Consider the following 56,382-nt stretch of genomic DNA (forward strand, 5'->3'; position numbering starts at 1 on the left):
CAATGCCTTTAATGGCCTGCCTGGCAAACGGAGTACCTTTTGAGTATTTATAGCTGACATTCTTTATTTCTATAGACATATAAAGTCCACCAGTTCTTCTAAAGAATTAATGTTCGCCGGTAATCTGATACCCTGTTCCTTTAGTGAATTAACCAGTTGATGCACCGGCGGCGCCTCAAGGCCTGTGAAGCGGAGACTTTCCTTATCGGCAAAAAGCTGTTCGGGGTTCCCCTCAAATACAATTTTGCCGCGTGCCATAGCCATTATCCGGCTGCTGTAAATTGTTTCACTCATATCGTGAGTCACATAGATAACTGTAATATTGTGACGAGTGTTTAAGTCTCTGACCGCTGACAGGACTTCCTGCTTACTCCCGGGATCCAGCATTGAGGTCGGTTCATCAAGGACTATACACTCCGGACGCATGGCTAGCACCCCGGCGATGGCAACCTTCTGTTTTTGCCCCCCTGATAACCTGTGTGGCGGATAATTGCGGTATTCCTCCATACCCACCTGTTCTAAGGCCCAGTCAACCCTCTCCCTGATCTCGGTACGGGGCAGGCACAAGTTCTCACACCCAAAGGCGACGTCCTCTTCCACAACCGACGCAAATAACTGGGTATCCGGATTCTGAAAAACCATTCCTATTTTTCTCCTTATTGCAGAGAGGTGGTCTCTTTTGTCAGTATCCAGACCATCTACTGAGACACTTCCCATACTTGGCAGTAAAAGTCCGTTTATCAGCCTGATCAATGTCGATTTGCCACAGCCGTTAGGGCCTACCAGAGCTAAAAATTCTCCTTTGTTGATATCCAGACTTATCTCGGAGAGCACATGACTCCCGGCGCTTTGAAAATTATCTTCCTTTTCCTTGGAGTACCAAAAGCTGACATCGCTGAACCTGATAAAAGAACCCATATACTCACCACACTATATGTTATATATTCAATCATATATCAATCATTATATTTGGCGCAGCCGAAAATATTAATTTAAAAAAACAGAAGCCAGGAATTGTTTACATAAATTTTAGTAAACCATCCTGACCTCGCTCATGTTCTAATTATACAAGTTCCAGTATCACCATTTCAGCAGCGTCACCGCGGCGCTGGCCAACCTTGATTGTTCTGGTATAGCCACCCTGCCGGTCGGCATATTTAGTTGCCAGTACATCAAACAATTTTTTGACAACATCCTCATCATAGATAAATTGCATTGCCTGTCTGCGGGCATGTAAGTCGCCGCGTTTAGCCAGGGTAATCATTTTCTCCGTGACACGGCTTACAGACCTGGCACGGGCTGCTGTAGTCTGGACTCTTTCTTCACGAAGCAAGGAAGTAACCATGTTACGCACCAGGGCCTTCCTGTGATCGGTGGGCAGGCCCAGTTTGGGAAATGCCATTTTGTTTCCCCCCTCCTGTCTTATTCTTCAGATTCCTTCAGGGAAAGACCGAGTTCATGCATCTTGTTAATAACCTCTTCAAGGGACTTCTTGCCAAGGTTACGGACCTTGATCATGTCCTCTTCAGTACGCTGTGTCAATTCTTCAACTGTATTTATTCCCGCTCTCTTGAGGCAGTTATAAGACCTAACTGATAAGTCAAGTTCCTCAATAGTCATTTCAAGTATCTTATCTTTTTCTTCTTCTTCTTTTTCTACCATTATTTCTACATCATTAACTGTCTCAGTCAGACCAATAAACTGGCGCAGATACTCACTCAGTATCTTGGCTGAAAGGCTGGTAGCCTCATCAGGTCTAATGCTGCCATTTGTCCATACTTCCAGGGTAAGCTTGTCATAGTCGGTAATCTGCCCCACCCTGGTATCCTCTATATGGTAATTTACTTTGCGCACCGGAGTAAAAGCAGAATCTATCGGAATAACGCCGATAACATGATCCTCCTTTTTGTTCTTTTCCGCAGGGACATAGCCCCTGCCCTTGGCAGCAGTAATCTCCATATACAACCGGCCTTCAGATATAGTGGCAATCTTAAGCTCCGGATTAAGTATCTCCACATCTGCATCTGTGATTATGTCACCTGCAGTAACTACTCCCGGTTCTTCTGTTTCAATCCGAAGCACCCGTTCCTCGTCAGTATGCATTTTTATACAGAGACCCTTCAGATTAAGGATTATATCTGTTACATCCTCAACAACTCCCGGTACTGTGGAAAACTCATGTAAAACACTGTCAATCCTCACTGAGGTAACCGCTGCTCCCGGTAATGAAGACAACAGGATACGCCTCAGAGAGTTACCCAGTGTTATGCCATAACCTCTCTCCAAAGGTTCAACCACAAACTTACCATAATCATCAATCAGTTCCACACACTCTATTTTGGGCTTTTCGATCTCCAACATAAGTGACCCTCCTTCTCGAGACTTGAAACTTTGGTTGATTACCTGGAGTACAGCTCTACAATAAGGTGTTCCTCAATAGGCATATCAATTTCTTCCCGAGAAGGAATAGCAACCACCTTTCCTGTAAACTGGTCGGCAGATACCTCGAGCCATGCTGGCGGGGTTTTTCTTGCCGCCTGTTCCGCCAGTTCCTTAACTCTATTGACCTCACGGCTTTTTTCACGAACTTCGACTACATCTCCAACCTTTACCAGAAACGAAGGTATATTAACCTTTCTGCCGTTTACGGTAAAGTGGCCATGACGAACCAGCTGCCTGGCCTCAGTGCGTGAACCTGCATAGCCTAAACGGTAAACAACATTGTCAAGCCGTCTTTCCAGCAGTCTGAGAAGGTTTTCACCGGTAACCCCCTTCTGCCGTTCAGCTTTTTCAAAGTAGTTGCGGAATTGGGTCTCCAGAATACCGTAAATCCGGCGGGCCTTCTGTTTTTCCCTGAGCTGAATACCATACTCAGAAACCTTTTTCCTGCTCTGCCCGTGTTCACCCGGAGCATAGCCTCTCCTATCAATAGCACATTTATTGGTATAGCACCTGTCACCTTTAAGATATAATTTAGCGCCTTCCCTGCGGCATAATCTGCAAACAGGTCCATTGTATCTAGCCATCCTGTGTCAACACCTCCTAAACTCTTCTTCTCTTTGGCGGACGGCAGCCGTTATGGGGAATAGGGGTAACGTCTTTAATCATGTTGACTTCCAGACCTGCGGCCTGAATAGCCCTGATAGCTGCTTCCCTTCCGGCGCCCGGCCCTTTAACAAAAACCTCTATTTCCTTCATACCGTGGTCCATAGCCTCTTTGGCAGCAGATTCTGCCGCCATCTGGGCAGCAAACGGAGTGCTCTTTCTGGAACCTTTAAATCCCTGCGTTCCCGCACTGGACCATGATACACAATTCCCGTTGGTGTCTGCAATAGTGATTATGGTATTATTAAAAGTGGACTTGATATGGGCCACACCACGTTCAACATTCTTCCGTTCCTTACGTTTAGTTCTAACTCTACGAGCCATCCTTTATCCCCCCTTGCTATTTCTTGCGGCGAACGCCAACAGTCTTTTTGGGACCTTTTCTGGTCCTGGCATTAGTCTTGGTCTTTTGGCCCCGGACAGGCAGTCCCCGGCGATGCCGAATTCCGCGGTAGCACCCAATTTCCATCAGCCGCTTGATACTTAATGAGATATCCCTTCTCAGATCGCCTTCCACGTTCAGGTTTTTGTCAATGTATTCCCTGAGCTTGGCGATTTCCTCTTCGGTCAGGTCTCTGACCCGGGTATCAGGGTTAACCCCGGTTTCTGCCATGATCCGCTTGGAGACAGAGCGCCCGATCCCAAAAATATATGTCAGAGCAATTTCCACACGTTTCTCCCGAGGTAAGTCAACCCCAGCAATTCTCGCCATTATGTGCACCTCCGTCTTTTACAATTTTCTAACCCTGTTTCTGTTTATGTTTAGGGTTTTCGCAGATAACCATTACCTTGCCCTTGCGCTTAATAATCTTACATTTCTCACATATAGGTTTAACAGATGGTCTTACTTTCATCTTTATGTCCTCCTTCCGGTAAACCCTACTTATATCGATAAACTATACGTCCACGTGTTAGGTCGTAGGGCGACAACTCTATAGTAACTTTGTCTCCGGGCAGAATCCTGATAAAATTCATCCTGATTTTGCCGGATACATGAGCCAGTACTCTATGTCCATTTTCAATTTCTACCCTGAACATGGCATTAGGTAGTGGTTCTATTACAGTACCCTCTACCTCAATTACATCTTGTTTTGACACTAGGCAAACACCCTCCCTTTTGTTCGACTTCTCAATCTATATGGCTTAACCCCAAGGTTTTTATGGTTTCACAGATTTCTTTCTCTGTAACGGGTTCCCCCCTGATCAGCTTTTTAGCTACGCTATCAGCTTTTACAGGAAAAATATCAAGATGCTTAATGTTCTTTCTCTTGGGATTTATCAATTTCTTTTTTTCGCCATCTATTACCCGAACAAAGGCTTCATCAAGCACGTCATATATCAAGTATACCTTCCCTTTGTCTCGACCTGCAGAGGACCTGACCAACTGGCCAACCTGTACATTGTCCATTACTGCCAAACACCTCCTGAAATCTGCCTCAATATTATATTATACCTTAGTCAGAATTTCAGGCAGTTTATCAGTTATCACAACTGAGTGTTCAAAGTGGGCAGACAGTTTTTTATCCTTTGTAACGACTGTCCAGTTATCACCCAGGGTCATGACTTCATATGTGCCCTGATTAACCATAGGTTCTATAGCCAGTGTCATTCCGGACCTCAGCCTGGGTCCGCGACCCGGCCTGCCGAAATTAGGCACCTGCGGTTCTTCATGCATTTGGCTGCCAATCCCGTGTCCAACATAGTCCCTGACAACCGAATAACCTTTTCCTTCAACAAAGGTCTGGATACTATGGGAAATGTCGCTTAACCGGTTACCATCCACCGCGTTGCCGATACCGGTAAATAAGGCTTCCTCGGTAACCCTGATCAGCTCCATGGCCTCATCACTGACCTCCCCTACCGGGACGGTTAAGGCTGCATCCCCAAAATACCCATTTATTTCCGCTCCAATATCAATACTAATAATATCCCCATTTTCCAATTTTCTTAAACCAGGGATACCATGAACTACCTGTTCATTCACTGAAGCGCAAATTGAAGCCGGAAAACCATGATAACCTTTGAAGGCAGGCCTGGCGCCACTGGCAATGATGAAATCCTCGGCAATCTTATCCAACTCAAGTGTAGTGACATCCGGCCTGACCATTTTCTTTATTTCTTCGTGTGCTTGGGCCACTATGCGGCCCGCATCTCTCATCAAATCAATTTCACGGTCAGATTTACAAACAATCACGAACATTCGCTCCTAACTATTTCATAAACCCTTGATAATGCCTCATAAGCAGGTGAGATTCTATCTGTTTCATGGTCTCAAGGGCTACACCCACAACAATGAGAAGTCCGGTACCACCGAAATATACGTTCTCGATTTTTGTGGCAACTAATACAAAGGTTGGCAAAATAGCTATCAAGGCCAAAAATATGGCACCAGAAAGAGTAACCCTTGTAAGTATCTTATCCAGATATTCAGCTGTAGGCCTCCCCGGTCTCAGTCCTGGAATAAATCCGCCGTGTTTCTTCATATTGTCCGCCACATCAACTGGATTAAACGTAATTGCTGTATAAAAATAGGTGAAAAATATGATAAACACTGCATACAATATGGAATGTGTCGGGCCGCCCCATCTGAATACATCCAGAATCCATTGAGAAATACCGGAAGACTGGAAGAACTGCGCTATAGTAGTTGGGAAAAGCAAAATTGAAGATGCAAAGATTACCGGAATAACACCTGCCTGGTTTACCTTAAGAGGTATATGGGTACTCTGCCCGCCATATACGCGCCGGCCCACAACCCTTTTGGCATATTGTACCGGAATCCTGCGCTGCCCTTCATTTACTGCTACTATCGCAGCTATAACCATTGCTGCAATGACCACCAGGAAAATCACACTGAAGATATTAATTGTTCCAGCTGCAAGTCCTTGATAAATCCGATAAAGGGCACCCGGAAGCGCTGCTACAATCCCTGCAAAAATTATCAGTGAAATACCATTCCCAATGCCTTTTTCAGTAATCTGCTCACCCAGCCACATAAGAAAAGCAGTTCCGGCTGTAAGCGTTACAGCTATCATCAGGTAGGAACCAATCCCGGGATTAGTCAGGGCGTTGGCCGCCCGCAAGGTAAAGGCCATTCCAATTGCCTGGATGAAGGCCAGAACAACAGTGCCATACCTGATATACTGGGTCATTTTCTTTCTGCCTTCCTCACCTTCCTTTGACAGTCGCTCAAGCTTAGGAATAACAACAGTCAAAAGCTGCATTATGATTGAGGCATTAATATAAGGAGTAATACTCATCGCAAATATGGAAAACCTTTTAAAGGCTCCCCCGGAAATAACGTCAAAAAACCCCAGGATGCTGCCACCCTTAATCAGTGCATCCATAGCATCAGCATTGATCCCCGGTGTCGGGATGTGTGCCCCGATTCTGAAAACAACAAACATCATCAAGGTAAAAAGAATTCTGTTCCGCAAATCCCCAGCTTTTAGAGAACTTTTTAAGGCTCCAAACAAACTAAATCACCTCGGCTTTTCCGCCGGCAGCGGTAATCTTTTCCACAGCAGACTTGCTGAAGGCACGGACCTGTACGTTAAGTGACTTCTCCAGGTTACCCTTGCCAAGTATCTTTACTCCGTTTTTTATGTTTTTAACAATGCCTGCCTGCTTCAAACCTTCTTCAGTAACTGTAAAACCATTGTCAAACTTGTTCAGAGCAGCTACATTGATTTCCGCATACTCTTTGCCCCACTTATTATGGAAACCTCTTTTGGGAACCCTTTGGATCAGTGGCTTCTGGCCACCTTCAAATCCTACTTTGCCCCCGCTCCCGGAACGGGCATTTTGTCCCTTATGGCCACGGCCTGCAGTTTTCCCCAGGCCTGTACCCAGTCCCCTTCCTTTGCGGGTAGGCTGTTTCCTGGCCCCTTTGGCAGGTTTCAGGTTGTGTAGTTCCATGGTTACACCTCCTACTCCGTTTCTTCGACTTTTACCAGATGATCAACCTTACGCAGCATACCGCGAATCTGCGGTGTATCATTGTGTTCAGCGCTGCTGTTAATCTTCGTTAATCCCAGTGTTTTGACAGTTGCCTTCTGGGATTCAGAACTTCCGATGACACTTTTAACTAAGGTTACTTTCAGTTTCGCCATCTCCAACAACCCCCTAACCTAAAAGCTCTTCTACGGTCTTGCCACGAAGTCTGGCTACATCTTCGGCACGCTTCAGGTTCTTTAGGGCGTCCATGGTGGCATTAACCATGTTATGCGCATTATTTGAACCAAGGGACTTAGTAAGAATATCTTTTACCCCTGCCAATTCCAGAATTGCCCTGACAGGTCCGCCGGCGATAACTCCGGTACCCGGTGCAGCAGGTTTCAATAAAACCTTGCCGGCGCCGAAACGGCCAACCACTTCGTGTGGAATAGTAGTCCCTACCAGCGGAACCTCGATCATTTTTTTCTTGGCATCTTCGATACCCTTACGAATCGATTCCGGAACCTCGCCTGCTTTACCCAGGCCAGACCCCACGTGCCCGTCGTTATCGCCTACAACCACCAGAGCGCTAAAGCTAAAGCGGCGGCCACCCTTAACGACCTTGGCAACACGATTTATGCTGACTACTTTTTCGGATATTTCAAGTTTGCTGGCATCAATCCGAGCCATTAATTTCCCTCCTTGCTTAAAGAGTTAAAATTCCAGACCGGCTTCCCTGGCCGCATCGGCCAGTGCCCTGATACGTCCATGATAAATATGTCCTCCCCGGTCAAACACTACCTGCTTAATACCTTTATCTGCGGCTTGCGCTGCTATGGACTTGCCTACAGCCTTTGCCGCCTCGATGTTACCGCCTTTGCCGTCTTCCATGGAAGATGCGGCAGCCAGCGTAACACCCTTGGTATCATCTATAATCTGGGCGTAAATATTGTTCAGGCTTCTGTAAACATTTAACCTCGGGCGCTCAGCGGTACCTTTTACCTTATTGCGCACACGAAGGTGTCTTTTCTTGTTTTCAGCCTTTCTGTCTACTTGCTTGAACAAAGGGTTTCACTCCTTTCTGCTAACAAGCTGTTATATAACGGCTGTTATTTCTTAGTCCCGGCCTTACCGGCCTTACGGCGGATACGTTCTGTATCATACTTGATTCCCTTGCCCTTATACGGCTCAGGCGGCCTGACCTTACGGATGTTTGCTGCCAGAGCCCCGACAGCCTCCTTGTCAGCACCCTTTACAATTACCTTTGTAGCAGCAGGCACTTCAATTTCAATACCTTCTTTTGGTTCAATTTCCACGGGATGTGAATAACCAACCGTAAGTACCAGCTTATTGCCCTGTTTGGCGGCCCGGTAACCGACGCCTACCAGGTCAAGAGACTTCTGAAAGCCTTTGGTTACCCCTTCCACCATGTTGTTTATCAGGCTTCTTGTCAGCCCGTGCAGTGACTTGTGGAACTTCTCTTCACTTGGCCTTTTTACTAAAAGCTGACCATCTTCGAGTTCCAGGATCATGTCATTATGGACCGTTCTGGTCAGTTGTCCATTAGGTCCTTTGACTGTTACAACACTGCCCTCGATTTTTATATCAACCCCCTGAGGGATATTTATGGGCATTCTACCTATCCTGGACATGATTACACCTCCTGTGCACTATAATTGTACCGAAATAACGTGATATGTCATGCCAGTTTACCAGATATAACAGACTACTTCTCCGCCCAGTCCTTGTTTCCTGGCATCCCGGTCAGCCATAATCCCCTTGGAAGTGGAGATTACTGCAGTACCTAGACCCCCAAGAACCTTGGGAACTTCATCTTTTTTGGCATATACACGCAAACCTGGCTTACTGATACGCTTTAAGCCGGTAATTACTTTTTCTTTGTTAGGACCATACTTTAGGTAGACCCTAATAACGCCCTGCTTACCGTCATCTATGAATTCACAGTCCTTGATATAGCCTTCGGACTTAAAAATTTCCGCAATGGCCTTTTTCATCTTGGATGCCGGTATTTCCAATCTCTCGTGGTGTACCATGTTAGCGTTCCGGACTCTGGTCAGGAAATCCGCAACAGGATCTGTCATCACCATATAATTAACCCCCTTTCCATGATTACCAGCTGGCCTTCTTAACTCCCGGAATCTCTCCTTTGTAAGCATGCTCACGGAAACAAATACGGCAAATGCCGAATTTCCTCATATAAGCATGGGGCCTGCCGCAGATTTTACATCTATTGTACCCGCGCACTGAAAACTTGGGTTTACGGTCCATTTTTACCATCATTGACTTTTTGGCCACTATTGTTTTCCCTCCTTACGGTTATTATGGTTTTATCAGTCCCTGAATGGCATCCCTAACTGGGCAAGCAACTCTTTAGCTTCCTCATCAGTCTTGGCACTGGTAACAAAAACAATATCCATGCCCCGTACTTTGTCAACCTTGTCATATTCTATTTCCGGAAACATCAGTTGTTCCCTGATGCCAAGGGTATAGTTGCCCCGGCCGTCAAAAGCCTTGCCTGATACCCCCCGGAAGTCCCTTACTCTGGGAAGGGCGATATTAAAAAGTTTATCGGTAAATTCAAACATCCGCTGGCCTCTCAGAGTAACTTTAACGCCAATTGGCATTCCTTCTCTGAGCTTAAAACCCGCGATTGATTTCTTAGCCCTGGTGACGACCGGCTTTTGCCCGGTAATTAAGGATAAATCACCTACAGCTGCATCAATTGCCTTGGGATTCTGGATGGCTTCACCCAGGCCCATGTTGATCACAACTTTTTCAAGTTTGGGTACCTGCATAATATTCTCATAGCTGAACTTCTCCTTCAGCTTAGCAACTGTCTCATTAACATATTTCTCTTTTAGACGTGCCATGATTAACCTCCTTTCCCGGACTATTTATCAAAGGCTTCTCCGCACTTATTGCAAACCCTGACTTTTTTACCGTTAGCTAAAATCTCCTTGTTAATTCTCCTCGGAGAGTTACATTTTGAGCAAAAAATCATTACATTTGAAACTGCGATTGGAGCTTCCTTTTCCACAATACCGCCCTGAGGCATTTGCTGTGAAGGTTTGGTATGCCTTTTAACAACATTAACTCCCTCAACAACCAGCCTGTTATCTTTGGGCAGCACCTCAACTACTTTTCCTTTTTTGCCGGCATTTTTACCTGTAATAACAAGAACTGTATCTCCCTTTTTCACATGTATCTTAGCCTTTATCTTTGCCTTGGCATGTGCCAATGTAATCCACCTCCTAACTCTAGTACGTGTTGAGGTTTTAATTTACAGAACTTCAGGGGCAAGAGAAACTATTTTCATAAAATCCCTGTCCCTCAACTCCCGGGCTACAGGACCAAATATCCTAGTACCCCTCGGGTTTTTCTGGTCATTAATAATAACGGCAGCATTCTCATCGAACTTGATATAGGAACCGTCAGGTCTCTTGGTTTCTTTGACGGTCCTGACAATAACAGCTTTGACAACATCGCCTTTCTTTACCACGCCGCCGGGTGTAGCTTCTTTCACCGAAGCAATTATTATATCACCAACACGGGCATAACGTCTGAAAGAACCGCCCAATATCCTGATACACAGAAGCTTTCTGGCTCCGGTATTATCTGCAACGTTCAGCATTGTTTCAGGTTGAATCATGCTGTAACCCTCCTTTCAACGATCTCGGGTTTATCCGGTATAATTCAGATTTGCTGTTCTCTATCCAGAATCTCAATAACCCGCCAGCGTTTATTCTTGCTGATTGGCTTGGTTTCCATAACCCTTACTTTATCTCCAACACGGCAGGCATTTTCTTCATCATGGGCCTGAAACCTCTTTGTACTTTTAACAGTCTTTCCGTACAAAGGATGCCTAACCAGTGTCTCAATGGCAATAACTACACTTTTATCCATTTTGTCACTGACAACCTTGCCAACCTGTACCTTACGTGCTTTTCTTTCTGTCAAAGTCTAAGCCCCCTTTCTCATTTGGATCCTCATCATTATTATTTTTATCCTTCCAGGGCTTTCAGTTCTCTCTCCCGCAAAACTGTTTTCACACGGGCAATTGACCTTTTAACATCCCTGATTCTCATAGGATTTTCAAGTTGCCCGGTGGCTAACTGAAAGCGTAGCTTGAAGAGTTCATCCTTAAGGTCATCAGCCTTTCTTGCCAGTTCATCAGTGGATAATTCATGAACCTCTTTAGCTTTCATTAGCTTCACCACCTACATCTTCTCTTTTAACAAACTTGGTTTTGATGGGCAGTTTATGAGCAGCCAGGCGCATTGCTTCACGGGCAATCTCTTCAGTAACTCCGGCCAATTCGAACATGACCCGGCCCGGTTTCACAACAGCAACCCAATGCTCCGGTGTCCCTTTACCACTTCCCATCCGTGTCTCAGCAGGCTTCGCAGTGACAGGCTTATCGGGGAATATTTTAATCCATACTTTACCGCCCCGCTTGATATACCTGGTCATGGCGATACGGGCTGCCTCGATCTGCCTGTTGGTAATCCATGCCGGCTCCAGAGCCTGCAGACCGAATTCACCGAAAGTGATGGTATTGGCCTTTGACTTTCCGGCCATTTTACCTCTATGTTGTTTACGGTGTTTTACTCTCTTGGGTACTAACATAAATTATTCTCCTCCTTCCTTAGCAACAGTGCCTTTCTTTGCCTCCGGAAGAATCTCTCCCTTATATATCCACACTTTTACCCCAATTTTTCCGTAGGTTGTATCAGCTTCGGCAAAACCATAGTCAATATCTGCCCTAAGTGTATGCAAGGGCACTTTCCCTTCGTTGTACCACTCAGTTCTGGCCATCTCAGCGCCATTTAAACGACCGCTGCAGGAAATCTTGATTCCCAGCGCACCCATCCTCATGGTCCGGGAAACTGCCTGCTTCATGGCCCGGCGGAAGGAAACCCTTTTAACCAACTGAGCAGCAACACCCTCTGAAACCAGTTGGGCATCAAGCTCAGGAACTTTTACTTCGACAATATTAACATTAATATTTTTGCCGGTCATTTTTTCCAGCTGTTTCCTTAGTGATTCCACTTCAGTACCGCCCCGGCCGATAACTATCCCCGGTTTGGCTGTATGAATGGTGATTTTCACCCGGCTAGCCGCTCTTTCTATTTCAATTCTGGAGATACCGGCAATAAACAGCCTTTTTTTGATATATTTTCTTAATCGGATATCTTCGATTAGCAAAGTGGCATAATCTTTTTCAGCAAACCACTTGGCATCCCAGTCTTTTATAATTCCGATACGCAAACCCTTTGGGTGTACCTTTTGACCCACTCATTATCCCTCCTCTTTTTCACGAACTACTACTGTTATGTGGCTTGTTCTGCGTCTAATGAGGTCTGCCCTGCCCATAGCCCTGGGCTTAAATCTCTTAAGTGTGGGCCCCTGGTCAACAAATGCCTCTGCGATAATCAGTGCAGCCTTATCCATATCCAGGTTATGTTCAGCATTAGCTGCAGCGGATTTGACAACCTTTTCAACAGCAGTAGCTGCCCGCCTTGGCGTAAACTTCAGGATCGCCAGAGCTTCGTCAACCTTTTTCCCCCTGATTAAATCTACTACCTGTCTTACCTTCCGAGGGGAAATGCGGATGTGCTTTGCCGTCGCACGCGCTTCTGACATAAAATATACCCCCTCTCACTATTTAAGGGAAGTGGATCGCTCTGTATGGGATCCGTGTCCCCTGAAAAATCTTGTTGGCGCAAATTCACCCAGCTTGTGACCTACCATATCCTCGGTAATATATATCGGAACATGTTTCCGACCATCATGTACAGCAATTGTATGTCCGATCATCTGTGGGAAAATAGTCGATCTCCTTGACCATGTCTTGAGAACCTTTTTTTCGTTCTTTTCATTCATTGCTTCGATTCTCTCTAAAAGTCTTTCACTCACATAAGGGCCCTTTTTTAGGGATCTAGCCATTAAACAAACAGCCTCCTTTCCGACAGCTCAGTTAAAAAATTACTTGGTCCGACGCTTCACAATCATTTTATCTGAACTCTTTTTCTTCTTCCTGGTCCTTGCACCCAGAGCCGGTTTCCCCCACGGAGTAACCGGGTTCCGTCCAACAGGTGAACGTCCTTCACCACCACCATGGGGGTGGTCAACCGGGTTCATTACAACACCTCTGACAGTAGGACGGCGGCCCAGCCAACGGCTTCTGCCTGCCTTGCCCACCGTAATATTCTCATGTTCCAGGTTGCCAACCTGTCCAATTGTAGCCTTACAATTGATGTGTATCAGGCGAACCTCCCCGGATGGCATCCGGACATGTGCATAATCGCCCTCTTTGGCCATCAGCTGTGCTGCCGTACCTGCAGAGCGCACCATCTGTGCTCCCTTCAATGGCTTCAGCTCAATATTGTGGATAATAGTACCAACCGGAATATTCTTCAAAGGAAGCGCATTTCCGGTTTTAATGTCTGCATTAGGCCCTGATTCCACCGTGTCTCCAACCTTAATACCATTTGGCGCCAGAATATATCTCTTTTCACCATCAGCATAGTTTAACAAGGCAATCCTGCAGGTCCTGTTGGGATCATATTCAATAGTAGCGACCTTGGCGGGAATCCCATCCTTGTTGCGCTTGAAATCAATAACCCGATACTGCCTTTTATGTCCACCGCCGCGATGCCTGACGGTAACCCGACCCTTGTTATTGCGTCCCGCTTTACTCTTGAGTGGTTCTAACAGGGACTTTTCCGGTTCATCGGTTGTAATCTCGCGAAAATCCGAAACAGTTACAAACCTTCTCCCGGGTGATGTTGGCTTAAACTTTTTAACAGGCACTTGTGTTCCCTCCTTTACCTGAAACTAAATTACATGCCTTCCATGATTTCGATCTTGTCTCCCTGCTTTAGGGTAACAATCGCTTTTTTCCTGTTTGATGTACGGCCAATATGCTTGCCGACCCGCTTCGCCTTACCCTTGACATTCATTGTATTAACATCGGTTACGGTAACTTTAAACAATTCCTCAACAGCATTTTTAATTTCGATTTTATTTGCCTTGGGCTCAACATAGAAACTGTACTTGTTTTGCTCCATTAAACCCATACTGCGTTCGGAAACAATCGGCTTTTTCAGCACATCCCTGGGATTTCTCATTATGCCAGCACCTCCTCAACCTTGGTAACTGCATCCCTGGTAATAATGAGTTTTTCATGATTCAGCACATCATAAACATTGAGGCTGTTAGCATGAGTTGGAGTTACCCTGGGCATGTTCCTTGCAGATTTAACTACAGCAGTATCGGCCTCAGCTGTAACCACCAGGGCCTTACTGTCTACTTTGAGGTTTGCCAGCAAACCGACAATTTCCTTTGTTTTGGGTTCAGCTATCTGAAGCCCCTCAAGGACAATTATATTTCCATCTAACACTTTGGAACTCAATGCTGATTTAAGGGCCAGCCTTCTTACCTTCTTAGGCAGACTGTACTTATAAGACCTCGGTTTAGGCGGGAAAACAATACCGCCCTTGCGCCACAACGGTGAACGGATAGTCCCGGCCCTGGCACGCCCGGTACCTTTCTGTCTGAATGGTTTCCTGCCTCCGCCGCTGACTTCACTGCGGGTTTTGGCAGAACTGTTCCCCTGCCTTCTGTTAGCAAGATGGTTTACTACAACATCATGAAGTATTGCTTCATTTACCTCGACACCGAAAACTTCTTCTTTAAGTTCCACTTCGCCTACCTGTTCGCCTTTGGAATTATATAAAGCAACCTTTGGCATATGACTTCCTCCTTTCCTGCCCGTTCATTTACTGTGCCTTAACACTGCTTCTTATTACAAGCAGGCTGCCTTTTGGACCCGGCACAGCGCCTCTGATAATAAGCAAATTTCGTTCATTATCCACTTTGACAACTTCCAGGTTTTGCACGGTTACTCTTTCGGCGCCCATTCGCCCGGGTCTTTTGGTGCCTTTAAATACCCTGGCCGGACCCTTGGCGCCGGCGCTGCCTACCCGGCGGTGGCTCTTGGAGCCGTGTCCCATAGGGCCTCTCTGAAAGTTATATTTCTTAATGGTTCCGGCAAAGCCTTTACCTTTAGAAGTGCCGGTCACATCAATCTGCTCACCCTGTTCAAACAATTCCGCCTTGATTTCCTGGCCGACATTGTATTCATCAACATTATCAACCCTGAATTCCCTAAGGTATCTCAGTGGTTTTATCTCAGCCTTGTTAAAATGGCCTTTTTCCGGTTTATTGGCCTGCGCTTCGCGAATTTCTCCAAAGCCAACCTGAATAGCATTATACCCGTCAGATTCCTGGGTCTTCTTTTGTACCACATAGCAGGGCCCTGCCTGAACAACGGTAACAGGCAATATCCGGCCATTTTCATTGTAAATCTGGGTCATTCCAAGTTTGATGCCTAGTATGCCTTTCATTTAAGCCACCTCCTAAATAATGTGTCCAGAGGTCAACCACTGTGGTTTATCCACATTTGCGCTGACATCCGACAACCTTCTAATATAAGGCATATTTTGTTTTTACAGCTTAATCTCTATATCAACACCTGCAGGTAAATCAAGCCGCATGAGAGCGTCTACCGTTTTCGGTGTGGGTTCCAAAATATCGATTAACCGTTTATGGGTCCTCATTTCAAACTGTTCCCTGGAATCCTTGTTTACATGAGGAGACCTCAAAATTGTATAAATACTTTTTTCTGTGGGGAGTGGAACCGGTCCGGCAATATCAGCACCGGTCCTCTTTGCGGTATCAACGATTTTTTCCGCAGACTGGTCAAGAATCTTGTGATCAAATGCCTTAAGCCTGATCCTGATTTTCTGTTTTGCCATATTTGTACCTCCTTTTCGCCCGATTAAGCGGACATTCTCAGTGAAAAATACCTAATCCAAGATTAGCAACCTCTCACTTCATCGCAATGTGTATCATGGCATACTTCATATTATCGGGTTCTTTTTTTTTTATTTTTTTCATAAATATCATTAAGAGACAATCCCAAATTTCAGTTCGTGTCATGACATGATTATCTCTTTTAAAACACAAAGCCAGTGAGCGATTCCGGGAAATGCCCGGAACCGCGCACTATACAGCCTTACTGCAAAATTACTGGGAAATTGCGCTTACCACTCCGGCACCCACAGTCCGGCCACCCTCACGGATAGCAAAACGCAGACCTTCTTCAACAGCGATCGGGGTAATAAGTTCAATGTCGATTTTGATGTTGTCACCAGGCATTACCATCTCAACACCGTCAGGCAGAGTAACTACTCCGGTAACGTCTGTGGTCCTGAAGTAAAACTGCGGACGATAGCCCTGGAAAAACGGGGTATGGCGACCGCCTTCTTCCTTGGTCAGAACATAAACCTCTGCCTGGAACTTGGTATGTGGGTTAATGGAACCCGGCTTTGCCAGTACCTGGCCGCGCTCGATTTCCTTACGGTCCACACCACGCAGCAGGCAGCCAACGTTGTCTCCGGCCTGAGCCTGATCCAGCAGCTTGCGGAACATCTCTACTCCGGTTACTACTGACTTCTTGCGTTCTTCAGTCATCCCGACTATCTCTATCTCATCACCAACCTTGACCAGGCCACGCTCCACACGTCCGGTGGCAACAGTACCACGTCCGGTGATAGAGAATACATCCTCTACAGGCATCAGGAACGGTTTGTCTATGTCACGCTCAGGTGTCGGAATATATGCATCTACTTCTGCCATCAGCTTCCAGATTGAGCCGCACCATTCACATTCAGGGGTGCCGCAGCCGCACTCCAGCGCTTTTAGAGCTGATCCTGCAACAATGGGAATATCATCACCGGGGAATTCGTATTCAGTCAGGAGTTCCCGGACTTCCATTTCTACCAGTTCCATGAGTTCTTCATCATCTACCTGGTCTGACTTGTTAAGGTATACTATGATGTAGGGAACACCTACCTGGCGAGCCAGCAGGATATGCTCCCTGGTCTGGGGCATCGGGCCGTCTGCTGCAGATACTACCAGGATAGCGCCATCCATCTGAGCCGCGCCGGTAATCATGTTCTTTACATAGTCAGCGTGTCCGGGGCAGTCTACGTGAGCATAGTGACGGTTCTCTGTCTCATACTCCACGTGGGCGGTATTGATGGTAATACCCCTTTCCCTCTCTTCAGGGGCATTGTCAATCTCGTCATACTTCTTGATTGAACTCCAGCCCTTTGTTGACATACAAGTTGTAATTGCTGCTGTAAGGGTTGTCTTGCCATGGTCAACGTGACCGATGGTTCCTACGTTAACGTGGGGTTTGGTACGTTCGTATTTTGCTTTTGCCATTTTTTATCTTTCCTCCTTAAATCCTTGTAAAAATTAATTATTTGTACAGCCGGCGACCGAAGGCCTCCGGCCCGCTGCCGACTTTATCCCTGCCTCTTGGCAATAATGGCCTCGGCGATGTTTTTAGGTACTTCCTCGTAATGAGACATCTGCATGGTGTATACCCCGCGTCCTTGTGTCTTGGACCTAAGGTCTGTGGCATAACCAAACATTTCTGAGAGCGGCACAAAGCCTCTGATCACCTGGGTATTACCCCTGGCCTCCATCCCCTCAATCCTGCCGCGGCGCGAGTTGATGTCACCCATAACATCACCCATATATTCCTCAGGGACTACCACTTCAACTCTCATAATGGGTTCCAGAATAACCGGCTTTGCTTTTGCAGCTCCGCTTTTAAAAGCCATGGAGCCGGCAATCTTGAATGCCATTTCCGAAGAGTCAACATCGTGATAAGAACCGTCATATAGGGTTGCCTTGATATCTAATGCCGGATAACCGGCAACAATACCGTTTACCATAGCTTCCTTGATACCGGCCTCTACCGGGGCTATATATTCTCTTGGCACGACACCGCCAACAATCTTATTAACAAATTCGAATCCCAGTCCAGGTTCCAGAGGTTCCAACTCTATCCAAACGTGCCCGTACTGACCGCGCCCGCCTGACTGTCTGACAAACTTACCCTCTGCCTTAACCACATTCCTGATGGTCTCTTTAAAAGCAACCTGGGGACGGCCGACATTGGCGTCAACTTTAAACTCCCTGAGCATCCGATCCACAATAATCTCCAGGTGAAGTTCTCCCATTCCTGAAATAATTGTCTGTCCTGTATCAGTATCAGTATGTGTCCTGAAGGTAGGATCTTCCTCTGAAAGCCTTTGCAGGGCCAGGCCCATTTTTTCCTGATCAGCCTTTGTTTTAGGCTCAATGGCCACATCTATAACCGGCTCCGGGAACTCCATCTCTTCCAGGATAATTGGGGACTTTTCATCACAAAGGGTATCTCCTGTAGAGACGTCCTTCAAACCAACTGCAGCAGCTATATCCCCGGTGTACACTTCGGTGCGTTCTTCCCTGTGGTTTGCATGCATCTGAAGAATACGTCCAATCCGCTCTTTTTTGCCTTTTGATGAATTAAAGACATATGAACCGGACTTAAGCACCCCCGAATAAACCCTGAAGAATGCCAGTTTGCCTACATACGGGTCTGCCATTATCTTAAATGCAAGTGCTGAGAAGGGAACTTCATCACTGGCTTCCCTCTTATCCTCGACACCCGTATCAGGATTAGTCCCCTTAATTGCAGGAACATCAACAGGTGCAGGCATGTAGTCCACAACCGCATCTAAAAGAGGCTGAACCCCCTTGTTTTTAAAAGCAGAGCCACAGAGCACAGGAATCATTTTTACGGCAATAGTTGCCTTCCTGATCCCATTTTTAAGCTCGTCCTCTGTTATTTCTTCACCTTCTAAGTACTTCATCATCAGGTCTTCATCTGATTCGGCAACTGCCTCCACAAGCTTTTCCCTATACTCAGCAGCGAGATCTTGCAGCTCTTCAGGAATGGCAGCCTTTTCACTGGTAGTACCCAGGTCATCTGTATAAACGAGAGCCTCATTTGTAACCAGATCAATAATCCCGCGGAAATTTTCCTCTGCGCCTATGGGGATCTGCAGGGCGATGGGGTTAGCCCCCAGCCTTTCCCTAATCATGCTGAGCCCCCTAAAGAAATCGGCGCCCATACGGTCCATCTTGTTTATAAAAGCTAACCGGGGAACCCGGTATTTATCGGCTTGCCTCCATACAGTCTCCGACTGGGGTTCAACACCGCCAACCGAACAGAAAACAGCAACAGCCCCGTCAAGAACCCGGAGTGACCTTTCCACCTCAACCGTAAAGTCCACGTGCCCAGGTGTGTCTATAATATTAATACGATGACCCTTCCACTGACATGTGGTAGCTGCTGAAGTGATAGTAATCCCACGTTCCTGTTCCTGAACCATCCAGTCCATGGTAGCAGCACCGTCATGCACTTCGCCGATTTTGTGAACCCTTCCGGTATAAAACAGTATTCTCTCAGTTGTTGTTGTTTTGCCGGCATCAATATGGGCCATTATACCAATATTGCGAGTTTTTTCTAAAGTAAATTCTCTAGCCAATTCTTATCCTCCTTTCTACCTTGAGGTGAAAAAAACAAAGCAGAAAAAATCACAATTACCATCTATAATGTGCAAAAGCCTTATTGGCTTCAGCCATCTTGTGAGTATCTTCTCTCTTCTTAACAGAACCACCGGTACTATTGGCAGCATCCATTATTTCACTGGCTAATTTCTCTTCCATGGTTCTTTCTCCGCCACGCTTGCGGCTGAACGCAACCAACCAGCGCAGGCCTAAGGTCTGCTTGCGGTCAGAACGAACCTCAATAGGGACCTGGTAGTTAGCTCCACCAACCCTGCGGGCCTTAACCTCAAGAACCGGCATGATATTCTTCATGGCAGCTTCAAAAACCTCTAAGGCATTTTTACCTGTTTTTTCTTCAATTATCTTAAAAGCATTGTAGCAAATGTGTTCAGCGGTTCCCTTTTTACCATCCAGCATAACCTGGTTAATCAGCTTGGTGACAACCTTACTGTTATAAATCGGGTCGGGAAGTACTTCTCTCTTAGGAATAGAACCTCTTCTGGGCATCAATTTTTCCCCCCTTAAATGGAATTTCGTAATAACAAAAATGTATAGGAAAACAATAGATTTACTTCTTCGGCTTCTTAGCTCCGTATTTAGAACGGCTCTGGTTCCGGTTTTGAACTCCGGCTGTATCCAGCGCTCCGCGCACGACATGGTATCTTACACCGGGAATATCTTTTACTCTTCCTCCCCTGACCAGAACAACGGAGTGTTCCTGAAGGTTATGACCAATTCCCGGAATGTATGAAGTAACCTCAATACCATTGGTTAATCTTACCCTAGCTACTTTACGCAGTGCGGAATTAGGCTTTTTGGGTGTAGTTGTATAAACCCGGGTACATACACCCCTTTTTTGTGGAGACTCTTTAAGAGCCGGTGCTGTAGATTTCTTTTCTGTAACTTGTCTTCTCTTGCGGACTAACTGACTTATGGTAGGCATCCAGTGCACCTCCTTCCTGTATGGTACAAGAAAATATTAAAAGCCCCTTACCGAAGCAAGGGGCAGAAATCAGACAATTATTTCTGGTTACCCCAAAGCCGGCGCTATTTTATTCGATAACAGCCGCAGCAGCACAGCCAACTTCTATGCCACAGGCTTTACCCAGGTCCTTCATAAAATCAATTTGAACAACCGGAATATTTTTATCATGACACATCTGAATCAAGGGTCTGATAACGTGCTGTTCTGCATCCAGGGCCACAAAAACTGTCTTTGCCAGCCCTTTTTCCAAGGCCTTAAGAGTTTGTTTAGTGCCAACAGTCTTCTTCCTTGCTGTTGCCAAACTGCTAGCGGGCACTATAACCCCTCCCCTCAGAATTCCAGACACTTAAAGATAATACCATCTTTAGTGGTTGCTGTCAAGATTTTTTGGATCTACTTCCTGCCCCTCAGGAAATATTTTTATATTTCGGTATCTGGACATCCCTGTACCGGCCGGCACCAGCTTCCCGATAATAACATTTTCCTTCAAGCCAAGCAGAGGGTCCATCTTCCCTTTAATGGCTGCCTCAGTAAGAACGCGGGTCGTCTCCTGGAACGATGCGGCCGACAAAAATGAATCTGTTGCCAATGAAGCCTTGGTAATCCCCAGGAGTACCGGTCTTGCTGTAGAGGGCTGTCCGCCGGCGCCTATGGCGGCAACGTTTTCTTCCTCAAAGTCAAAAATATCAATCAGTCCTCCAGGCAGAAGTTCTGTGTCACCGGGATCCTCGATCTTAACCTTGCGCAGCATCTGGCGGACCATTACTTCAATATGCTTATCATTAATATCGACACCCTGCAGACGGTAGACACGCTGCACTTCATGCACCAGATACATCTGAACTCCTTTTAGCCCTTTGATCTTAAGCATGTCGTGCGGGTTTACCGAGCCTTCGGTTAATTCATCCCCAGCTGCTACAATTTGGCCTTCTTTTACTTTAAGCCTTGCTCCATAGGGTATCTGGTAAGAGTTTCTCTCACCGCTGTCATTAACAATCTCAATTTCCTTGCGTCCTTTGACTTCTTGAATCTTTACCTGACCGTCTATCTCTGCAATCACCGCCTGGCCCTTGGGTTTCCTGGCCTCAAAAAGCTCCTCAACCCGCGGCAGACCCTGGGTGATATCATCCCCAGCAACACCGCCGGTGTGGAATGTCCTCATAGTCAACTGTGTGCCCGGTTCACCGATGGACTGGGCGGCAATAATCCCGACAGCCTCACCGATATCAACCTGCCTGCCTGTAGCCAGGTTGCGCCCATAACACTTCTTACAGACTCCGTACCTTGTCTTACAAGTCAGTACGGAACGGATTCTGACACTGGTAATGCCGGAAGCGATAATCCTATTGGCCATACTTTCCGAAATTTCCTGATCTGCCGGAACGATAACCTCGTTTGTTTGTGGATCTAGGATTTCCTCAGCGGAAACCCTGCCTGTGATACGGTCTTCTAGCTTTTCTATAGATTCATTGCCATCTTTGATTTCTTCAACTGCAATACCATTTGTGGTCCCACAGTCATCTTCACGGACTATAACATCCTGAGCGACATCCACCAAACGCCTGGTAAGGTATCCGGAGTCCGCAGTCCTTAGAGCGGTATCAGCGAGACCCTTTCTGGCCCCGTGTGTTGAGATGAAGTACTCCAGAACTGTAAGTCCTTCACGGAAATTGGCCTTGATGGGCAGGTCGATAATTCTTCCGGACGGGTCTGCCATAAGTCCCCTCATCCCGGCGAGCTGCCTGATTTGCTGGATATTACCCCGGGCGCCTGATGTTGCCATCATATAAACCGGATTAAATTTATCCAGTGTGCTGAGGAGCGCCTTGGTGACGCTTTCGGTAGCCTCGTTCCAGATTCCGATTACTTTGTTATAACGCTCATCATCGGTTATCAGGCCTCTTCTATACTGCAATTCAACTGTTTCCACGCCCTTTTCAGCTTCAGCCAAAAGAGCCTTTTTTTCCTCAGGGATGGTAATATCTTCAATCCCGATAGTAACCCCGGCCCGGGTTGCGTATGTATAACCCAAGCTCTTTAAGCCGTCAAGCAGGGCTGCCGTCTGGGCATAACCAAGATCCCTGTAGGCTATGGCCACTATATTACCCAGCACCTTTTTAGTGGCCACCTCATTTATATAACCAATTCCCTCGGGAATAACCTCATTGAAAATGGCCCTTCCTGTCGTTGTTTCCAGAAGGATACCGTCTTGACGCCGCACCTTCACCTTAGCATGTAGTGATACATTGCCGGTAAGATAAGCCATTACTGCCTCTTCAACATCCTTAAATATCCGCCCTTCACCATGGGCTCCCGGTCTTTCAAGGGTCAGGTAGTAACAGCCCAGCACCATGTCCTGTGTCGGAGTCGCCACCGGCCGCCCATCCTTAGGGTTCAGGATATTATGTGCTGACAGCATCAGCAGCCGGGCTTCAGCCTGAGCCTCAGCCGAAAGGGGCACGTGAACAGCCATCTGGTCTCCGTCAAAGTCGGCATTATATGCTGTACATACCATGGGATGAATCTGAATGGCCCTGCCCTCAACCAGTACCGGTTCAAAAGCTTGAATCCCCAGCCTGTGAAGGGTCGGGGCACGGTTTAGGAGGACCGGGTGCTCTTTAATAACTTCTTCAAGAACATCCCACACCTCGGGGCGCACACGCTCAACCATTCTCTTGGCGCTCTTTATATTGTGGGCAAAGCCGTCATTTACCAGTTTTTTCATTACGAAAGGCTTGAACAGCTCCAAGGCCATTTCTTTAGGCAAACCACACTGATGAAGCTGCAATTCCGGTCCAACAACGATAACAGACCGCCCTGAATAGTCAACCCGCTTACCCAGAAGGTTTTGACGGAACCGGCCCTGTTTACCCTTAAGCATATCGCTAAGCGATTTCAGGGGCCGATTGCCCGGTCCGGTAACAGGACGACCGCGCCTGCCGTTATCAATCAAAGCATCAACGGCTTCCTGAAGCATTCTTTTCTCATTCCTGACAATAATGTCAGGCGCCCCAAGGTCTAATAGTCTCTTTAACCTGTTATTGCGGTTAATTACCCGTCTGTACAGGTCGTTCAGGTCAGAGGTGGCAAAACGGCCTCCGTCCAACTGAACCATAGGCCGCAGTTCCGGCGGGATAACCGGGATAACATCCATTACCATCCATTCCGGACGATTGCCCGATTTCCTGAATGCTTCGACTACCTCAAGCCTGCGGATGGCCCTGATTTTACGCTGCCCACTGACCTCCTTGAGTTCCTGGCGGAGCTCTTTGGCCAACTTATTCATTTCAATTTCTTCAAGGAGAACCTTGATTGCCTCTGCTCCCATACCAGCCTTAAACAGGTTACCGTATTTCTCCTTGTACTCACGGTATTCTGTTTCAGTTAGCAACTGCTTTTTCATCAGGGGAGTCTCCCCCTGCTCAATAACAATATATGAAACAAAATAGAGAACTTTTTCCAGGGATCGCGGTGACATGTCCAACAGCAGTCCCATCCGGCTGGGTATTCCTTTAAAATACCAAATATGGGATACCGGGGCTGCCAGCTCAATATGTCCCAGTCTTTCCCGTCTTACTTTGGATCTGGTTACCTCAACCCCACAGCGATCGCAGACAATACCTTTATACCTTACCCTCTTGTATTTCCCGCAGTGACACTCCCAATCCCGGGTAGGTCCAAATATTCTTTCACAGAACAAACCGTCGCGTTCCGGCTTTAATGTCCGGTAGTTGATGGTTTCAGGCTTTTTTACCTCTCCACTGCTCCATGCCCTGATCTGTTCCGGAGAAGCCAAACCGATGCGCATACGGTCAAAATTATTTACGTCCAACAAAGGGCCACTCTCCCTTCACCGTTTTTATTTAAAAGCCAGTGCGGCCGTAGAACTTTGCAGCTTATTCTTAGTCCTCATCCTCAAATTCGAAGTTTTCCTCAAGAAATTCCTCATCAAAATCCTCGGACTCTTCATCTGTTTCATCGCCCGGCGCTTCGAAGTTTTCATCACCTTCCTGCTCACCCTGAATGTCAATCCCCAACTCCTTGGCAGCTTCACTTACATCATCTTCGGCTTCTTTGATTTCTATTTCCACATCCTGCTCTGAGAGGACTTTGACATCAAGCCCCAGGCTCTGCAGTTCTTTGATAAGAACCTTGAACGATTCAGGGACTCCCGGTTCGGGAACATTTTCACCCTTTACTATCGCTTCATATGTTTTTACACGTCCTACAACATCGTCAGATTTCACGGTGAGTATCTCCTGGAGAGTATAGGCAGCGCCATATGCTTCCAAAGCCCACACTTCCATCTCGCCGAACCGCTGACCGCCAAACTGTGCTTTACCGCCCAGCGGCTGTTGGGTAACCAGTGAATATGGCCCTGTCGATCTTGCGTGTATCTTGTCGTCAACCAGGTGAGCCAGTTTCAGCATATATACATAGCCAACTGTTATCTGGTTATCAAAAGCCTGACCGGTACGTCCGTCAAACAAAGGTGATTTTCCGGCAGGCGGCAGCCCTGCTTCTTTCAGTGTATCCAGGACATCATCTTCGGAGGCCCCGTCAAACACCGGGGTAGCCATGTGAACTCCCATGGCCTTGGCAGCCCAGCCCAAATGCGTTTCCAGCACCTGCCCCAGGTTCATCCGGGAAGGAACCCCCAAGGGGTTAAGTACAATCTCTATGGGTGTCCCGTCAGGCATAAAGGGCATATCCTCTTCAGGCATAATCCGGGCAATAACGCCCTTGTTACCGTGGCGTCCTGCCATCTTGTCCCCTTCAGATATCTTCCTTTTCTGCGCTATGTAAACCCTTACCAACTGGTTGACCCCAGGAGCCAGTTCATCGCCGTTCTCCCTGGAAAATACTTTGACATCAACTATTTTACCTGCTTCACCATGTGGAACCCTGAGGGAGGTGTCCCTTACCTCCCTTGCTTTTTCACCGAATATTGCCCTCAAAAGCCTTTCCTCTGCCGTCAGTTCAGTTTCACCCTTAGGGGTAACTTTGCCCACCAGAATATCTCCCGGCCTGACTTCGGCCCCAACCCGGATAATTCCACGCTCGTCAAGGTCTTTTAACACATCTTCCCCAACATTCGGGATATCCCTGGTGATTTCCTCAGGCCCAAGTTTGGTATCCCTGGCATCACATTCATATTCTTCAATGTGAATGGAAGTAAAATAGTCTTCCTTGACCATTTTTTCACTAACCAGAATGGCGTCTTCGTAGTTGTAGCCTTCCCATGGCATGAATGCCACCAGCACATTGCGGCCCAGGGCAAGTTCGCCCATCTCGGTGGAAGGCCCGTCAGCGATGACGTCTCCCGCCTCTACCCTCACCCGCGAATCCACAATCGGCTTCTGGTTCATACATGTTCCCTGGTTTGACCTGGTAAATTTCATCAATTTATATTTATCGGTCTGACCCGAATCAGTTTTTATTACTATCTCATCAGCAGTAACTTTATGTATAGTCCCCGGATTCTTGGCCACCACTACAACACCGGAATCCTTCGCTGCCTTATGCTCCATACCTGTACCCACCAAAGGAGCTTCGGTACGCAGCAGCGGAACAGCCTGCCTCTGCATGTTGGAACCCATCAGGGCCCGGTTGGCATCATCATTCTCCAGAAATGGGATAAGAGCTGTAGCGATACTGACGACCTGCTTGGGTGATACATCCATATAGTCAATTTTTTCTTTGGTGACAACCATGATGTCATGCCCGTGCCTTGCATTTACCTTATTGTTAATAAATCTCTTTTCATCATCAAGCGGGGCATTGGCCTGGGCAACAACGTAGTTATCCTCCTCATCTGCTGTCAGATACTCTATGTCATCGGTAACCTGGCCCTTTTCTTTATCCACTTTCCGGTATGGAGTTTCGATAAAACCGTATTCATTAATCCGCGCGAAAGTACTCAGAGACCCGATCAGACCGATGTTGGGACCCTCAGGAGTCTCTATAGGACACATCCGCCCGTAGTGCGAGTGGTGCACATCCCGCACCTCAAAACCCGCTCTCTCCCTGCTCAGGCCTCCTGGGCCGAGAGCGCTGAGACGGCGCTTATGAGTCAGCTCAGCAAGAGGGTTGGTCTGATCCATAAACTGTGACAGCTGACTGCTGCCAAAGAATTCCTTTATGGCTGCAACAACAGGCCTGATATTAATTAGGACCTGAGGTGTGATTACATCAACATCCTGGATGGTCATCCGCTCACGAACGACTCTTTCCATCCTGGACAATCCGATACGAAACTGGTTCTGCAAAAGTTCGCCCACAGACCTAAGCCTGCGGTTCCCCAGATGGTCAATATCATCACCCCGCCCTTCCCCGTCAATGAGGTTGAGCAGATATCTGACTGCGGCAATAATATCGTCTTTGGTTAAGTTACGTATTTCAGGAGCAATCTGGACTTTCAGTTTCTTGTTTAGTTTATAGCGTCCCACACTGGCTAAGTCATATCTCTTGGGATCAAAAAACAGAGTTTCCAGTAGTGATCTGGCACTTTCCACCGTAGGCGGTTCACCGGGTCTCAGCCTTTTATATATCTCAACCAGAGCCTCTTCTTCGGAATCGGTGTTATCCCTCTCCAAGGTAGCCCTGATTCTTTCATCATCTTCAAAAAGATCAAGTACCTTTGCATTTGTTCCATGCCCCAATGCTCTAATAAGGACTGTTGCCGGAAGTTTTCGGGTCCTGTCAATACGAACAAAAATATTATCATTAGCATCTGTCTCAAATTCCAGCCAGGCACCCCTGTTGGGAATTATCGTGGCATTATAGAGCCTTTTTCCGGAGGTATCTATCTGCTCTGCATAATAAACACCCGGAGAACGCACTAACTGGCTAACAATAACCCGTTCAGCGCCATTGATAATAAATGTGCCCTTTTCTGTCATCAGCGGGAAGTCCCCCATAAATACTTCCTGTTCCTTGACTTCCCCGGTTTCCTTGTTTATCAGGCGAACTTTCACCCGTAAAGGCGCAGCATATGTAACATCCCGCTCTTTGCAGTCGTCAACACTATACTTGGGTTCCCCGAGGGTATAATCTACAAACTCTAGGATCAAATTGCCTGTAAAATCCTGAATGGGGGAAATATCATAAAACATTTCTCGCAGTCCTTCATTGAGAAACCATTCGTATGAATTCTGCTGAATCTCAATTAGGTTGGGCATTTCCAATACTTCCTGAATCTTAGCGAAGCTCAATCTCTCCCGCTTCCCCACCTTGATCGGATAAACCATTAAGACCTTCACCCCTTAACAAGACTTAGCTGTTACCTGACTCTTAAAAATTATCAGCAGATAGAAAAGAATAAATTTTGTCCTATCTGCATAAAAAGGTTAAGCTTCGCCAAAAGACGAATTTGAAGGCACTTGCGAAGCAGAGCCTTTTTATAGGTAAACATTTAAAAGCAAGGCTTAGTATAAACCTCGCTTTATACCTTTGTATATTTACATTCTTTACATTCTTTACATTCTTTACATTCTTTGCATTTCAGAACTACATCCGGCATCTATTTACTATTCCCTGCAAATGGTATTAGTATACATAAAACCCTTAGAAAGACTGATATTTCTGGCATTATAATACAATTGCATTATTTAATGATAGCACAATTAAGCATTAATGTCAATAACAACCATCGGCCTATTTCCTTTACAGATTCGAAAGCCCGGTTGACCCAGGGTTATGGTGAACTTGATGTACACCTCACCCAGGATAACCGGGCACCTTCACCATTTAACAGCTTACAGGCTACTTAAGTTGAATGCTCGCGCCGGCTTCTTCAAGTTTTGCCTTGAGGGCTTCGGCTTCTTCCTTGCCAATCTTCTCCTTAACAGGCTTTGGAGCCTCATCAACAAGAGCCTTTGCCTCTTTAAGGCCAAGCCCGGTGATTTCACGGACAACTTTGATAACATTAATTTTCTTTTCCCCTGCACCGGTCAGGATTACATCAAATTCGCTCTGCTCTTCAGCAGCAGCGCCGGCAGCAGCGGCAGCGGGAGCTGCTGCTACAGCAACCGGAGCAGCAGCGGTAACTCCAAACTCATCCTCAAAAGACTTTACCAATTCAGCAAGTTCCAATACGGTTAAACCCTTAACAGCTTCCAAAATCTCATTAACTTTAGACATTTATAATTCCTCCTTAAAATCAGTTAAATTTTAGTGTTACCAGCCGACCAGCGGCGGCTTAATAATTAGAGCAGCAGGTTTCTCAAACAAAGCTACGCCTCAGCAGATGCCTTCTGCTCCCTGACAGCATCCAGCACATATACAAGATTTCGCAGCAAGCCCTGCAAAGCGCCTGCGAATCCGTACATTGGCGATTGCATAGAGCCAAGCAGTTTTGCCAGGAGTACTTCCCTGGACGGAAGGTCAGCCAATGCCTTGACACTATCAGCATTAAGCACCTTATTCTCAAGGATGCCTGCCTTAATTTCCAAAGCCTTATGCTGTTTACTGAAATCGGAAATAACCTTAGCCGGTGATACTGGGTCTTCAAAGCTAAAGGCTATAGCCGTAGGACCTTCCAAAACGGGATCCAGACCTTCCAGGCCAATGTCATTGGCAGCAATCTGAATAAGGGTATTTTTAAGTACTTTGTATTCTATACCCGCTTCTCTAAGCTTGGTCCTAAGTTCGGTTACTTCGGCAACATTGAGTCCCCTATAGTCTGTAATAACTGCTCCCTTGGTCCTCTGAAGCCTTTCCTTGATTTCTTCAACTACCTGCTTTTTTGCTTCAAGATTTAACAACCATTCCACCTCCTTGACAATAACCCTGTTGAGCCGGTTCCCCGGAGAACTTTTTGTGAAAAAATCAAAGACCGCGGTAGACATACCGCGGTCCGAAATTTAAACAATAAGTTTAATTCAGAACCCCAGCCTCGGTTGGCAAACATTAAGCCTTTATGGCGCCAACTGTCTACAGCCCAATTCAGGTTATATATTTTATTAACAGGACATATTACATACTGAAATACCACAGCACATATTATATACTGAAAATATCAACTGGTCAATACTTACTTTACAGCCTTAAGAGGGTTAATTCTGATGCCAGGTCCCATTGTTGAAGACACGGTGATGCTCTTCAGATAAGTCCCTTTGGCAGCTGAAGGTTTGACACGGATCAGGGTTTCCACCAATGTCACAAAGTTGTCTACAAGCTTTTCAGCGTCAAAGGATACCTTCCCGATAGGGGCATGTATAATACCTGCCTTGTCGGTCCTGTACTCAATTTTGCCGGCCTTAACCTCTTTTACAGCCTTGTCAACATCAAAGGTAACAGTTCCGGTTTTTGGGTTAGGCATAAGTCCCCTGGGACCAAGTACCCTGCCCAGCTTTCCTACTGCTCCCATCATATCAGGAGTAGCAATAGCAACATCAAAATCAAGCCAGCCACCCTGAATTTTTTCTACCAGGTCTTCCGCACCGACTTCATCGGCGCCGGCGGTCTCAGCTTCTTTTTGTTTTTCACCCTTGGCAAAAACAATTACCTTTGCTGTTTTCCCAGTACCATGGGGCAGAACTATCGCCCCCCTTACCTGCTGGTCAGCATGCCTGGGGTCCACCCCAAGCCTGACAGCTACTTCAACAGTTTCATCAAACTTTGCAGGGGCAGCTGTCTTGACAAGAGAAATCGCCTCTGCAGGCTCCAATAATGTATCACGGTCAATATTCTTTAATGCATCCTGATACTTTTTGCCGTGTTTAGGCATTGCAGATATACCTCCTTTGTGGTTATAACGGAATCATCCTCCCACTTTTATGGCTAACAGCCGGTGAATCCGGTTTGCTCATAACTGTCAGAGTTGCGTTACAATCTTAATCTCCGATTTACATAGTTATTGACCCAAATTACCCTTCGATTTCGATGCCCATGCTGCGAGCAGTTCCTTCAACCATTCTCATGGCAGCCTCAACACTGGCAGCATTCAGGTCCTTCATCTTAAACTCAGCAATTTCACGTACCTTTTCACGGGATAACTTGGCAACTTTTTTCTTGTTCGGTTCCCCTGAAGCGGTCTCAATTCCGGCTGCTTTTTTTAACAGTACGGAAGCAGGCGGAGTCTTAGTAATAAACGTAAACGACCTGTCTTCAAAGACTGTTATTTCAACAGGAATTATCAGCCCGGCCTGGTTGGCAGTCCTCTCATTATATTCCTTGCAAAAGGCCATAATATTAACACCATGCTGACCTAGTGCCGGACCAACCGGGGGAGCCGGAGTAGCTTTGCCTGCGGAAACCTGTAACTTAATCATTCCCACTACCTTTTTTGCCATGGTTCTACACCTCCTTATATACAATGTGGTAAGACGGGCAAATGGTAAAATGCCCTCCCACTTACAGGCGTTTATACATCTTCGACCTGAGTGTACTCCAGTTCAACAGGAGTTTCCCGGCCAAACATAGAAACCAGTACTTTTAACTTGCCTTTTTCGGGATGGTTTTCTTCAATTATACCTACGAAATTCTCAAAAGGTCCTGAAATTACCCGAATATTTTGGCCAACCTGATACAGGCTTCTGGTCCTGGGCTCTTCCACTCCCATTTGCTTCAGGATCAGCTTTACCTCTGACTCGTGAAGCGGTATTGGCTTTGTCCCGGACCCGACAAACCCGGTAACTCCGGAAGTATTGCGCACCACATACCATGAATCATCAGTCATAATCATTTCAACCAGAACATAACCCGGAAAAACCTTACGCTTGGTAATCTTCTTTTTTCCGTCCTTGATCTCCACTTCATCTTCCATAGGCACCAAAATCCGGAAGATTTTATCACCCATGTTCATGGAGTCAACCCTTTTTTCCAGGTTAGCCTTGACCTTATTTTCATATCCTGAATAGGTATGTATGACGTACCATTGTTTGTTGTTTTCTAAATTACTATCCATAACACAAGGGACCTTCAGCCAAAGGCCCCCCACCCCCTCAAGTCTATTTCGGGTATTAAAAAGTCAACAGCCTGGCATCAATAACTGCTGCTAAATAAAAAATATCCGGTGCCCAGAGGCACTTAGCGGATCACAAGTGCGAGCAGTCTGCTCAGGATGCCATCAATAGCAAATATAAGGACAGCTATCATAGTAACTGCAACCAATACCACACTGGTAAATGCAATAATTTCGCGCCTGTTTGGCCAATGAACCTTTTTTAATTCATTCCAGGCACCTTTTAGAAATTTCTTCATATTGGCAACAGTTTGTCCCCTGCCGGCCCCGGAAGGCCCTGCTGCTTTTGCCGGTTTACCGTCTTTTTTGATCGGCATTTTCTTTACAAGGGGCTTATCCCCTTCATTTGACTTAACAGCACTCTTTTGTGATGACAACTTTTTCTTTTTAGTGTTTTCTTGGCCTTGAAGCGGTTCCTGGTTGGTTTCGACCATGTTCTCCCACACATCCTTAATACCATTTTTACCATGTGGTGCAAACGAAGAAATCTTTACTGTTAATTTCCAGACCTTACTTGGTTTCTTTATGAAGCGTATGACTATGGCAGAATTTACAGTATTTCTTCATTTCGATTCTCTCAGAATTGTTCTTTTTATTCTTATTAGTCTGGTAATTCCTGTTTTTACATTCCGTACAGGCGAGTGTAACTCCAACTCTCATTTCAAAACACCTCCCACAGCAATACACCGGATAAGCTGCCAGGTTTTTTTAAACTATTTTTTTGGGCAATAAAAATAAACCCGCAAAACCGGTTACCTCAACAATTTATCATAATTAATTTTGACTGTCAATAGTTTAATGCAACACATATTCATAGTTTACCTGTTTTTTCAACTTTTATAACAATATGGGCCAAAAATATTCATTGGCTTTCGAAATGACCTGGAATGAAATATGGTGAGTTGTTGCACCGATTTTCCGCACTGCCGCCTATGAGTCTAAGCTGCCATCCCACGGCAACAAGGCTCATAACGGCGTCAGTGCAAGGAAAATCTTGTACAAAAACTCACCATATGCCACGGTCATTTCCGAAGCCAACGATTGAGGCCAACACAAAAAGCCCAAGGCGCAATTAGCTTTGAATATAAAGGAGATTTATTCCCGAGAAACCTATATTAAAAAACTATCATTTACGTTGGTTAGTGAAGTTCCCATTATTTTAGCTTGAAGCTAAGAAGTGGCAGATATGTTCTGGAACAACGAGTCTGATGTCCGCTTGTCGGCCATGGCAGCTCTTAGCGCTTTAGCGCTTAGAGATGGCGATACCCTTGGGGTAAATCCGCGCAAGCGGAAGCCGGTCAGGGGCCTCCCCGATTCGTCGGAGTCTCACGCTTGTTTTTAGTGTGAGACGACGGTAACGAATTGGGGACCAAGCTGAATCGTAGCCGTTGTGAGGAACATGTCTGCCACTCCTTTAATTAAAACTAAAATTTATGAACTACCTAAATGTTAAGATTTTGATTTTCAGATTACGGTAATCTTTCTCCTTTTTACGCCGAAATTGCGCTTACCACCCCGGCACCCACAGTCCGGCCACCCTCACGGATAGCAAAACGCAGACCTTCTTCAACAGCGATCGGGGTAATCAGTGCAATGTCGATTTTGATGTTGTCACCAGGCATTACCATCTCAACACCCTCAGGCAGAGTAACAACTCCGGTAACGTCTGTGGTCCTGAAGTAAAACTGCGGACGATAGCCCTGGAAAAACGGGGTATGGCGACCGCCTTCTTCCTTGGTCAGAACATAAACCTCTGCCTGGAACTTGGTATGTGGGTTAATGGAACCCGGCTTTGCCAGTACCTGGCCGCGCTCGATTTCCTTACGGTCCACACCACGCAGCAGGCAGCCAACGTTGTCTCCGGCCTGAGCCTGATCCAGCAGCTTGCGGAACATCTCTACTCCGGTTACTACTGACTTCTTGCGTTCTTCAGTCATCCCGACTATCTCTATCTCATCACCAACCTTGACCAGGCCACGCTCCACACGTCCGGTGGCAACAGTACCACGTCCGGTGATAGAGAATACATCCTCTACAGGCATCAGGAACGGTTTGTCTATGTCACGCTCAGGTGTCGGAATATATGCATCTACTTCTGCCATCAGCTTCCAGATTGAGCCGCACCATTCACATTCAGGGGTGCCGCAGCCGCACTCCAGCGCTTTTAGAGCTGATCCTGCAACAATGGGAATATCATCACCGGGGAATTCGTATTCAGTCAGGAGTTCCCGGACTTCCATTTCTACCAGTTCCATGAGTTCTTCATCATCTACCTGGTCTGACTTGTTAAGGTATACTATGATGTAGGGAACACCTACCTGGCGAGCCAGCAGGATATGCTCCCTGGTCTGGGGCATCGGGCCGTCTGCTGCAGATACTACCAGGATAGCGCCATCCATCTGAGCCGCGCCGGTAATCATGTTCTTTACATAGTCAGCGTGTCCGGGGCAGTCTACGTGAGCATAGTGACGGTTCTCTGTCTCATACTCCACGTGGGCGGTATTGATGGTAATACCCCTTTCCCTCTCTTCAGGGGCATTGTCAATCTCGTCATACTTCTTGATTGAACTCCAGCCCTTTGTTGACATACAAGTTGTAATTGCTGCTGTAAGGGTTGTCTTGCCATGGTCAACGTGACCGATGGTTCCTACGTTAACGTGGGGTTTAGTACGTTCGTATTTTGCCTTTGCCATTTTAGCTTGCCTCCTTAAATCCTTTAAAGTGTTTTTTATTTTTATTTAATTTAAATTCCCTTTATATTTAGCGGTGTATCCCACCAAGCACACCTTATAGAAGCTTTGCCATTTTTGGCAGTTTTTATGTATTATTGTTTTTATGTATTATTGTTTTTATGTATTATTGCTTATATGTATTCCAGCTTAGTTGACGCTTCTATTAAATTTCTGTATTTCTACATGCACCTAAAAATTCCTTCCGCAAATTATTAATTAATTAAAAGTTGTCCTCCCAGGAACAAATTAAAAAGACAGGTATGTAATAACCTGCCTTGCCTTCTAATAATGGTGGCGGCGAAGGGATTTGAACCCCTGACACTGCGGGTATGAACCGCATGCTCTAGCCAGCTGAGCTACGCCGCCAAGAATGGAGCTGCTAACCGGGATTGAACCGGTGACCTTATCCTTACCAAGGATACGCTCTACCTACTGAGCTATAGCAGCAGCTAATTTTTTATTAAGACCTTGTTCATTAAAAAGTTAGCGGATAAGGATACCGCCAACAAAACAAGATTACTTACATTTGGTTGCGGGGGAAGGATTTGAACCTTCGACCTTCGGGTTATGAGCCCGACGAGCTACCAGCTGCTCTACCCCGCGACGTTGGCAAGTGTAATCTACACCTAGCTTACACATGCTTCATAAAAAATATTCGCCGGTCATAATGAATTGAATGGTGGAGGGAGAAGGATTTGAACCTTCGAAGGCTGAGCCGGCAGATTTACAGTCTGCTCCCTTTGACCACTCGGGAATCCCTCCAGATTAAATGGAGCCGACGATGGGACTCGAACCCGCAACCTGCTGATTACAAGTCAGCTGCTCTGCCAATTGAGCTACGTCGGCGACTGACAAAAACCATTATACCAAGTTTCAAAGTGCAGGTCAACTGTTTTTTTATCCCATAAAACCTAGGTTCTATGTGTTTGTTCCTTGTTAGTTTTCCCTTTTTTCCAGATATCTTTCAAGTTTCCTTTTTACTCTTTGCAGGGCATTGTCAATTGACTTGACATGCCTCTTTAAGTCGACTGCAATCTCCTGGTATGACTTGCCTTCAAGGTAAGACATAAGAACCTTCCATTCCAGCGAACTAAGAATCTCACCCATCTTTTCCTCAATGTCGTCAAACTCTTCTCTGCTGATAATCAGTTCTTCAGGGTCGGTAATCTTAGAACCTGAAATCACATCAAGCAGGGTACGGTCGGAATCTTCATCATATATCGGTTTATTAAGTGATACATACGAATTAAGCGGAATATGCTTTTGGCGGGTTGCAGTTTTAATGGCGGTTATAATCTGCCGGGTTATGCAAAGCTCAGCAAAAGCCCTGAATGATGACAGCTTGTCCGACTTAAAGTCGCGAATGGCTTTGTAGAGACCAATCATCCCTTCCTGAATAATATCCTCTCTGTCTGCCCCGATTAAAAAGTAAGAACGAGCTTTAGCACGCACAAAGTTCTTATATTTATTAATAAGGTACTCTAGAGCACTATCATCACCATCTTTGGCGAACTCCACGATATCCTCGTCTAACATCACATCATAGGTGTCAAAGACTTCCCTTTGTGCACTAAGACTCATTAAAAAATCGCCTCCGCTCTACTTTATATACCAGTACCCGAAACGCTTGTCCCTTAACAGGGGGCAATCCTGAAACAGATATTAAATTGTAACAATATTAATTAAAACAACTTCCCTACAAAACAAAATGTCCCCAACCATAGCAGCCAGAACACTGTCAAAGAGATTATGGAGACAACCATTTGCTAATTTACATAACCTATTATACATAAAGGGTTCCCTCCCGTCAAGCAGCGAACTCAAAAAACAGGAGGAAAATCCCGGTTTCAAGCCAAATTCGCAATATTCTATTTTTGTCGACGTATTCTTTCAAGAAACTCTCTTGCTTTGTCGTCCAGTCGACCGCCAAGGTCCCTCCTGGCATCAGGCATTTCCAAGTATGGCTGATTTTGTTTGCGGTGTGCTTTGACCTCTTCTTCCAGTTCTCTGGCAGATAGACGAACCGCCCCTTTGCCAAAAACTATCCTTTGTTGAGCCCAGTCCGAAGTGGCTACAGTCATCCGGTCACCTTCCCCAACCTGCCCCGCAAACTTCTCAATAACCATATCCGCCGTCTCACCCTCAGCAGTGTATATCACTTCCACCCCATTGACAACCGCTCTTGAGCCGGTCCCCTTTTTCACCAGGTGGGCATCAAACACAACAACCACCTTCACCCCGCTTACCGCCTGGTAATCACTCATTATATGCAATAGACGCGCCCTGGCATGGTCCAGATCCTTCATAGTCATTTCCTTTAGTACAGACCACGAATGAAGTATATTATAGCCATCCACCAAAAGATATTCAGTCATTACGTATTTACCTTTTCCTTTTGCCTCAGTATCTCATAACAGAGTACTGCAGCCGCAACTGAGGCATTGAGGGAGTTGATTTGCCCCCTCATAGGAATACTGACAATATAGTCACACTTTTCCTTTATAAGACGGGAGATGCCTCTGCCTTCACCCCCAATAACACATGCCAGCGGCCCTGACAGCCCTTTACTCTGCCATATCACTTCACCGTCAACATCGGCGCCGACAATCCACAGACCCTCTTTTTTCAGCGTTTCCAGGGTTCGCGCCAGGTTCACTACCCTGGCCACCGGAACATATTCCACGGCTCCTGCAGATGCCTTGGACACGGTCCCGGTGAGACCCACTGCCCTTCGTTTTGGAATAATAACACCATGAACCCCGGCAGCATCTGCAGTTCGCAGTATTGCTCCAAGATTGTGCGGGTCCTCAATTTCGTCCAGCACCAAAACAAAAGGGGGTTCTCCTTTTTTACGGGCAGTATCCAGAATATCCGCAACTTCTACATATTCCATAGCAGGTACAAGGGCAACCACCCCTTGGTGGTTTTGGCCCCCGGTCATTTTATCCAACGCATTCCGCTCCACTTCCTGGATAGGAATCCGCGCATCCCGGGCTCTTGATATTATTTCAACAACAGAACCCTTGCCGGATCCTTTGGCCACAAGTACCCGGTGCACCTGCCGGCCGCTTTTCAGGGCTTCCATAACCGGATTACGGCCCAGTATGTAATCAGACATGCTAATTAATCCATCTCCTGTCAAACCTTTTTTAGTCTATCTATTTTACCACAGGACATTGCGCCTTCCGGACAAAACCCCTTGGCAATACATGGCGGGCCTGCTTTGGCAAATAATCCCGGAGCCACTTTTTTAACCTCAGACAGCATCAGGTTGGCAAGCCTTCGGATTTCCCACTGAGCCCGTTCACAACACCTGTGCTCAAAGAAATTGTACAGAGAGCGACAGTTAAAGGTCAAGACAATTTTTGTTTCACAGGCATTTGGCAGCACATACCTGGCATCCTCTTGATGTACTATTGAGGCTAACTCCTTATATGCTGAACCGATTTCCTTCATTATACTCGTAAATAATGCAGCAGCTTCCGGATTATTCTCTATAGATGGCGGAACGATAAAGGTAAAGTCATCAAGCCTGACATACCGCTGTGACTGCTGAGAATACGATGCAATCCTGTGTCTGACCAATTGATGGGTCAGAACCCGGCTGACACCCTCTGCAGAAAACGTAAAAGAGACATGCTCCGTAGGTGACCAGTGCCCAAGCTCAACCAGCATTTTAAGAAAACGATCTGCCTCTGCTTTATCGAGATTCTCCAGAATCTGTTCCGCTCCCGCAGGGGAATAGCACAGCTTTGCCGCGGCAGCTACGGTCCTGTCCGGGTCAGGCGTATGGTTAATCAGTTGTACTTTCAATGGTTAGTGTCCCCCTCTGCAGAAGATAATACAATTTCACGGGCAGCACTAAATATTTCATCAATCCGGTCTTCTCTCCCGCAAAAGGCCAGATAGCCTATCAGGGTTTCCAAAGCAGTACCATGCCTATAGTCTGATACCGACATGTTTTTAGGCGCCGAACCAGATTTGGCATTTCTGCCCCTCCTGACCACAGCCGCCTCTTCATCTGACAGGTTATCACTGATAGCTCGCAATACCCTTGCCTGTGTAGCTGCATTAACAAACTTGACAGCTTTTTTATGAAGGGAGTCTACTTTGGTATACCCGCAAGATATCAGGTATTTCCGTACATATAACTCATATACCGCATCACCAAGGTATGCTAGAACAAGGGCAGGTATTCCTGCCGGGTTTTCCTGCCCGTAAAAATTCTTCATGGCTCAGCCAACTCCTGTTTGCTATTTCAGCTTCCAGCGTACTCCCTGAGGAGTATCTTCCAATATAATACCGGTTTCCTTCAGCTTGTCCCGAATGGCATCAGCCATTGCCCAATCCTTCCGGGAACGGGCTTCCTGCCTGATATCAATTATCAGGTCCATCAGCTTATCGGACAAATCAGATTCATTCTGACTGTGTACGCTGTCCGGTTCAAACAGCCCCAGTACCTGGCCCAGCCTGATAAAACTGCCCTGCGCCTTTTCAAGGACTTCTTTTACCGGGAGGGGCAGCTTCCGGCCCGCATATGTATCCAATTTTTTACCAAAAGCATTGGCCTCCCTGGCCAGATCGAAAAGACTGGCGACTGCCAGAGCTGTATTGAAATCATCATCCATGGCTTCGCTGAAGTCCTGTTCCGCCTTGCCAACCGCCTCATCAAAAGCGGTGATTTCGGCATCCAGGGGGATGTCAGAATCCCCGAAGCTGACACTGTTCTTCAGCGCCGCAATATTGTCCAGGGCATTGTGCAGCCTGGAGAGACTTTTTTTATTCATCTCCAGTTTGGTATCATCAAAGTCCAGCGGGCTTCTGTAGTGAGTTGAGACTATGTAGAACCTGACAACCTCCGGGTCATATTTATCCAGAATTTCACGCACAGTAAAAAAGTTTCCCAGAGATTTGGACATCTTTTCTTCATTCACCGTGATAAAACCATTATGCATCCAATACCTGGCAAAAGGTCCACAACCCGCAAAAGCCTCTGCCTGGGCAATCTCATTTTCGTGATGGGGAAATACCAGGTCAAAACCCCCGCCATGGATGTCAAAGCCCATACCCAGGTATTTATTGGCCATGGCGGAGCATTCTATATGCCACCCCGGGCGTCCCATGCCCCATGGGCTCTCCCACCAGGGCTCCCCGGGTTTGGCTGCCTTCCACAGAGCAAAATCCATAGGATGCTTCTTGCGTTCATCAACATCAATGCGGGCGCCGGCCTGCATATCTTCCAGTTTCCGCCCTGACAGCTTGCCATATCCGGTAAATATGCCTACAGAAAAGTATACATCCCCATCCTTTTCATAACCATACCCGTTATCAATGATTTTTTGGATCATCTCAATGATTTCCGGCATATGGTCACTGACTTTGGGATGGATATCTGCAGGCCGCACCCCAAGGGCGCCGGCATCTTTATAATATTCCTTGATATACTTTTCCGCCAGCGCCAGGGCATCCATGCCCTCTTCGGCAGCCCGGTTGATTATCTTATCATCTATATCGGTAAAATTCTGAATGTACTTGACCTCAAGACCAAGGTACTGAAAATATCTTCTGACAGTATCAAACACAATTAATGGCCTGGCATTGCCCAGGTGTATCAGATTATACGTAGTCGGTCCACAGACATACATCTCCACCTTGCCGGAATTACGCGGCACAAATTCCTCTTTACGATTTGTCAAAGTATTATAAATCCTAACCGTCATTTCCGGGCCCCCTTGTTTCTTCGATTCTTCTTTCAAGCCGCCCCACCTTGCGCTGCAGGCACAGAATCATCTCAGCTACCGGGTCAGGCAGATTTTCATGATGGAGGTCTATAATATCCTCCACTTCCATATCAGCAATATTAATGCCATCCCTGATGACCACTTTCCCCGGGATGCCCACAACAGTAGTATTGGCCGGAACATCTTTAAGCACTACCGAGCCCGCCCCAATCCTGGTATTATCTCCAACTTTAATATTCCCCAGAACCTTGGCGCCGGTGCTGATAACCACATTGTTTCCTACCGTGGGATGACGTTTCCCCTTTTCCTTGCCTGTTCCGCCTAGGGTCACCCCCTGGTAAATGGTAACATTATTGCCTACTTCAGCCGTTTCACCGATGACCACACCTGTCCCGTGGTCTATAAACAGGCCTTCCCCGATTCGGGCCCCGGGGTGTATTTCAATACCGGTGATAAACCGCGAAAACTGCGATATGAGCCTCGGCAGCAGTATCATCCCTCTATTATATAAGTAATGTGATACGCGGTGAAACAAAAGGGCATGCAGCCCAGGATAAGCCAGTAAAACCTCCAAAAAACTCCTGGCAGCCGGGTCGCGCTCAAAAATAACCTTGATGTCTTTTTTAATCCTGCTAAACAATTTCTGAACCCTCCTCAGCAGCCTCCTGTCAATCCTTCAGACCAATAATCTGAGCCAACCTGACCAGAACCCTGTCCCGGCCCAGAACGGGAATAATATAAAACAGCTCCGGGCCATGCATCTGCCCTGTCAAGGCAACCCTTAGAGGCATATAAACTTTTTTACCGCCCAGTTTAAGCTCTTTTGTCAGTGCTTTAAGTACTCCCTTGGCGCTTTCCGGAGTCAGTTCTTCAGCTTCGGTAATCTTTTGCCTGAAGGCACGCATTACCTCTTGAACCTCAGGTTCCTCCAGAACAGCAGCGGCTTCTTCATTCTCCATTTTCACATGGTCATCAAAGTAAATTTTCGTATGTTCCGTTACCTGGGCAACATACTCCAGTTTTTCCTGAACAGAGAGAACCATCATTTTCAGCCATTCATACCTGTCAGGAGTAACCTCCCCGGTAACATAGCCGGCTTCACGAAGGAACGGGATGGCCAGGTCAGTAATTCTCCCCACATCAGTCTTCCGTATGTACGACCCATTCAGCCAGTTAAGCTTGTCGATATCAAAAACAGCCGGATTCTTGGCCACCCTGTCCAGGGAAAACTGCTCAACCATCTCTTCCAGGGTGAATATTTCCTCCTCACCGGCGGGGGACCATCCCAAAAGGGCCAGGAAATTAACCAGGGCTTCGGGGAGATACCCCTTGCTCCGGTAGGCTTCTATAGATGTAGAGCCATGTCTTTTACTCATTTTACTGCGATCCTTACCCAAAATCAGGGAGACATGGGCAAAATACGGGGTCTTCAGGCCAAGTGCGTTATAAAGCAGCAACTGGCGCGGGGTGTTGGACAAATGCTCTTCACCCCTGATTACGTGAGTAACCCCCATCAGGGAATCATCCAAAACAACAGCAAAATTATAAGTGGGAATCCCGTCTGATTTAACAATGACATAATCCCCGATACCATTACTTTCAAATATAACATTACCGCGCACCAAGTCCTGGACGATTACATTTTCATCATCCGGAACCCGGAATCTGATAACCCTTTTCCTGCCTTCCGCTTCCAGCCTGTTCCTTTCTTCAGCAGACAGGCTGCGGCATTTGCCCAGGTAACGCGGCAGCTCTCCCTTGGCCATACATGCCTGGCGTTCGGCCTCAAGCTCTTCCTCGGTACAGTAACAGTAGTAAGCCTGTCCCGTTTCGAGAAGCTTCCCGGCAGCTTCAGCATAAATATTTAACCGCTCTGTCTGCCTGTAGGGGCCGTGCTCCCCACCCTTTTTAATGCCTTCATCCCAGTCCAGGCCAAGCCATAATAAAGATTCCAGAATGTTCTCTTCAGACTCGGTACTGGACCTTTCCAGATCCGTATCCTCAATCCTTACTATAATCCGGCCTCCGTATTTCCTTGCCAGAAGCCAGTTAAAAAGCGCTGAACGGGCGCCGCCTATATGTAAAGGGCCCGTCGGGCTGGGCGCAAACCTCACCACCACAGAATTGTCCATTAGTCATGAAACCTCCTTAAAAACTCTAACACATTATACCATTTAATACTTCCCTTAATCAACAGATTATGTTTCTCTTAACAAACAGAAAACCCGCTGAAGAAAAAGCCCTTATTTCCTTTCGAAATAAAGGCCTTTTGCTATATCATTCCCCCAGCAGAGCAGCTCTAATCTGCTGAATAAGGCGATCCAGAATATCCAAAACCCTCTGTATCCAGCCTTTCACTTCTTCCTGCTTAACAGTATAAGCTTCAAGCTTATCTTTATATGATTGCAGCTGACCGGTCAAATCTTCTGCTCTCAGATTGAGCCCGCGAATTTCCTGCATTAAACCGGTTACCTCCTCAACCTGTCTGTTATTGAGATTCAGATTAAGGTCTCCGGCTACATTAATGACTATTTGCCTGATTCTCTCCGGGTTGGCTGTCCTTTCTGCGATCACCTGCTGTTTCACCAGAACAATAAATTGTACTGCCTTATCACGCCCTATTTCCTCGCCAAGGCTACCTGTTTCGACAAGCTCCCTGCTGGCTGCCTTTTTGGGCCTTTCGCCAAGTGATTTCCCTGTTGCCACCTCAACTGCCTTAAAGATGCCTGTAAGAGCCGCCGTGCCCGAAACCGGGAAAGGTGCCGCTACAGTCACCCCGGCATCCCTCACTCCTGCAGTGACCAGGGCATTGGCATACATGTCATCTGTTACCCAGGTAATATTTCTGGAAGTCACCCTGATTCCCTGACCCGCAGGCAGCATTTCCACCATCGCCGACGAAATCGCCCTTGTTCCCAGCGTCTCCTCCGGCACCAGTCCTGACAGGTATTTTCGTTCTTCAGCATTGGTAATCTCAGTAACAGGCCTGTCCGCCTGAGCCAGGTTGACACCGAACTCTGATGCCAGCATACTTCTTTGTGCAGCCGTCAAATCTGCTCCAAAGGTAATTACCTGTGAATAAGCGGCAGCCGCCGCTCCGGGGAACATAACTACAAATGCGGGAAGCATACTCATGAATACGAGCAGCATACACAAAACTACCGGAACCCTCTGGCTGAATTTCAACTAATCCCCTCCTCTTTTGGGTGTGGTATTATTATTTGTTGAAATCGTCCCGGTAATTCCCGCATCCTATGTAATTATCTTATACTCCGTTACTTCTTAATCCAGCGACAGCATGAGCAGCAATCCCTTCTCCGCTGCCCGTAAAACCTAAGCCCTCAGTTGTGGTGGCTTTTACATTTACAGCGGAAACCGGAACACGCATAGCCCCGGCCAGGTTTTCTGCCATATTGCTTATGTACGGGGCCAGTTTTGGTCTTTGAGCGACGATTATACTATCAATATTATTAACCTGAAAACCGGATTCACTAACGATTTCCATTACCCGTTCCAGAAGCATCAGGCTCGATATGCCTTTATATTTGGCATCGGTATCAGGGAAATGTCTGCCGATATCACCCTGTCCCGCTGCTCCCAACAGTGCGTCCATAATCGCGTGTGCCAGTACATCGGCATCAGAATGTCCTTCAAGTCCCTTTTCAAACGGAACCGATACCCCTCCCAGTATAAGCTCTCTGCCCGTTACCAGTCTGTGAACATCATACCCAATACCAAATCTCAACCAAGACCCCTCCTCTTCAAAATGGCCTCGGCAACTACGATATCTTCAGGAGTAGTTATTTTAATGTTTTCATAAGATCCGGGAATAACCTTAACGGGTACCCCCAGCCTTTCTACCAGAGCGGCATCATCTGTTCCGAAAAATTCTGAAGCGCTTGCCTGCCTATGGGCCTTCTGTATCAATTCAAGGCGAAAAACCTGTGGAGTCTGAATACTCCACAGTCTTTCCCTCATTAAGGTATCAGTTATCATTCCTCCGGCATCAGTTCTTTTAATGGTGTCCTTTACAGGTACACCGGCCACAACCGCTCCGGTAACCTTGGCCTCTTCAGCAAGCCTGTTTATCAGATCAACGGTCAGAAGCGGTCTGGCTCCATCATGAATCATGACATAATCGCTGGAGTCATTAATTGTTTGCAGGCCGCAGCATACTGAGTCCTGTCTCTCGCTGCCCCCGGCAACTACAACAGTAGGTTTGCTTATTCCATAATTGGAGAGTATTTCCTGACGGTAATACTCCTCTTCACCCGAAGCGCAGACCAACACTATGTTACTGATGACCTCGGCATCCTGAAAAACTCTTAGGGTATGCACTATAATAGGCATACCCCTAAGAAGTATAAATTGCTTATTCAGATAGCTCTTCATCCTTCTGCCCTGACCGGCAGCAGGTATAACAGCCGTAAACTTATCCAATCAGATTCACCTCATTGTAGGAGGATGGCGGATCGTGGTCAATGTTCTTTTTGTCAGCGGACTTGGGTTTGGCAAAAATCATTCTGCCCGCTGCTGTTTGCAACACACTGGTAACAATGACTCCTATGGTCTGTCCGATAAACCTCCTACCACCGTCAACAACAATCATTGTTCCATCATCGAGGTAAGCAACACCCTGCCCGATTTCCTTGCCGTCTTTAATAACCTGTACCAGCATCTCCTCACCCGGCAGCACAACCGGTTTAACCGCATTTGCCAGTTCATTAATGTTTAAGACCTTGACCCCGTGCAGTTCAGCGACCTTATTCAGGTTAAAGTCATTGGTAACCACTTTTGCATTCATCACCTGGGCAAGTTTAACCAACTTGCTGTCAACCTCGGCGATTTCTTCAAAGTCTTGTTCATATATCTGCACCATGACATCAAGTTCTTTTCTGATTTTATTGAGGATATCAAGGCCCCTGCGGCCCCTGTTTCTTTTCAGTAAATCCGACGAGTCTGCAATATGCCTGAGTTCTTCCAAAATAAAACCGGGAATTATCAGAGTACCCTCAATAAAGCCACTTTTACAGATGTCTGCAATCCTTCCGTCAATAATCACGCTGGTATCAAGTATCTTGCAGGACTGAGATGACTTAATATCTGTTTTGGTCTGCTTATCCTTACTAAACCGTGGCAGGAACCCGAGTAACTCTTCCTTTCTCTTCATACCCACACTCATACCCAGATATCCCAATAACAAGGTAACAATAATCCGTAATACTCCGCCAACCCACCAGGGAAGCCACGAAATAGCCGCCCCTAATAAAGTAGCTATTATAAGTCCGATTATTAAACCAATGGCGCCGCCTACCATTTCTTGAATTGACATCCTGATTAGCCTCTGTTCAAGCCAGGAAGTCAACCGAACTGTCCGTTCGATAATGCCCGACGCTAGAAGAATCCCCAATAAACCGCATAAAGAGGTAACAATACCTATAATCCCATAATGCATAGTCGGTTTTGTGATATCAACCCCGGCAATACTACCGGGTAAATAATAATAGCTTAACCCAAACCCCAGGCCGGTGAAAAGAACTATTACTATGATTCTTAAAGCCCTGCGAAACAAATTCATTCACCCCCTTTCCTTACGGTTAGCTTATGATTTTATTATTACCATTATACGCCAACTAATAACGTAGTATCAAGAAAAAGGTTATTATGTGATAATATACGGGAGCTTAGAGCCGCTTGCCTCCCACTTAAAGAAGCAGGTTGCGGTTATAAAAATAATACGTCAGAACTCTGACGTATTAAGCAAACACGGCGTCCAGCATAAGTTCAATTTTTTCTTCCTCTGCACCACGAGCCAGAACAAGTTCACTAATAAGAATTTGTCTCGCATTCTCCAGCATTTTGCGTTCCCCCGTGGATAAACCCTTTTCCTGCTCACGCAGAATAAGATTCCTTACAACTTCAGCAACCTCGTAAATATTCCCGCTTTTAATTTTTTCGAGGTTGTTTCTGTAACGGTGATTCCAGTTCTGGGACATGGTGTTTTGTTTTTCATGCAGTATATCAAGAACCTTCTGCACACCTTCTTCATTAATCACCTGCCGCAATCCGATTTCACTGACATTGTTTATTGGAATCATCACTTTCATGTCACCGATAGGCATTCTCATGATATAGTACTGTCTTTTTTCACCGAGAACCTCTTGTTCCTCGATGGCCTCAATCACACCGGCTCCATGCATCGGATAAACTACTTTATCTCCTACATTAAACATCATAGACCTCCTATAACGGGTTTCTATAATAGTATAGCACAAATAATCTGACAGTGTCAAATAAAAATGTATTATATCACATCTATTTCCAATATGTCAACAAAAACTTTTGGCTTTTATCACATTGACAGGTGAAGAGCAATCTAAGTATAATTAAGCCATGAAGAATTCTAATAAAATTGTAACAGGGGGGACACCATGAAAGATTTATTATGCGATGAATTTCAAAATACAGTCTCCGAACTGTTAATACGTCACCAGAGTGTACTTGATGTATTAAGCAAGCTCCAGGAAGCTTCTGCCCGCATTAACCGAGCGGTTACAAAATCTGTAACCAGCTGCGGATGTATTGAGGTAACGGCAAAGAAAAAGGATATCCCGGATAACATCTCCATATTGGAGCTAAAGCAGTATACCGATTCCCATCTTAATGGGAAACTCTGTCCCAAGTGCGAGGAAATTATTGAAGCCGAAATCGGTCGGACACTCTTCTACCTGGCAGCTCTATGTAATCACATGGATATCAATCTTTATGATGTCTTCATTAAAGAGCACAACAAGCTTTCAACTCTCAGGTACTTTAACTTTACATAATTGTATCTGCCTATCAGACTGCCTATTATCTGAAAAGAGCTCAAACCCCGTTTCCGGAGGGCTTGAGCCTTTTTTCATATTTTTTCTCCGGGCGCACTTATTGCCGTTTACCAGTGATGCCTGTCTAAAAGAACCTGATCTCTGTACCTTTTCAGCCCTTCCTTTATCGCCCTGGCCCTTACTTCCCCGATACCCTCCACATCATCAAGCTCCTCAATGGATGCATTTAAAATTCTCTGCAGTGAAGCAAAGGTGTCTACCAGGTTTTTTATTACCGGCCAGGGCAGTCTTGGGATTTTGTAAAGAATTCGGTAACCTCTTGGCGAAACAGACTGGTCCAGGATGCCGGCGCCGCCCGCATAACCCAAGGCACGGCACACGAGAGACAGGTCCAATAAATCTTCCGCATCCCACTGACCTATAGTATGGAGCACTTCCTCCGGGTTTTTGTCTTCATGCAGGTAATAATCTTCCACAATAAGCAGTCCGTCATCTTCAACATTTGCTATCAGCTCATCCATCTGCATACTGACAAGGCGACCCTCACTCCCCAGTTCTCCAATATATGTTTCAATCTCTTTAACTACTCTGACAACCATTTCAGTACGCTGCAAGGCCTTGGCGACATCATACAGGGTAACCAGATCCTGAAATTCCAGAGTGCTGAGTGTTGCCAGGGATTTATCCAGCACCACTTTATATTTTTCCAGGGTCTGTACCGCCTGGTTGGCCTTGGTAAGAATAACCCCGATGTCCCTGAGGACATACTTCCCGGACCCTTTATAGATTGTGATTACATTTCTCCGCTGTGAAATCGAGATTACCATCACCCCCGTCTGGCGGGCCACTCTTTCAGCGGTACGGTGGCGAATTCCGGTTTCCATAGAAGGGATAATGGAATCTGGTATCAACTGAGTGTTGGCATATAGAATTTTTTTAGCATCATTATTTAAGATGATAGCCCCATCCATCTTGGCCAGCTCATATATACCTGCCGGTGTCAGGTCAGCATTGATTTCAAAACCCGCATCAATGATTTCCATAACCTTAGAGCTGTCACCAATAACTATCAGGGCCCCGGTTCTGGCGCTGAGGATGTTTTCCAGCCCTTCTCTAAGGGGTGTCCCCGGAGCCAGTATTTTAATGGCTTTTAGGAATTCGCCATCAAGTAAATGCTCGTCTTTCAACTCTTCACCCCCAATGCTGTCTCAAATGCCTCATTAACTGTTTTTACACCAACTACATTAATTCCCGCAATATCCTTACACTGGATGGCGTTAGCCGTAGGAATGACAAAAGTGCGAAAACCTAATTTCGTCCCCTCATGGATTCTCTTAGCAGCTTGGCTGATTGCACGCACTTCCCCCGTAAGACCTATTTCACCCAAAACAATTGTTGACGGGTCAACCGGGATATCCTTGAAACTGGAGGCCAGAGCAACGGCAATACCCAGATCAACAGCGGGTTCGTCCAGCTTGACACCTCCTGCAGCGTTAACATAGGCATCCTGGCTGCTCAGGTGCAGTCCCACCCTCTTTTCCAAAACTGCCAGAATCAGGTTTAAACGGTTGTAATCAACCCCGCTGGTCACTCTCCTTGGATTACCAAAGCTGCCGGCGCTTACCAGGGCCTGTATTTCAACCAGCACAGGCCTGGTTCCCTCTATACCGGCTATCACAACCGAGCCCGAGACGCCGGTAGGGCGCTCGGCAAGAAATATTTCGGATGGGTTCGCCACCTCTGCCAGGCCCTGCTCCCCCATCTCAAAAACCCCGATTTCATTGGTTGAGCCAAACCGGTTTTTAACAGCTCTTAAAATCCGGAAGCTATGATTGCGTTCCCCTTCAAAATACAGTACAGCATCCACTATATGTTCTAACACCCGGGGACCTGCAATGGACCCGTCTTTAGTTACGTGTCCCACTATAAAGACAGGGATATTCCGGTTTTTAGCCTCCTGCATGAGGCAATACGTGCATTCTCTCACCTGAACGACACTACCGGGAGCAGACGGAATTTCTTCCCGGAAAATCGTCTGGATAGAATCAATGATGACCAGCTTCGGTGACAGGCGTTCCATATGGACCAAAATCTGGTCCAGTGAGGTTTCGGCTACCGCAAACAGATTTGCGTCAACAACCCCAAGCCTGGCTGCCCTCATCCTGATCTGCCTGACAGATTCCTCAGCCGTAACATACAGGGAAACACCCTGGTTTTTTGCTATAACTGAAGCCGCCTGAATGGCAATGGTAGATTTGCCGATCCCCGGATCTCCCCCGATAAGAACGAGGGAACCCGGTACAATGCCGCCTCCCAGGACCCTATCCAGTTCGGCGATCCCGGTAATCATCCGCTCCTCTGATATATCTGACACCTGGGTAATCGGTATCGGCTGCGAAACAACCTGTCTTGAACCACTCTTGGTTTTCTTTATATTTATTTCCTCAGAAAGGGAATTCCATGTGCCGCAGCCCGAACATCGTCCATACCACTTTGGCTCTTCATGGCCGCATTCCGCGCAAATAAACCTGGTCTTTATTTTAGCCACAGTATACCTCACAATCCAAACTTCTTAACTTTTAATTATATCATCGAAAAAGATGGTTCACAAGATACAGTTTGGCAGAAACACAGTGCAAAAAAGGCCGGCCAAATCCGGCCAGCCTTTTCCCTGATACATATCTATCTGCCTTATTTACCAAATAGCTGCCGCCTCATCCCTCATAGCAGCCTCCTAGGCGCCTGTGCCTACCGTATCTCTGGCTATCACAATTCCCTCTGCACCGGCATCGATAACCAGCTTATCCCCCTTTTTAAAGGCACCTGTCAGGATTTCCTCCGAGAGCAGGTCTTCTACGTATTTCTGAATAGCCCGGCGCAGAGGCCTGGCGCCGTACATGTGGTCAAATCCTTCTTTGGCCAGAAACTCTTTGGCATTCTCGGTAACGTCAATAATCAGCTCACTGTCCCTTAATCTTAAAGCAACCTCGTTCACCATAAGCTCAACTATCTGCTTAATATGTCCTTCATCCAGCGAATGGAATACAATAATTTCATCAATCCTGTTCAGAAACTCAGGCCTGAATGTACGGCGGAGTTCATTAGTTACTTTATCCTTCATATCATCATAACTTTTTTCCCTGCCTGCAGGCCGAAAACCGAGTGAGGTTTCTTTTTTCAGCATCTCAGCGCCGACATTTGAAGTCATAATCAATACGGTGTTACGAAAATCAACAGTGCGTCCCCTGGCGTCGGTGAGCCTGCCGTCCTCCAGTACCTGAAGCAGAATATTAAAGACTTCCGGATGAGCCTTTTCAATCTCATCAAGAAGAATTACACTATATGGTTTTCGCCGGACTGCTTCGGTTAACTGGCCTCCTTCATCATAACCCACATATCCCGGAGGTGCTCCGACAAGCCTGGATACGGCATGTTTTTCCATATATTCAGACATATCAACCCTGATCAAAGCATCTTCGTCACCAAACAAGGCCTCAGCCAAAGCCCTGGCCAGCTCAGTCTTACCAACACCTGTCGGTCCCAGAAAAATAAATGAACCGATAGGCCGTTTGGGGTCCTTAAGCCCGGCCCTTGCCCGGCGAACTGCCCTGGACACTGCCTTAACCGCTTCATCCTGTCCGATAACCCGCTGATGCAGGACATCCTCCATTTTCAGAAGTCTGGCGCTCTCTTCTTCAGCCAGTTTACTGACAGGAACCCCGGTCCAACTGGATACAATATGGGCAATATCTTCCTCTTCAACGGTCTTCTTTTCAAGCCCCTTCTGCTTTTCCCAGTCTTTTTTGATATTCTCCAGTTCTCCCCGGAGTTTTTGTTCACTATCCCTTAAACCGGCGGCTTTTTCAAATTCCTGACCCGAAATAGCAGCCTCCTTTTCCTGGCGGATTTTTTCCAATTCTTTTTCTTTGTCTTTCATTCCCGGGGGGGCAACATAGGTCTGCAGCCTTACCCTTGAGGCCGCTTCATCAATCAAATCTATAGCCTTATCAGGCATAAACCTGTCAGTAATATACCTGTCAGACAGCCGGACTGCGGCTTCAATGGCCTCATCGGAAATTTTCACCCGGTGATGGGCTTCGTAGCGGTCCCTCAACCCCCGAAGAATTTCGAGGGCTTCTTCAATCCCGGGTTCTTCCACTGTAATCGGCTGGAACCTCCTCTCCAGAGCAGGATCCTTCTCAATGTGCTTCCGATATTCATCCAGAGTTGTAGCGCCAATGCATTGAAGCTCCCCTCTTGCCAGAGCCGGTTTCAGTATGTTGGCAGCATCAATAGCACCTTCTGCTGCTCCGGCACCAATAAGGGTATGCAGTTCGTCAATAAAAAGAATAATGTTGCCGGCATTCCTGATTTCTTCTATTACCTTTTTTAACCGCTCCTCGAATTCACCGCGGAACTTGGTCCCGGCAACCACCGATGCTAGGTCAAGGGTAACCACCCTTTTAGACATCAGGGTTTCCGGCACATTGCCATGGTCAATTCTCTGGGCCAGGCCCTCGGCAATGGCGGTTTTACCTACCCCCGGCTCACCTATAAGGACCGGGTTATTCTTAGTCCTTCTGCTTAATACCTGGATTACCCGCTCAATCTCTTTCTCCCTGCCTACTACAGGGTCTAGTTTGCCTTCCTTGCCCAGGACAGTCAAATCCCGGCCAAATTCATCAAGATTTGGAGTGCTGGTCTTGCTCTCACCGGATTTGGGTGTCCCACCCGATGGCTGGGCACCGTTTAACATCACCATAACTCCCTGGCGGACAGACTTAAGGTCCGCGCCAAGGTTCTGCAGAACAGTTGCCGCCACTCCTTCACCTTCCCTGATGAGGCCGAGCAAAATATGTTCAGTGCCAATATAGTTATGACCAAGGGCCCTGCCTTCCTCAAAGGAGAGCTCCAAAACCCTTTTGGACCTGGGAGTAAACCCGATATCGCCAATGGCCGCACCATTGCCCTTACCAATAATTTTCCCGACTTCTTGCCTGACTTTTTCAGACTCTATCCCCAAAGAATGCATAACCTTTGCAGCAATCCCGCCGCCTTCTTCGATTAAGCCCAGCAACAGGTGTTCAGTGCCCACATAAGGGTAATTCGACCGTTTGGCTTCCTCCTGGGCAAGCATCAGAACCTTTTGAGCCCTTTCCGTAAATCTTCCAAACATAGATGTCACCTCGCAGTTATCGTTATTTTTTCCCTGATAATTTCAGCCCGCAGCAAGTCCCGCTCTTCAGCATTTAAGTCCTTACCTGCCTTTTGAATAAGGAAAGCAGGTCTGGTAAGAATTATCAGTTCATTGATTTGTGCAAAATTTATGTTTTTCAATACTCCCAGTTCCACTCCCAGTCTGAGATTTGAAATGTTTTTCAGCGCCTCCTGGGAAGTCATCACTCTGGCGTGGCTCATTACTCCATAGGAGCGGAAAATCCTATCCTCAAGCACAGATTGATTGTCTTTGTAAACCTTTTCCCTGGTGGCGCGTTCCTGGGCAGCAATCCGTCTGGTCACTGTAAGCAGGTTTTTTACAATTTCTTCCTCAGTATGTCCCATGGTAACCTGGTTGGATACCTGAAAAATGTTCCCATAGGCTTCGGTCCCTTCACCGTAATACCCTCTTACAGCGAGACCAAGCTGGGCAATAGCAGCAACAACTTTCCCCACCTGTTTTGTCATTACCATACAGGGCAGATGCAGCATCACAGATGCCCGAAGCCCTGTGCCCACATTTGTGGGGCAGGAGGTCAGATACCCCTTTTTTTCACAGAAACTGTAATCCAGACTATTTTCCAGAATATCATCAGTCTCATTGGCCAGGTTCCAAGCCTCCTCCAGCTGAAGTCCCGGAAGAAGACACTGAATTCTGAGGTGGTCTTCTTCATTGACCATGATGCTGACAGACTCATCAGCCGCCAGGACCACGGCACGGTTAACCGGGTCTTTGATATGATGGGGACTTATCAGGTGCTTTTCCACTAATATTTGTCTTTCAGTGTCGGTTAATTCAGAGAGTAAGATAAACTCCGACCGGCCTGTTTTTTCCACTGCCACATCTTGTAAAGCCGCAGCCCTGACTCCCTGCAGAATCCGTTCAGCCTGTTCTTCCGACATAAAATGAGGAAAGGGATAATCCTTCAAATTTCTGGCCAGCCTGATCCTGGAGCTGATGACAACATCTATATCCGGCCCTATCCCTTCAGCCCACTTACTTTTCGCACTGATTAAAGTATCCTTTATCGTCATGAAGGCACCCCCTAACCTAGTTTCTTTTCCAGGCCGCGAATCTTATCCCTTATTTCAGCGGCCTTTTCATATTCTTCACGATCTACAGCAGCCTTCAGTTCCAGTTTTGATTCCTCGATTTGCTTACGCAGACCGATAGTACCTCCGGTTCTTTTGGGAATTTTGCCTGTATGCCCCGGATTGCCATGTATCCGCCTCAATACCGGTTCAAGTTTGTTCTCAAAAATTTCGTAGCATTTTGGGCAACCTAGTTTGCCCACTTGTGCAAACTGGGCATCGGTAAAGCCACAATGTTCACACCGGACTGTGGCCTCCCGCTTTTCTGGCATCGAAGGACTGCCGGCCACAGGCTGATTAAAGAGGTCAGCAAAAATATTATGCAGCATCCATTTAGGTTCACCGAATGCTGCGCTGTCTTCCTGAGCACAAATATCGCAGAGGTTTGTTTCGGTCTTTTTTCCATTAATTATTTTGGTCACATGAACTGCAGCCGGTCTCTTCTGACACTTCTCACATATCATCCCAAAATCCCTCCTCTTTTGTATCGTTTCCTTGATAACCCTGGTTCCGGGAAAATTATATTTGGCAGTTACGCCTTGCCAATGCTTAACCCCATATCACTGCCTTTCAGTACAGCGGTGTCACCGGGCAGGAAGTCTCCCTTGACAACGTACCGGCTAAAAGGGGTTTCTACTTCCTGCCTGACCAGCCTTTTCAGAGGACGGGCGCCATATGCAGCCTCATAGCCCCTGGCTGCCAGGTAGTCAAGGGCGCTGTCCTCATACCTGAGCTTTACCCCAACCGCAGCTTCCACATGCAGAGCCAGCCTCTTCAGGAGAAGTCCGGCAATTTTCCGGACATGCTCCTGTTCCAGAGCATGGAAAACCACAATTTCGTCAACCCTGTTAAGAAATTCAGGTCTGAAGTGCTGCCTCATAATATTTAAGACACTGTCTCTCATCCGCTCAAAATCCCCGCCGCTTTCCTGATGTGCTAATATCTCCTGGCTGCCCAGGTTTGATGTCATGATGACAACTGTATTCCTGAAGTTGACTGTGCGCCCGTGTCCATCTGTCAGCCTGCCCTCATCCAGTAATTGCAGCAGAACATTGAATACATCGTGATGGGCTTTTTCAATCTCATCAAGTAGTATAACCGAATAGGGCTTTCGTCTTACAGCCTCTGTTAGCTGACCGCCCTCCTCGTAGCCGACATACCCCGGAGGGGCTCCAATCAGCCTGGAAACCGTGTGTTTTTCCATGTATTCAGACATATCCAGCCGGATCATGCTGCGCTCATCATCAAAAAGTGCCTGTGCCAGAGCCCTGGCCAACTCAGTTTTGCCCACACCGGTTGGCCCGAGAAATACAAACGACCCAACGGGACGGTTGGGATCCTTAATCCCTGCCCTCGCCCGGAGTACGGCATCAGCAACAGCTCGTACGGCTTCATCCTGGCCGATAACGCGCCTGTGCAGTTCTTCATCAAGGTGAAGCAATTTTTCTTTTTCACCTTCCATCAGTTTGCTGACCGGTACACCCGTCCAGCGGCTGACTACCCTGGCAATATCCTCCGCATCAACCTCTTCTTTTAGAAGCATCCCAGTTTTCTGCTTTCCAGCCATAAGCGCTTCTTCGGATTTCAACTGTCTTTCCAGGTTATCAAGGCGGCTGTATTTCAACTCAGCCAACCGGTTAAGGTCATACTCGCGCTCAGCTCTTTCCATTTCCTGCCTGGTCTTCTCCATTTCCTGCTTTAAACCGCGCACCCTGGAAATAGCCTCTTTTTCCACCTGCCACTGAGCCTTCATGCCATCAGCCTCACTGCGCAGTTCGGCCAGCTGCTCCCTGATCTTGTTAAGCCGTTCTCCGGAAGCCTGGTCCTTTTCTTTTCCCAGGGCTGCTTCCTCAATTTCCAGCTGCATGATCTTTCGCGTAATCTCATCCAATTCTGTCGGCATACTGTCAATCTCAGTGCGCAGCTTGGCTGCCGCCTCATCCATAAGGTCAATTGCCTTATCAGGCAGAAACCGGTCCGAAATGTACCGGTCAGACAGCGCCGCCGCCGCTACTATGGCACCATCCTGAATGCGCACCCCGTGATGGACCTCATAGCGTTCCTTCAGGCCTCTTAAAATGGAAACTGTATCCTCAACTGATGGAGGATTGACTATAACCGGCTGGAAGCGGCGCTCCAGAGCGGCATCTTTCTCAACATATTTCCTGTACTCATTTAATGTAGTAGCACCAACTGTACGCAGCTCACCTCTGGCGAGCATTGGCTTAAGCAGGTTCCCCGCATCAACAGAGCCTTCGGCGGCTCCTGCGCCCACCACTGTATGCAGTTCATCAATAAACAGGATTATCTTGCCATTTGACTCCTGGACCTCTTTGAGTACCGCTTTCAGTCTTTCCTCAAACTCACCGCGGTACTTGGCGCCTGCTACCAGGGCACCCATATCTAAATTTATCAGGTGCTTATCCTTTAAACCCTCAGGAACATCACCCGCAACAATCCGCCGCGCCAGCCCTTCGGCAACAGCCGTCTTCCCTACCCCAGGTTCCCCGATAAGCACCGGGTTATTTTTGGTCCTCCGGGAAAGGATTTCAATAATCCTGCGGATTTCATCATCACGACCGATAACCGGGTCCAGTTTTCCCTCACGGGCCAACTTGGTAAGGTCACGTCCATACCGCTCCAGGGCCTCATAGGTCTCTTCCGGGTTCTCCCCGGTAACTCTCTGATTCCCCCTAACTGCCCTCAGGGAGTTAAGCAGGTTTTCCCTTGTTAGTCCAGCCTGGGCCAAGGCTTCCTTAGTCTCAGGCTCCCCCTCTTCAAGCAGGGCCAGCAGCAGGTGTTCAACACTGACATAATCGTCTTTCATGTCTCTTGCTTCCTTTTCAGCCCTGGCCAGGACGCGGGCCAGACCGCTGCCCATCGATAGAGAACCTTCATATCCCGTAACCACGGGAATCCTGTCCAGCAGTTGGGAAACCCTGCCGGCAAAGATATCCGGATTTACTCCGGCATGTTCCAGAAACCGGGGTGTCATCCCCCCATCCTGGTCCATCAGAGCAGCCATCAGGTGCTTTCCGGTAAGTTCCTGGTGATGCCGTTCCGCAGCCAGCTGCTGAGCAGCAGAAATAGCTTCCCTCGATTTTTGGGTAAAACGGTTAAAGTCCATATTTATGCCCCCTCCCCCTTATTTTTTATGCCTCAGCAATACCATCAGCATTGATTTCAAAATTACCGCCCTGTTCCTTCGGGCTTCAGGATGACCGTGGTCAGGCGCCGCCACCTCGATTACGGTTTCCATGAGGTGGGCCTCTCGCCGGGAAATAAT

70 protein-coding genes, 5 tRNA genes and 1 other annotated feature (2 of these 76 running past the window's edge) are annotated in these 56,382 nt (G+C 46.9%); of the genes, 2 read left to right on the plus strand and 73 right to left on the minus strand.

Going from position 1 to position 56,382, the window contains the following annotated elements; all coding sequences use genetic code 11:
- The 47 genes from Ga0451573_RS11655 to rpmG form a co-directional block, all read right to left on the minus strand.
- Positions 1-79, minus strand: the 5' portion of a protein-coding gene (locus Ga0451573_RS11655) for an energy-coupling factor transporter ATPase (RefSeq protein WP_231684310.1). Its footprint begins 776 nt before the window's first position; 79 of the gene's 855 nt are visible here — the first part of the coding sequence; it begins with the start codon at positions 77-79; its stop codon lies off the left edge, out of view.
- Positions 70-918 (minus strand): energy-coupling factor transporter ATPase, encoded by an 849-nt coding sequence (locus tag Ga0451573_RS11660; protein WP_231684311.1) that lies wholly within the window; start codon positions 916-918, stop codon positions 70-72. Before Ga0451573_RS11660 ends, Ga0451573_RS11655 begins: the two co-directional genes overlap by 10 nt.
- A gap of 145 nt (positions 919-1,063) precedes the next feature.
- Positions 1,064-1,402 (minus strand): 50S ribosomal protein L17, encoded by a 339-nt coding sequence (gene rplQ, locus Ga0451573_RS11665; RefSeq protein WP_231684312.1) that lies wholly within the window; start codon positions 1,400-1,402, stop codon positions 1,064-1,066.
- A 20-nt stretch (positions 1,403-1,422) separates the two neighbouring features.
- A complete protein-coding gene (locus Ga0451573_RS11670; protein WP_231684313.1) occupies positions 1,423-2,361 on the minus strand; it encodes a DNA-directed RNA polymerase subunit alpha in 939 nt (312 codons plus the stop codon).
- A 38-nt stretch (positions 2,362-2,399) separates the two neighbouring features.
- Complete coding sequence (rpsD, locus tag Ga0451573_RS11675; protein WP_231684314.1) at positions 2,400-3,026, minus strand: 30S ribosomal protein S4; 627 nt, start codon at positions 3,024-3,026, stop codon at positions 2,400-2,402.
- A gap of 16 nt (positions 3,027-3,042) precedes the next feature.
- On the minus strand, positions 3,043-3,429 hold the full coding sequence (gene rpsK, locus Ga0451573_RS11680) for a 30S ribosomal protein S11 (protein WP_231684315.1): 387 nt from the start codon (positions 3,427-3,429) through the stop codon (positions 3,043-3,045).
- Between the two features lie 16 nt (positions 3,430-3,445).
- A complete protein-coding gene (rpsM, locus tag Ga0451573_RS11685) occupies positions 3,446-3,817 on the minus strand; it encodes a 30S ribosomal protein S13 (RefSeq protein WP_231684316.1) in 372 nt (123 codons plus the stop codon).
- Positions 3,818-3,845: 28 nt separating this feature from the next.
- Positions 3,846-3,959 (minus strand): 50S ribosomal protein L36, encoded by a 114-nt coding sequence (gene rpmJ, locus Ga0451573_RS11690; RefSeq protein ID WP_008516283.1) that lies wholly within the window; start codon positions 3,957-3,959, stop codon positions 3,846-3,848.
- Positions 3,960-3,984: 25 nt separating this feature from the next.
- Entirely contained in the window at positions 3,985-4,203 is a 219-nt protein-coding gene (gene infA / locus Ga0451573_RS11695) for a translation initiation factor IF-1 (protein WP_231684317.1), read from the minus strand.
- Positions 4,204-4,234: 31 nt separating this feature from the next.
- Positions 4,235-4,513, minus strand: coding sequence for a KOW domain-containing RNA-binding protein (locus tag Ga0451573_RS11700; protein ID WP_231684318.1), 279 nt, complete (start codon positions 4,511-4,513; stop codon positions 4,235-4,237).
- A 39-nt stretch (positions 4,514-4,552) separates the two neighbouring features.
- Complete coding sequence (gene map / locus Ga0451573_RS11705) at positions 4,553-5,299, minus strand: type I methionyl aminopeptidase (protein ID WP_231684319.1); 747 nt, start codon at positions 5,297-5,299, stop codon at positions 4,553-4,555.
- 16 nt (positions 5,300-5,315) lie between these two features.
- Positions 5,316-6,581, minus strand: a complete 1,266-nt coding sequence (secY, locus tag Ga0451573_RS11710) for a preprotein translocase subunit SecY (protein WP_231684320.1) — start codon at positions 6,579-6,581, stop codon at positions 5,316-5,318.
- Position 6,582: 1 nt separating this feature from the next.
- Complete coding sequence (rplO, locus tag Ga0451573_RS11715; protein ID WP_231684321.1) at positions 6,583-7,023, minus strand: 50S ribosomal protein L15; 441 nt, start codon at positions 7,021-7,023, stop codon at positions 6,583-6,585.
- An 11-nt stretch (positions 7,024-7,034) separates the two neighbouring features.
- The gene (rpmD, locus tag Ga0451573_RS11720; RefSeq protein WP_231684322.1) at positions 7,035-7,217 is read right to left on the minus strand and encodes a 50S ribosomal protein L30; all 183 of its coding nucleotides are present in this window, start codon (positions 7,215-7,217) and stop codon (positions 7,035-7,037) included.
- A gap of 13 nt (positions 7,218-7,230) precedes the next feature.
- Positions 7,231-7,731 carry a 30S ribosomal protein S5 gene (rpsE, locus tag Ga0451573_RS11725; RefSeq protein WP_231684323.1) on the minus strand — a complete coding sequence of 167 codons (501 nt, stop codon included), beginning with the start codon at positions 7,729-7,731 and terminating at the stop codon, positions 7,231-7,233.
- Between the two features lie 24 nt (positions 7,732-7,755).
- Positions 7,756-8,106 carry a 50S ribosomal protein L18 gene (rplR, locus tag Ga0451573_RS11730; protein ID WP_231684324.1) on the minus strand — a complete coding sequence of 117 codons (351 nt, stop codon included), beginning with the start codon at positions 8,104-8,106 and terminating at the stop codon, positions 7,756-7,758.
- A 44-nt stretch (positions 8,107-8,150) separates the two neighbouring features.
- Positions 8,151-8,693 carry a 50S ribosomal protein L6 gene (gene rplF / locus Ga0451573_RS11735; RefSeq protein WP_231684325.1) on the minus strand — a complete coding sequence of 181 codons (543 nt, stop codon included), beginning with the start codon at positions 8,691-8,693 and terminating at the stop codon, positions 8,151-8,153.
- 57 nt (positions 8,694-8,750) lie between these two features.
- The gene (gene rpsH, locus Ga0451573_RS11740; RefSeq protein ID WP_231684326.1) at positions 8,751-9,149 is read right to left on the minus strand and encodes a 30S ribosomal protein S8; all 399 of its coding nucleotides are present in this window, start codon (positions 9,147-9,149) and stop codon (positions 8,751-8,753) included.
- Positions 9,150-9,171: 22 nt separating this feature from the next.
- Positions 9,172-9,357 (minus strand): type Z 30S ribosomal protein S14, encoded by a 186-nt coding sequence (locus Ga0451573_RS11745; protein ID WP_231684327.1) that lies wholly within the window; start codon positions 9,355-9,357, stop codon positions 9,172-9,174.
- Positions 9,358-9,392: 35 nt separating this feature from the next.
- Positions 9,393-9,932: a 50S ribosomal protein L5 gene (rplE, locus tag Ga0451573_RS11750; RefSeq protein WP_231684328.1), complete on the minus strand. Its 540-nt coding sequence runs from the start codon at positions 9,930-9,932 to the stop codon at positions 9,393-9,395.
- 20 nt (positions 9,933-9,952) lie between these two features.
- Positions 9,953-10,300, minus strand: coding sequence for a 50S ribosomal protein L24 (gene rplX / locus Ga0451573_RS11755; RefSeq protein WP_231684329.1), 348 nt, complete (start codon positions 10,298-10,300; stop codon positions 9,953-9,955).
- Between the two features lie 42 nt (positions 10,301-10,342).
- On the minus strand, positions 10,343-10,711 hold the full coding sequence (rplN, locus tag Ga0451573_RS11760) for a 50S ribosomal protein L14 (RefSeq protein ID WP_231684330.1): 369 nt from the start codon (positions 10,709-10,711) through the stop codon (positions 10,343-10,345).
- Between the two features lie 44 nt (positions 10,712-10,755).
- A complete protein-coding gene (rpsQ, locus tag Ga0451573_RS11765) occupies positions 10,756-11,019 on the minus strand; it encodes a 30S ribosomal protein S17 (RefSeq protein ID WP_231684331.1) in 264 nt (87 codons plus the stop codon).
- A gap of 44 nt (positions 11,020-11,063) precedes the next feature.
- Positions 11,064-11,267 (minus strand): 50S ribosomal protein L29, encoded by a 204-nt coding sequence (rpmC, locus tag Ga0451573_RS11770; protein ID WP_231684332.1) that lies wholly within the window; start codon positions 11,265-11,267, stop codon positions 11,064-11,066.
- Positions 11,257-11,688: a 50S ribosomal protein L16 gene (rplP, locus tag Ga0451573_RS11775; RefSeq protein WP_231684333.1), complete on the minus strand. Its 432-nt coding sequence runs from the start codon at positions 11,686-11,688 to the stop codon at positions 11,257-11,259. Before rplP ends, rpmC begins: the two co-directional genes overlap by 11 nt.
- A gap of 3 nt (positions 11,689-11,691) precedes the next feature.
- Entirely contained in the window at positions 11,692-12,357 is a 666-nt protein-coding gene (gene rpsC, locus Ga0451573_RS11780) for a 30S ribosomal protein S3 (RefSeq protein ID WP_231684334.1), read from the minus strand.
- Positions 12,358-12,360: 3 nt separating this feature from the next.
- Positions 12,361-12,705 carry a 50S ribosomal protein L22 gene (gene rplV / locus Ga0451573_RS11785; protein WP_231684335.1) on the minus strand — a complete coding sequence of 115 codons (345 nt, stop codon included), beginning with the start codon at positions 12,703-12,705 and terminating at the stop codon, positions 12,361-12,363.
- Between the two features lie 18 nt (positions 12,706-12,723).
- Positions 12,724-13,008: a 30S ribosomal protein S19 gene (gene rpsS, locus Ga0451573_RS11790; protein WP_231684336.1), complete on the minus strand. Its 285-nt coding sequence runs from the start codon at positions 13,006-13,008 to the stop codon at positions 12,724-12,726.
- A gap of 39 nt (positions 13,009-13,047) precedes the next feature.
- Positions 13,048-13,875, minus strand: coding sequence for a 50S ribosomal protein L2 (gene rplB, locus Ga0451573_RS11795; protein ID WP_231684337.1), 828 nt, complete (start codon positions 13,873-13,875; stop codon positions 13,048-13,050).
- Between the two features lie 29 nt (positions 13,876-13,904).
- Entirely contained in the window at positions 13,905-14,192 is a 288-nt protein-coding gene (gene rplW / locus Ga0451573_RS11800; protein WP_231684338.1) for a 50S ribosomal protein L23, read from the minus strand.
- Positions 14,192-14,815: a 50S ribosomal protein L4 gene (rplD, locus tag Ga0451573_RS11805; RefSeq protein ID WP_231684339.1), complete on the minus strand. Its 624-nt coding sequence runs from the start codon at positions 14,813-14,815 to the stop codon at positions 14,192-14,194. The genes rplW and rplD overlap by 1 nt, the downstream gene beginning before the upstream one ends.
- Before the next feature lie 28 nt (positions 14,816-14,843).
- Positions 14,844-15,470 (minus strand): 50S ribosomal protein L3, encoded by a 627-nt coding sequence (rplC, locus tag Ga0451573_RS11810; RefSeq protein ID WP_231684340.1) that lies wholly within the window; start codon positions 15,468-15,470, stop codon positions 14,844-14,846.
- Positions 15,471-15,572: 102 nt separating this feature from the next.
- Positions 15,573-15,881 carry a 30S ribosomal protein S10 gene (gene rpsJ, locus Ga0451573_RS11815; protein WP_231684341.1) on the minus strand — a complete coding sequence of 103 codons (309 nt, stop codon included), beginning with the start codon at positions 15,879-15,881 and terminating at the stop codon, positions 15,573-15,575.
- Between the two features lie 271 nt (positions 15,882-16,152).
- Positions 16,153-17,355, minus strand: coding sequence for an elongation factor Tu (gene tuf / locus Ga0451573_RS11820; protein ID WP_231684342.1), 1,203 nt, complete (start codon positions 17,353-17,355; stop codon positions 16,153-16,155).
- A gap of 83 nt (positions 17,356-17,438) precedes the next feature.
- Positions 17,439-19,514: an elongation factor G gene (fusA, locus tag Ga0451573_RS11825; protein ID WP_231684343.1), complete on the minus strand. Its 2,076-nt coding sequence runs from the start codon at positions 19,512-19,514 to the stop codon at positions 17,439-17,441.
- A 55-nt stretch (positions 19,515-19,569) separates the two neighbouring features.
- Positions 19,570-20,043 carry a 30S ribosomal protein S7 gene (gene rpsG / locus Ga0451573_RS11830; protein WP_231684344.1) on the minus strand — a complete coding sequence of 158 codons (474 nt, stop codon included), beginning with the start codon at positions 20,041-20,043 and terminating at the stop codon, positions 19,570-19,572.
- A 61-nt stretch (positions 20,044-20,104) separates the two neighbouring features.
- Positions 20,105-20,479 carry a 30S ribosomal protein S12 gene (gene rpsL / locus Ga0451573_RS11835; RefSeq protein WP_231684345.1) on the minus strand — a complete coding sequence of 125 codons (375 nt, stop codon included), beginning with the start codon at positions 20,477-20,479 and terminating at the stop codon, positions 20,105-20,107.
- Between the two features lie 109 nt (positions 20,480-20,588).
- Complete coding sequence (locus Ga0451573_RS11840) at positions 20,589-20,837, minus strand: ribosomal L7Ae/L30e/S12e/Gadd45 family protein (protein WP_231684346.1); 249 nt, start codon at positions 20,835-20,837, stop codon at positions 20,589-20,591.
- A gap of 48 nt (positions 20,838-20,885) precedes the next feature.
- Positions 20,886-24,356, minus strand: coding sequence for a DNA-directed RNA polymerase subunit beta' (gene rpoC, locus Ga0451573_RS11845; protein ID WP_269438247.1), 3,471 nt, complete (start codon positions 24,354-24,356; stop codon positions 20,886-20,888).
- A 67-nt stretch (positions 24,357-24,423) separates the two neighbouring features.
- Entirely contained in the window at positions 24,424-27,771 is a 3,348-nt protein-coding gene (rpoB, locus tag Ga0451573_RS11850; protein ID WP_231684347.1) for a DNA-directed RNA polymerase subunit beta, read from the minus strand.
- A gap of 514 nt (positions 27,772-28,285) precedes the next feature.
- Positions 28,286-28,663 carry a 50S ribosomal protein L7/L12 gene (rplL, locus tag Ga0451573_RS11855; RefSeq protein ID WP_231684348.1) on the minus strand — a complete coding sequence of 126 codons (378 nt, stop codon included), beginning with the start codon at positions 28,661-28,663 and terminating at the stop codon, positions 28,286-28,288.
- 92 nt (positions 28,664-28,755) lie between these two features.
- A complete protein-coding gene (gene rplJ, locus Ga0451573_RS11860) occupies positions 28,756-29,286 on the minus strand; it encodes a 50S ribosomal protein L10 (protein WP_231684349.1) in 531 nt (176 codons plus the stop codon).
- Positions 29,287-29,340: 54 nt separating this feature from the next.
- Positions 29,341-29,479, minus strand: a sequence feature (ribosomal protein L10 leader region).
- Positions 29,480-29,555: 76 nt separating this feature from the next.
- Entirely contained in the window at positions 29,556-30,251 is a 696-nt protein-coding gene (gene rplA / locus Ga0451573_RS11865) for a 50S ribosomal protein L1 (RefSeq protein ID WP_231684350.1), read from the minus strand.
- Positions 30,252-30,390: 139 nt separating this feature from the next.
- A complete protein-coding gene (rplK, locus tag Ga0451573_RS11870; RefSeq protein ID WP_231684351.1) occupies positions 30,391-30,816 on the minus strand; it encodes a 50S ribosomal protein L11 in 426 nt (141 codons plus the stop codon).
- Between the two features lie 71 nt (positions 30,817-30,887).
- A complete protein-coding gene (nusG, locus tag Ga0451573_RS11875; RefSeq protein ID WP_231684352.1) occupies positions 30,888-31,430 on the minus strand; it encodes a transcription termination/antitermination protein NusG in 543 nt (180 codons plus the stop codon).
- 122 nt (positions 31,431-31,552) lie between these two features.
- On the minus strand, positions 31,553-31,921 hold the full coding sequence (gene secE / locus Ga0451573_RS11880; protein ID WP_231684353.1) for a preprotein translocase subunit SecE: 369 nt from the start codon (positions 31,919-31,921) through the stop codon (positions 31,553-31,555).
- Between the two features lie 76 nt (positions 31,922-31,997).
- Entirely contained in the window at positions 31,998-32,147 is a 150-nt protein-coding gene (gene rpmG / locus Ga0451573_RS11885; RefSeq protein ID WP_231684354.1) for a 50S ribosomal protein L33, read from the minus strand.
- Positions 32,148-32,673: 526 nt separating this feature from the next.
- Between rpmG and Ga0451573_RS11890 the strand changes: the two genes are divergently transcribed.
- A complete protein-coding gene (locus Ga0451573_RS11890) occupies positions 32,674-32,829 on the plus strand; it encodes a hypothetical protein (RefSeq protein WP_231684355.1) in 156 nt (51 codons plus the stop codon).
- A gap of 148 nt (positions 32,830-32,977) precedes the next feature.
- On the opposite strand, the gene tuf (Ga0451573_RS11895) is transcribed toward Ga0451573_RS11890, so the two are convergent.
- The 19 genes from tuf (Ga0451573_RS11895) to Ga0451573_RS11985 form a co-directional block, all read right to left on the minus strand.
- Positions 32,978-34,180, minus strand: a complete 1,203-nt coding sequence (gene tuf / locus Ga0451573_RS11895; RefSeq protein WP_231684356.1) for an elongation factor Tu — start codon at positions 34,178-34,180, stop codon at positions 32,978-32,980.
- A 328-nt stretch (positions 34,181-34,508) separates the two neighbouring features.
- Positions 34,509-34,585, minus strand: a tRNA-Met gene (locus Ga0451573_RS11900).
- Between the two features lie 5 nt (positions 34,586-34,590).
- A tRNA-Thr gene (locus Ga0451573_RS11905) sits at positions 34,591-34,666 on the minus strand.
- An 80-nt stretch (positions 34,667-34,746) separates the two neighbouring features.
- Positions 34,747-34,822: transfer RNA gene (locus Ga0451573_RS11910), tRNA-Met, on the minus strand.
- Positions 34,823-34,896: 74 nt separating this feature from the next.
- A tRNA-Tyr gene (locus Ga0451573_RS11915) sits at positions 34,897-34,981 on the minus strand.
- A gap of 8 nt (positions 34,982-34,989) precedes the next feature.
- Positions 34,990-35,065 (minus strand) — tRNA-Thr (locus Ga0451573_RS11920).
- 90 nt (positions 35,066-35,155) lie between these two features.
- The gene (sigH, locus tag Ga0451573_RS11925; protein ID WP_231684357.1) at positions 35,156-35,800 is read right to left on the minus strand and encodes an RNA polymerase sporulation sigma factor SigH; all 645 of its coding nucleotides are present in this window, start codon (positions 35,798-35,800) and stop codon (positions 35,156-35,158) included.
- A gap of 287 nt (positions 35,801-36,087) precedes the next feature.
- Positions 36,088-36,594 (minus strand): NYN domain-containing protein, encoded by a 507-nt coding sequence (locus Ga0451573_RS11930; protein ID WP_231684358.1) that lies wholly within the window; start codon positions 36,592-36,594, stop codon positions 36,088-36,090.
- Positions 36,594-37,337 carry a 23S rRNA (guanosine(2251)-2'-O)-methyltransferase RlmB gene (gene rlmB, locus Ga0451573_RS11935; protein WP_231684359.1) on the minus strand — a complete coding sequence of 248 codons (744 nt, stop codon included), beginning with the start codon at positions 37,335-37,337 and terminating at the stop codon, positions 36,594-36,596. Before rlmB ends, Ga0451573_RS11930 begins: the two co-directional genes overlap by 1 nt.
- Positions 37,338-37,357: 20 nt before the next feature.
- Entirely contained in the window at positions 37,358-38,032 is a 675-nt protein-coding gene (thyX, locus tag Ga0451573_RS11940; RefSeq protein ID WP_231684360.1) for an FAD-dependent thymidylate synthase, read from the minus strand.
- The gene (locus tag Ga0451573_RS11945; protein WP_231684361.1) at positions 38,029-38,451 is read right to left on the minus strand and encodes a Mini-ribonuclease 3; all 423 of its coding nucleotides are present in this window, start codon (positions 38,449-38,451) and stop codon (positions 38,029-38,031) included. The genes thyX and Ga0451573_RS11945 overlap by 4 nt, the downstream gene beginning before the upstream one ends.
- 21 nt (positions 38,452-38,472) lie before the next feature.
- Positions 38,473-39,939 carry a cysteine--tRNA ligase gene (gene cysS, locus Ga0451573_RS11950; protein WP_231684362.1) on the minus strand — a complete coding sequence of 489 codons (1,467 nt, stop codon included), beginning with the start codon at positions 39,937-39,939 and terminating at the stop codon, positions 38,473-38,475.
- Entirely contained in the window at positions 39,929-40,618 is a 690-nt protein-coding gene (gene cysE / locus Ga0451573_RS11955; protein WP_269438251.1) for a serine O-acetyltransferase, read from the minus strand. The genes cysS and cysE overlap by 11 nt, the downstream gene beginning before the upstream one ends.
- Positions 40,619-40,628: 10 nt before the next feature.
- Entirely contained in the window at positions 40,629-42,092 is a 1,464-nt protein-coding gene (gene gltX / locus Ga0451573_RS11960; RefSeq protein WP_231684364.1) for a glutamate--tRNA ligase, read from the minus strand.
- 145 nt (positions 42,093-42,237) lie between these two features.
- Positions 42,238-43,146, minus strand: coding sequence for a DUF1002 domain-containing protein (locus Ga0451573_RS11965; protein WP_231684365.1), 909 nt, complete (start codon positions 43,144-43,146; stop codon positions 42,238-42,240).
- 79 nt (positions 43,147-43,225) lie between these two features.
- Positions 43,226-43,705 (minus strand): 2-C-methyl-D-erythritol 2,4-cyclodiphosphate synthase, encoded by a 480-nt coding sequence (gene ispF, locus Ga0451573_RS11970; protein ID WP_231684366.1) that lies wholly within the window; start codon positions 43,703-43,705, stop codon positions 43,226-43,228.
- Positions 43,702-44,400, minus strand: coding sequence for a 2-C-methyl-D-erythritol 4-phosphate cytidylyltransferase (ispD, locus tag Ga0451573_RS11975; RefSeq protein ID WP_231684367.1), 699 nt, complete (start codon positions 44,398-44,400; stop codon positions 43,702-43,704). Before ispD ends, ispF begins: the two co-directional genes overlap by 4 nt.
- Entirely contained in the window at positions 44,393-45,532 is a 1,140-nt protein-coding gene (locus Ga0451573_RS11980; RefSeq protein ID WP_231684368.1) for a PIN/TRAM domain-containing protein, read from the minus strand. Before Ga0451573_RS11980 ends, ispD begins: the two co-directional genes overlap by 8 nt.
- Positions 45,533-45,716: 184 nt before the next feature.
- Positions 45,717-46,193: a CarD family transcriptional regulator gene (locus Ga0451573_RS11985; RefSeq protein WP_231684385.1), complete on the minus strand. Its 477-nt coding sequence runs from the start codon at positions 46,191-46,193 to the stop codon at positions 45,717-45,719.
- Positions 46,194-46,391: 198 nt separating this feature from the next.
- Between Ga0451573_RS11985 and Ga0451573_RS11990 the strand changes: the two genes are divergently transcribed.
- Positions 46,392-46,787, plus strand: a complete 396-nt coding sequence (locus tag Ga0451573_RS11990) for a nucleoside triphosphate pyrophosphohydrolase family protein (protein ID WP_231684369.1) — start codon at positions 46,392-46,394, stop codon at positions 46,785-46,787.
- 107 nt (positions 46,788-46,894) lie between these two features.
- Here the strand turns inward: Ga0451573_RS11990 and disA are convergent, their stop codons facing one another.
- From disA to Ga0451573_RS12025, 7 genes are all read right to left on the minus strand, one after another.
- A complete protein-coding gene (disA, locus tag Ga0451573_RS11995) occupies positions 46,895-47,974 on the minus strand; it encodes a DNA integrity scanning diadenylate cyclase DisA (RefSeq protein WP_231684370.1) in 1,080 nt (359 codons plus the stop codon).
- Positions 47,971-49,335, minus strand: a complete 1,365-nt coding sequence (gene radA / locus Ga0451573_RS12000) for a DNA repair protein RadA (RefSeq protein WP_231684371.1) — start codon at positions 49,333-49,335, stop codon at positions 47,971-47,973. The genes disA and radA overlap by 4 nt, the downstream gene beginning before the upstream one ends.
- A 186-nt stretch (positions 49,336-49,521) precedes the next feature.
- Positions 49,522-51,963, minus strand: coding sequence for an ATP-dependent Clp protease ATP-binding subunit (locus Ga0451573_RS12005; protein WP_231684372.1), 2,442 nt, complete (start codon positions 51,961-51,963; stop codon positions 49,522-49,524).
- Between the two features lie 5 nt (positions 51,964-51,968).
- Positions 51,969-53,039, minus strand: coding sequence for a protein arginine kinase (locus tag Ga0451573_RS12010; protein WP_231684373.1), 1,071 nt, complete (start codon positions 53,037-53,039; stop codon positions 51,969-51,971).
- Between the two features lie 11 nt (positions 53,040-53,050).
- Entirely contained in the window at positions 53,051-53,560 is a 510-nt protein-coding gene (locus Ga0451573_RS12015) for a UvrB/UvrC motif-containing protein (RefSeq protein ID WP_231684374.1), read from the minus strand.
- Between the two features lie 68 nt (positions 53,561-53,628).
- On the minus strand, positions 53,629-56,223 hold the full coding sequence (gene clpB / locus Ga0451573_RS12020; RefSeq protein WP_231684375.1) for an ATP-dependent chaperone ClpB: 2,595 nt from the start codon (positions 56,221-56,223) through the stop codon (positions 53,629-53,631).
- An 18-nt stretch (positions 56,224-56,241) separates the two neighbouring features.
- On the minus strand, positions 56,242-56,382 hold the final stretch of the coding sequence (locus Ga0451573_RS12025; protein WP_231684376.1) for a CtsR family transcriptional regulator. The gene runs 327 nt beyond the window's last position; the window shows 141 of its 468 coding nt (coding positions 328-468); its start codon lies beyond the right edge, outside the window — the gene reads right to left on this strand; the stop codon is at positions 56,242-56,244.

Origin of the sequence: Phosphitispora fastidiosa, assembly GCF_019008365.1 — a bacterium.
Lineage (GTDB): Bacteria > Bacillota > Thermincolia > Thermincolales > UBA2595 > Phosphitispora > Phosphitispora fastidiosa.

Coding starts and splice junctions, on each gene's coding strand:
- Ga0451573_RS11660 (WP_231684311.1), bottom strand. CDS start 918: ATGGGTTCTTTTATCAGGTTCAGCGATGTCAGCTTTTGGTACTCCAAG.
- rplQ (WP_231684312.1), bottom strand. CDS start 1,402: ATGGCATTTCCCAAACTGGGCCTGCCCACCGATCACAGGAAGGCCCTG.
- Ga0451573_RS11670 (WP_231684313.1), bottom strand. CDS start 2,361: ATGTTGGAGATCGAAAAGCCCAAAATAGAGTGTGTGGAACTGATTGAT.
- rpsD (WP_231684314.1), bottom strand. CDS start 3,026: ATGGCTAGATACAATGGACCTGTTTGCAGATTATGCCGCAGGGAAGGC.
- rpsK (WP_231684315.1), bottom strand. CDS start 3,429: ATGGCTCGTAGAGTTAGAACTAAACGTAAGGAACGGAAGAATGTTGAA.
- rpsM (WP_231684316.1), bottom strand. CDS start 3,817: ATGGCGAGAATTGCTGGGGTTGACTTACCTCGGGAGAAACGTGTGGAA.
- rpmJ (WP_008516283.1), bottom strand. CDS start 3,959: ATGAAAGTAAGACCATCTGTTAAACCTATATGTGAGAAATGTAAGATT.
- Ga0451573_RS11700 (WP_231684318.1), bottom strand. CDS start 4,513: ATGGACAATGTACAGGTTGGCCAGTTGGTCAGGTCCTCTGCAGGTCGA.
- rplO (WP_231684321.1), bottom strand. CDS start 7,023: ATGGAACTACACAACCTGAAACCTGCCAAAGGGGCCAGGAAACAGCCT.
- rpmD (WP_231684322.1), bottom strand. CDS start 7,217: ATGGCGAAACTGAAAGTAACCTTAGTTAAAAGTGTCATCGGAAGTTCT.
- rpsE (WP_231684323.1), bottom strand. CDS start 7,731: ATGGCTCGGATTGATGCCAGCAAACTTGAAATATCCGAAAAAGTAGTC.
- rplF (WP_231684325.1), bottom strand. CDS start 8,693: ATGTCCAGGATAGGTAGAATGCCCATAAATATCCCTCAGGGGGTTGAT.
- rpsH (WP_231684326.1), bottom strand. CDS start 9,149: ATGGTGATGACAGATCCTGTTGCGGATTTCCTGACCAGAGTCCGGAAC.
- rplE (WP_231684328.1), bottom strand. CDS start 9,932: ATGGCACGTCTAAAAGAGAAATATGTTAATGAGACAGTTGCTAAGCTG.
- rplN (WP_231684330.1), bottom strand. CDS start 10,711: ATGATTCAACCTGAAACAATGCTGAACGTTGCAGATAATACCGGAGCC.
- rpmC (WP_231684332.1), bottom strand. CDS start 11,267: ATGAAAGCTAAAGAGGTTCATGAATTATCCACTGATGAACTGGCAAGA.
- rplP (WP_231684333.1), bottom strand. CDS start 11,688: ATGTTAGTACCCAAGAGAGTAAAACACCGTAAACAACATAGAGGTAAA.
- rplV (WP_231684335.1), bottom strand. CDS start 12,705: ATGTCAGAAGCGCGTGCGACGGCAAAGCACATCCGCATTTCCCCTCGG.
- rpsS (WP_231684336.1), bottom strand. CDS start 13,008: ATGGCTAGATCCCTAAAAAAGGGCCCTTATGTGAGTGAAAGACTTTTA.
- rplW (WP_231684338.1), bottom strand. CDS start 14,192: ATGAGAAATCCCAGGGATGTGCTGAAAAAGCCGATTGTTTCCGAACGC.
- rplD (WP_231684339.1), bottom strand. CDS start 14,815: ATGCCAAAGGTTGCTTTATATAATTCCAAAGGCGAACAGGTAGGCGAA.
- rplC (WP_231684340.1), bottom strand. CDS start 15,470: ATGAAAGGCATACTAGGCATCAAACTTGGAATGACCCAGATTTACAAT.
- rpsJ (WP_231684341.1), bottom strand. CDS start 15,881: ATGGCAAAACAGAAAATCAGGATCAGGCTTAAGGCATTTGATCACAAG.
- tuf (WP_231684342.1), bottom strand. CDS start 17,355: ATGGCAAAAGCAAAATACGAACGTACCAAACCCCACGTTAACGTAGGA.
- rpsG (WP_231684344.1), bottom strand. CDS start 20,043: ATGCCCAGAAGAGGTTCTATTCCTAAGAGAGAAGTACTTCCCGACCCG.
- rpsL (WP_231684345.1), bottom strand. CDS start 20,479: ATGCCTACCATAAGTCAGTTAGTCCGCAAGAGAAGACAAGTTACAGAA.
- rpoB (WP_231684347.1), bottom strand. CDS start 27,771: ATGGTTTATCCGATCAAGGTGGGGAAGCGGGAGAGATTGAGCTTCGCT.
- rplL (WP_231684348.1), bottom strand. CDS start 28,663: ATGTCTAAAGTTAATGAGATTTTGGAAGCTGTTAAGGGTTTAACCGTA.
- rplA (WP_231684350.1), bottom strand. CDS start 30,251: ATGCCTAAACACGGCAAAAAGTATCAGGATGCATTAAAGAATATTGAC.
- rplK (WP_231684351.1), bottom strand. CDS start 30,816: ATGGCAAAAAAGGTAGTGGGAATGATTAAGTTACAGGTTTCCGCAGGC.
- nusG (WP_231684352.1), bottom strand. CDS start 31,430: ATGGATAGTAATTTAGAAAACAACAAACAATGGTACGTCATACATACC.
- secE (WP_231684353.1), bottom strand. CDS start 31,921: ATGGTCGAAACCAACCAGGAACCGCTTCAAGGCCAAGAAAACACTAAA.
- rpmG (WP_231684354.1), bottom strand. CDS start 32,147: ATGAGAGTTGGAGTTACACTCGCCTGTACGGAATGTAAAAACAGGAAT.
- Ga0451573_RS11890 (WP_231684355.1), top strand. CDS start 32,674: ATGTTCTGGAACAACGAGTCTGATGTCCGCTTGTCGGCCATGGCAGCT.
- tuf (WP_231684356.1), bottom strand. CDS start 34,180: ATGGCAAAGGCAAAATACGAACGTACTAAACCCCACGTTAACGTAGGA.
- sigH (WP_231684357.1), bottom strand. CDS start 35,800: ATGAGTCTTAGTGCACAAAGGGAAGTCTTTGACACCTATGATGTGATG.
- Ga0451573_RS11930 (WP_231684358.1), bottom strand. CDS start 36,594: ATGACTGAATATCTTTTGGTGGATGGCTATAATATACTTCATTCGTGG.
- rlmB (WP_231684359.1), bottom strand. CDS start 37,337: ATGTCTGATTACATACTGGGCCGTAATCCGGTTATGGAAGCCCTGAAA.
- Ga0451573_RS11945 (WP_231684361.1), bottom strand. CDS start 38,451: ATGAAGAATTTTTACGGGCAGGAAAACCCGGCAGGAATACCTGCCCTT.
- cysS (WP_231684362.1), bottom strand. CDS start 39,939: ATGACGGTTAGGATTTATAATACTTTGACAAATCGTAAAGAGGAATTT.
- gltX (WP_231684364.1), bottom strand. CDS start 42,092: ATGGACAATTCTGTGGTGGTGAGGTTTGCGCCCAGCCCGACGGGCCCT.
- Ga0451573_RS11985 (WP_231684385.1), bottom strand. CDS start 46,193: ATGTTTAATGTAGGAGATAAAGTAGTTTATCCGATGCATGGAGCCGGT.
- Ga0451573_RS11990 (WP_231684369.1), top strand. CDS start 46,392: ATGAAAGATTTATTATGCGATGAATTTCAAAATACAGTCTCCGAACTG.
- Ga0451573_RS12005 (WP_231684372.1), bottom strand. CDS start 51,963: ATGTTTGGAAGATTTACGGAAAGGGCTCAAAAGGTTCTGATGCTTGCC.
- Ga0451573_RS12010 (WP_231684373.1), bottom strand. CDS start 53,039: ATGACGATAAAGGATACTTTAATCAGTGCGAAAAGTAAGTGGGCTGAA.
- Ga0451573_RS12015 (WP_231684374.1), bottom strand. CDS start 53,560: ATGATATGTGAGAAGTGTCAGAAGAGACCGGCTGCAGTTCATGTGACC.
- clpB (WP_231684375.1), bottom strand. CDS start 56,223: ATGGACTTTAACCGTTTTACCCAAAAATCGAGGGAAGCTATTTCTGCT.